This window comes from Streptomyces sp. NPDC005794, assembly GCF_042871445.1.
Classification (GTDB): domain Bacteria; phylum Actinomycetota; class Actinomycetes; order Streptomycetales; family Streptomycetaceae; genus Streptomyces.
Map to the genome: position 1 here is coordinate 112,878 of NZ_JBIAIN010000013.1, position 55,847 is coordinate 168,724.

Sequence of the window (55,847 nt, forward strand, 5' to 3'; positions counted from 1 at the left end):
TGCGGGACCGGCCGGCCCGCAGCTTGCCGCCGAGGTCCGGGCCGAGTCGCTCCAGGAGGCCGCGCTCCAGCGCGGTGTGGACGTCCTCGTCGGCGATGGTGCCGGTGAACGACCCGTCGGCGACGGCGGCTTCGAGCGAGTCCAGGCCCTCGGTCATGCGGGCCAGCTCGTCGGCGGTCAGCAGCCCCGCCTTGTTGAGCACGCGCGCGTGGGCACGGGAGCCCGCGATGTCGTACGGCGCGAGCCGCCAGTCGAAGTGGACGGAGGCGGACAGCTTGGCCAGCGCCTCGGCCGGGCCGTCGGCGAAACGGCCGCCCCAGAGGCGTACGTCGCTGTTGCCGGTGCCGTTGCTCACTGCGTGCTCCTCGGAAGTACAAGGGGTGTGCGTCCGTCGCACAGTACGATCACGGACGGCATAACTATGCAGTGGTCCGTATGCCTTGTCAAAGCTGCTGGTCAGGGCGTCGAGAATGGCAGGGTCCAGACCGAGACCGGCGCCGGCCGAGCTCGGCGGCCGTATGCCGGCGGGGCGGCGTGGGACCGTGAAATACCCGGCACCGGCCGGCGGACCGCACGAGAATACGGCCATGGGAAAAACATACGAACGTATCGACGGCCGGCTCCGGACATTCATCGAGGAGCAGCACGTCTTCTTCACCGCGACCGCGCCCCTGGACGGCGACGGCACGGTCAATCTCTCGCCCAAGGGCGTGAGCGGGTCGTTCGCCGTCGTCGACGAACAGACCGTGGCCTACCTCGACTTCGCCGGCAGCAATGCCGAGACCGTCGCCCATCTGCGGGAGAACGGGCGCATCACACTGATGTGGTGCGCCTTCCAGGGCCCGCCGAACATCGTCCGCGTGCACGGCCGCGGTGAGCCGGTCTTCCGTGACGACCCGCGCTTCGCCGGGCTGCTCGGCCACTTCCCGGGCATCGACCCCACCCCGCACGGGCTGCGCGCGATCATCGTGGTGACGGCCGAACTGATCCGGGACACCTGCGGTTACGGGGTGCCTCTCATGGCGTACGACGAGGACCGTTCCCTGCACTCCGACCGCTTCCGGCGCGAGGACGACGACAGCCTGAGCAGGTATTTCGAGAAGAAGCCCTACATCGCCACCAGCATCGACGGGCTGCCGGGGCTCCCCCTGCCGCTGCCCGTGCTGCCCACGCCGGCCTCGGGGTGAGGCACTGGGCCGTACGGAGCAGGCGCGGTGGGGGCGGGCCGCCGCGCCCCATACGGTCCGGAGCATGCGCAGATTCCTGGTGACCGCGTCGGTTCTGCTGGCGCTGGCCGGTTCGCTCGCGGCGCGGCCCGCCGAAGCACCACCCCTTCCGGAACGGCTGGCCGACACGGGCGGCGGCACACAGCTGATCACCGCCGAGGCCGCCGGAACGGACTCCACCACGGGCGCGCTCACCTGGTGGGACCGGCGCGGGGGCGGATGGGTGGCGGCGGGTTCGGCGCCGGCCCGCTTCGGGGCGAACGGCCTGGCCGAGGGTGCCACGCGTAGCCAGGGCACGAACACCACGCCCACCGGGCTGTACGACCTGCCGTACGCATTCGGGATCGACGCCGTGGCGCCCGGTACCCGCTATCCGTACCGCCGTGTCGGCCAGGCCTCGTGGTGGTGCCAGGACAACGCGTCCCGGTCCTACAACCGCTGGGTGGAGCCGCGCCCGGCCGACTGCCGGGCGGAGGAGGCCGAACACCTGGTCAGCTATTCCACCCAGTACGCCCGTGCGCTCGTCATCGGCTTCAACTACCACCGGCCGGTGCGGGGCAGGGGCGCCGGGATCTTCCTCCACGTCGACGGGAAGGGCGCGACCGCCGGCTGTGTGTCCGTACCGGCGGCCGCCATGGACCGGATCCTGGCCTGGGCCGACCCGGTCCGCCGTCCGCACATCGCGGTCGGGACGGTGTCCGGCCCGACCGCGATCACGCGCTACTGAGGACCGGGTCAGCGGTCGTTCTGGGCCAGCCGCAGCAGGTGGTCGGCCAGCGCCTGGCCGCCGTTGGGGTCGCGGCTGATCAGCATCAGCGTGTCGTCCCCGGCGATCGTGCCGAGGATCGCCCGGAGTTCGGCCTGATCGATGGCCGAGGCGAGGAACTGGGCGGCGCCCGGAGGCGTACGCAGCACCACGAGGTTGGCCGAGGCCTCCGCGGAGATGAGCAGCTCCGCCGAGAGCCTGCGCATCCGCTCCTCCTTGGCCGACCCTCCGAGCGGCGCCTGCGGGGTGCGGAAACCGCCCTCGCTCGGCACGGCGTAGATCAGCTCGCCACCGGTGTTGCGGATCTTCACCGCGCCCAGCTCGTCCAGGTCGCGGGAGAGCGTCGCCTGGGTGACGCTCAGCCCGTCGTCGGACAGGAGCCTGGCCAGCTGGCTCTGCGAGCGCACCGGCCGGCGGTTCAGGATGTCCACGATCCTGCGGTGGCGTGCCGTGCGGGTCTGCGGCACCGACGGCCCGCCGTGGTCGGTTTCCTGCGCCTCGGTCATCGTCGTCGCCTCATTCTCCGGATGGTCACTCGCCGGATCGTCCGTCCCCGTGAGCCGCGTCGAGGGCTCCCGGCAGAATTCGCAGGAACGCGTCGACCTCGGCGTCACCGATGATCAGTGGCGGCATGAGCCGTACGACGTCGGGGGCGGGCGCGTTCACCAGGAGTCCGGCTTCCTGAGCCGCCTGCTGCACCTTCGGTGCGAGGGGCCCGGTGAGCACGATACCCAGCAGCAGACCGGAGCCACGGACGTGGGAGACCAGCGGGTGGCCGAGGCCCTCGACGCCGTCCCTGATCCGCTCGCCGAGCCGCTTCACGCTGTCCAGGATGCCGTCGGCGGCCAAGGTGTCCAGCACGGCGAGTCCGGCGGCGCAGGCGACGGGGTTGCCGCCGAACGTCGTGCCGTGCTGACCGGGCTTCAGCAGGTCGGCCGTGGCTCCGAACGCGACGGTGGCGCCGATCGGCAGTCCGCCGCCGAGTCCCTTGGCCAGGGTGACCACGTCGGGCTCGACGCCCTGGTGGGCCTGGTATTCGAACCAGTGGCCGCAGCGGCCGATCCCGGTCTGCACCTCGTCCAGGACGAGCAGCGTGCCGGTGGCACGGGTGATCTCCCTGGCCGCTTCCAGGTAGCCCTTGGGCGGTACGACGACGCCGTTCTCGCCCTGCACGGGCTCGATGACGAGCAGCGCGGTGTCGGTCGTCACCGCGGCCCGGAGCGCCTCGACGTCGCCGTACGGCACGTGGGTGACGTCGCCGGGCAGCGGCAGGAACGGGTCGCGCTTGCCGGGCTGGCCGGTCAGGGCGAGGCTGCCCATGGTCCTGCCGTGGAAGCCGCCGTCGGTGGCCACCATGTGCGTACGCCCGGTCAGCCGGCCGATCTTGAAGGCCGCCTCGTTGGCCTCGGCGCCGGAGTTGCAGAAGAAGACCCTGCCGGTACGCCCGAAGAGCTGCAGCAGCCGCTCGGCGAGCGCGACGGGCGGCTCGGCGGCGTAGAGGTTGGAGACATGGCCGAGGGAGGCGATCTGGGTGGAGACGGCCTCGACCACCGCGGGGTGGGCGTGGCCGAGCGCGTTGACCGCGATGCCGCCGACGAAGTCGAGGTACTCGTTCCCGTCCGCGTCCCACACACGGGCGCCCGCGCCGCGCACCAAGGGCAGCTGCGGGGTGCCGTAGTTGTCCATCAGCGCGTCCTGCCAGCGCTGTGTGATCTCCTCGTTGCTCATGACTCCCCCTCTGCGTCGTGCCGTGTGGCGGGTGTTGCGTCGGGGACGACCATCGTGCCGATCCCCTCGTCGGTGAAGATCTCCAGCAGGATCGCGTGCTGGACCCGGCCGTCGATGACACGGGCGGTCTCGACGCCGTTGCGTACGGCGTGGAGGCAGCCCTGCATCTTGGGCACCATGCCGCTGGAGAGGTCGGGCAGCAGCTTCTCCAGCTCGGTGGCGGTGAGGCGGCTGATGACGTCGTCGCTGTTCGGCCAGTCCTCGTAGAGGCCCTCGACGTCGGTGAGGACCATCAGCGTCTCGGCGTCCAGCGCGGCGGCGAGTGCGGCGGCCGCGGTGTCGGCGTTGACGTTGTAGACGTGGTTGTCCTCGGCGGAGCGCGCGATGGAGGAGACGACCGGGATCCGGCCGTCGTCCAGCAGCGCCTGGATCGCTCCGGTGTCGATCGCGGTGATCTCGCCGACCCGGCCGATGTCGACGGCCTCTCCGTCGATCACAGGACGGTGCTGGACCGCCGTGATCGTGTGGGCGTCCTCGCCGGTCATGCCGACGGCGAGCGGGCCGTGCTGGTTGAGCAGCCCGACGAGCTCGCGCTGGACCTGTCCGGCCAGCACCATGCGTACGACGTCCATGGCCTCGGGCGTGGTGACGCGCAGTCCGGCCTTGAACTCGCTGACCAGGCCCTGTTTGTCGAGCTGGGCACTGATCTGCGGGCCGCCACCGTGCACGACGACGGGCTTGAGGCCGGCGTGCCGCAGGAAGACGACGTCCTGGGCGAAGGCGGCCTTCAGGTCCTCGTCGATCATGGCGTTGCCGCCGAACTTGATGACGACGGTCTTGCCGTTGTGCCGGGTGAGCCAGGGCAGCGCCTCGATGAGGATCTGCGCCTTGGGCAGCGCGGTGTGCTTCCTCGCGGCACTCATGAGCTGTACGCGCTGTTCTCGTGGACGTACTCGGCGGTCAGGTCGTTGGCCCAGATGACGGCCGACTCGTCCCCTGCCGCGAGGTCCGCGGTGATCCCGACCTCCCGGTAGCGCATGTCGACCAGGTCGCGGTCCTCGCCGACGCTGCCGTTCCTGCACACCCAGACGTCGTTGATGGCGACGTTCAGCCGGTCGGGCTCGAAGGCGGCCTTCGTGGTGCCGATCGCGGAGAGGACCCGGCCCCAGTTGGGGTCCTCGCCGTGGATCGCGCACTTGAGGAGGTTGTTACGGGCGATGCTCCGGCCGACCTCGACGGCGTCCTCCTCGGTGGCCGCGTTGATCACCTCGATCCGGATGTCCTTGGAGGCACCCTCGGCGTCGCCGATCAGCTGCCGGGCGAGGTCGGCGCAGACGCTCTGCACGGCCTGGTCGAACTCGGCCTGCGCGGGGGTGATCCCGCTCGCGCCGGAGGCGAGCAGCAGCACGGTGTCGTTGGTCGACATGCAGCCGTCGGAGTCGACCCGGTCGAAGGTGGTGCGGGTGGCTGCGCGCAGCGCGGTGTCGAGGGCGGGCGCTTCGACGTCGGCGTCGGTGGTGAGGACGACCAGCATGGTGGCGAGGCCGGGGGCGAGCATGCCCGCGCCCTTGGCCATGCCGCCGACGGTCCAGCCCTCGCCGCCCGCGACCGCGGTCTTGTGGACGGTGTCCGTGGTCTTGATCGCGATGGCGGCCTTCTCGCCGCCGTGCTCGCTGAGGGCCTTGGCGGCCTGCTCGACGCCGGGCAGGAGCTTGTCCATGGGCAGGAGCAGGCCGATCAGCCCGGTGGAGGCGATGGCGATCTCCCCGGCGCTGTGTCCGCCGAGGACCTCGGCGGCCTTCTCGGCGGTGGCATGGGTGTCCTGGAAGCCCTGGGGTCCCGTACAGGCGTTGGCGCCACCGGAGTTGAGGACGACGGCGGTCACTTCGCCGCCCTTGAGTACCTGTTCCGACCAGAGGACGGGTGCGGCCTTGACGCGATTGGAGGTGAAGACGCCCGCGGCGGCGCTGCGGGGCCCGTTGTTGACCACGAGGGCCAGGTCCGGATTACCGCTGTCCTTGATTCCGGCGGCGATGCCCGCCGCCGTGAATCCCTTGGCTGCCGTGACGCTCACGGTGCGACTCCGATCGTGGAAAGACCCGTGTCCTCGGGAAGTCCGAGGGCGATGTTCATGCTCTGCAGGGCGCCTCCGGCGGTGCCCTTGGCAAGGTTGTCGATGGCGCTGATCACGATGATCCGGCCGGCGGCCTCGTCGTGGGCGACCTGGATCTGTACGGCGTTGGATCCGTACACGGCCGCGGTGGCGGGCCATTGCCCCTCGGGAAGCAGGTCGACGAACGGCTCGTCGGCGAAGGCCTTCTCGTACGCCTCCCGGAGCGACTCGGCGCTCACCCCGGGCTTCGCCTTCGCGCTGCACGTGGCGAGGATGCCGCGGGGCATGGGCGCGAGGGTCGGCGTGAACGACACGGTGACGGGCTCACCGGCCGCGGCGCCGAGGTTCTGGATCATCTCGGGGGTGTGCCGGTGGACCCCTCCGACGCCGTACGGGGACATGTTGCCCATGACCTCGGATCCGAGCAGGTGCGGCTTGGCCGCCTTGCCCGCGCCGGAGGTGCCGGACGCGGCGACGACGACGGCCTCGGGTTCGGCGAGACCGGCCGCGTACGCCGGGAAGAGTGCGAGGGAGACGGCCGTCGGGTAACAGCCGGGCACGGCGATGCGCTTGGTTCCCTGCAGAGCCGCGCGGGCCCCGGGCAGCTCGGGCAGGCCGTAGGGCCAGGTGCCGGCGTGCGGCGAGCCGTAGAATTTCTCCCAGTCGGCAGGGTTCTCGAGCCGGAAGTCGGCGCCCATGTCGACGACGAGCACCTCGTCACCGAGCTGTTCGGCCACTGCGGCGGACTGTCCGTGCGGAAGGGCCAGGAAGACGACGTCGTGCCCGCTGAGCACCTCCGCGGTGGTCGGCTGGAGAACGCGGTCCGCGAGCGGCCTCAGGTGCGGCTGCAGCGCGCCGAGCCGCTCTCCGGCGTTGGAGTGGCCGGTGAGAGCCCCGATCTCGATCTGGGGATGGGTGAGGAGCAGGCGGAGCAGTTCCCCGCCGGCGTAACCACTCGCCCCTGCCACTGCCGCACGTACCACCATCGGAAATCCTCCTCATCGATGGCATGACTATACGCAGCAATGCAGGTTTATGCAAAGCTCTTTCTGCTCCCTGGACCGCTGGGGTGACCGAGGATTTCGGTTTGCGGGCGGTCACTCCCGGTTGCGCCCGGTCGCCACGAGCGTTCCCTCGATGAGGTCGCGCAGCTGCGAGCGGGCGGTGATGCCCAGTCTGGGGAAGCTGCGGTAAAGGTGCGAGCTGACCGTACGCGGCGAGAGGAAGAGCTTCTCGCCGATCTCCCTGTTGGTCAGGCCGCGGGCGGCGAGCCTGATGATCTGCTGTTGCTGCGGGGAGAGCTCGGCCAGCGCGTCGGGGGTGGAGGCTGCGACGTCGATGCCCGCGGCGCGCATTTCGGCCTGGGCGCGCTCCACCCACGGACGGGCCCCGAGGCGCTGGAAGGCTTCGAGGGCCGCGGTGAGCAGCGGCCGCGCCTCGGCGATACGCCGGCGGCGCCGCAGCCATTCAGCACAGTCGAGGAGGGTCTGGGCGCGCTCGAAGGGCCAGTGCTTGAGCGCCGGATCGGCGAGTGCCTCCCGGAAGTACGGTTCGGCGTCCTCCGGGTCCGCGAGCAGGGCGCGGGCCCGGCTGATCAGCGCGCGCAGCCGGGGTGACGCGCCGTCGCCCAGCCGGCGGGCGGAGCGCTCCACGATCGTGCGCGCCTCGTCACGGTGCCCGGTGCGGACCGCGGCGGCGGCCAGCTCCGCAAGGGCAGGACAGGACGCGTGATAGTGCACAGGGTCCCCCTCCGCCGTGAAGGCCAGGCGGAGTTGGCTGTACGCGGTCTCGTACGCGCCTTCCGCACCGGCCGCGGCGCCGAGTGCGCGGCGGACGTACACGGCGATCGAGCGGCTCTCCAGCGGATCGATCAGGGCGAGCGCGTCAGCGGCCCGGGAACGGGCTCCGGCCACGTCACCCTGGAGCGCCAGAACCGTGGCGTCCACCGCGGCCGCGCACGCCACGGCATGGTCGAGGCCGATCATCGAGGCGCTCGCGGTGGTCTGCGCGCAGGCCTCGCGCGCCTGCTCCCACCGCCCGTGCTCCACATACGCCCAGGCGGCGGCGCCGCCAAGGCCCTCCGGCAGCCGTCCGTGGACCTGCCAGCGGTCGAAGGCCGTGTCGAAGGCGCTGACGGCGCGCGGAGTCTCGTCCAGGAGCCAGGCCATGATCGCGAGGGTGGTGAGCCGCTCGGGCCTGTGCTCCGCGTCGGCGAGCAGCTGTGGGAGAAGGGTGATGAGTTCGGCTCTGCCGTCGGCCGGGGCGGACACCGTCCGCACCCAGGCGCGTCGCCAGTCGCTCTGCCCGTCCGGCGGAAGCTGCGCCAGTACACGGTCGATCTCCTGCCGCTGGGCGTCCTCTCCGGAGTAGAAGCGGACGACCGCCGCACTGGCGAGCATGTCGAGGGCCGCGTCCGGGTCCGCGGCCGCCCACTGCCGCGCGGCGTGCGTCAGACGGGAGAACACCAGGGTGTGGCGGGTGGTCAGCGTCGCGAGACGGCCGGCGTGCAGGGAGGCGGTGACCAGCAGCTTTGCGTCGTCGGTGCGTTCGCGTACCGCGGTGACCAGCTCGTCGACCCAGGTGAGTTCGCCGGTGAACACGGCCGCCCCGGCGGCCGCGACGAGCAGCCTGGCGCTTTCCGCGCGGTGCGGTGCGAGGTCGGCGGCTCGCTGTAGTGCCTGCGCCGCTGCCGCGTAGCCGCCGCGCCGGCGGGCCCGGTCCGCGGTCTGCTCCAGCGCGGCCGCGACGCCCGCGTCCGGGCCGGGAGCTGCGGCCGCGAGATGCCAGGCGCGCCGGTCCGGAGCGTCGCCGAGCAGGTCGGCCAGTGCGCGGTGGGCGGCGCGCCGGGCGTCGAGGGAGGCGGCGTGGTAGACGGCGGACCGCATGAGGGGGTGGCCGAAGCGGATGGCCCGGCTGGTGCGGCGAACCAGTCCGGACCGCTCGGCAGGCAGCCACGCGGTGTCCTCGGCGCCGGGCAGCCCGCCCGCTGCCAGCCCCGCCGTGTCGGCCGTGTCCATGGCCGCCAGGAGCAGCAGCAACCGCCGGGTGGATTCGGGAAGTTCGGTGAGGCGGGCGGCGAAGATCCGCTCCAGTCGCCCGGTGAGAGGCAGTGGCCCGGTGGGGTCACTGCCGGCTGAGGTGGCGGCCCGGGCCAGTTCGACGAGGGCCAGGGGGTTGCCGCCCGCCTGGTCGAGGACCTGGTCCCTGGCTCGTCCGGTGGGGCTCTGCGGCTGTTGATCGAGGAGCCGTCCTGCGGCGGCGGTGTCGAGCGGGGCCAGAGTGAGGGTCTGCCCGTGCCGGTCGAGGGCGGGGAGCGGATCGCCGGTGCGTACACCGATGAGCAGCGTGACCGGGTCGGCGTCCAGACGTTTGACGGCGAAGGCCAGGGCGTCCAGGGAAGCCCGGTCGATCCACTGGGCGTCGTCGAGCACCAGGAGCAGCGGCTGCCGGTCGGCCAGATCCGACAGGAGGCCCAGGAGGGCGACGCCGATGAGCATGAGGTCGGGCGCTCCCTCGGCGGGACGTGTACCGAGGGCAGCGGAGAGTGCCGCGCGCTGCCGCTCGGGCAACTGGTCCACGGCGCCGACGGCCGGCCGCAGCAGCTGATGCAGCCCGGAGAACGCGAGGCTCGCCTCCGACTCGCTCCCCTCCGTGCGCAGCACCCGGACGCCGCACACCCCTGCCCATCGCATCGCGGATTCAAGGAGCGCGCTTTTTCCCATGCCGGCGTCGCCGGAAAGCACCAGGACCCGTTCGGTCGCCGACGCGTGAGTCACCATACGAAACACACGCTCGAGATCCGCTTTGCGGCCGACGATCATCTCGCTGCTCTCCGTCGCCGGTCCGCCGGCCGCGCCGGGATCCGCCACGTGATCGTCCACGGGGCCTCCAGGAATCGCCGGTCGTTCCATGGGAGCCTTCGGCTCGCCTTGTCGCACCCAGAATACAAGTGCCGGAGACGGCTCCGGCCTGTGTGCGTTCCACTGCAGTCATGTGACTGATACCGCCGGGCCGGGGCTCCTCGTACGGTTCCGTCAAGCCTCCGGTCGACCAAGGAAGTCTCAGTCTCATGGACCAGATCGAGCTCGGCAATGTCACGGTCACCCGCGTATGGGAATACTACGGCCCTGTCGAAATGACCCCTGAATCCTTCTTCCCGGAAACCCCCGAACACGTCTGGGAAAATGGTCAGGAATTGCTCACGCCGCATTTTCTGGATTCCGATACCAATATCGTGAATTCTGCTATCCAGACCTGGCTGCTGCGCAGTGAGGGCAGGACGATCCTCGTCGACACCGGCGTCGGCAACCACAAGGAGCGTCCGTACGCGCCGGTCTGGAGCCACCTCAGGACGGACTTCCTCGCCAACCTCGCCCGCGCCGGTGTCGAGCCGGAGGACGTCGACGTCGTGATCAACACGCATCTGCACATCGACCACGTCGGCTGGAACACCTATCTGGACGACCGCAGCTGGGTGCCCACGTTCCCGAACGCCACGTACCTGATGCCGAAGGACGACTTCGACTTCTGGAATCCCGAGAACGGCCGGAAGCCGCTGCTCGGCCGCGGCAACCAGAACGTGTTCGAGGACAGCGTCGCCCCGGTGCACGCCGCCGGCCAGACGTTGCTGTGGGAGAACAGTCACCGGATCGACGCCAACCTGCGTCTGGACCTGGCCCCCGGCCACACCCCCGGCTCCTCCGTCCTGACGCTCGGCTCCGGCTCGGACCGCGCCGTCTTCGTCGGCGACATGCTCCACAGCCCGGTGCAGATCCTCCACCCGGACTCCAACAGCTGCTTCTGCGAGAACCCGGCCGAGGCCATCGCCACCCGCCGCAAGGTGCTGGGCTGGGCGGCCGACAACAACGCGCTGGTCATCCCCGCCCACCTGGGCGGCCACGGCGCGGCCGAGGTGACGCGCCGGGGAGACGCCTTCGGCATCAAGGGCTGGGCTCCCTTCGCCCCGTACTCCGAGCAGCGCTGACTCCTGCTGCGAGCAGAACGACACCCGCGGAAAGGCCAAGACTGTGAACCACCACCCCGCTCCCGTCGTCACCACCGCTCAGGGCGCGGTGCGCGGCCTGCGCCAGGACGGCACCACCGTGTTCCTGAACATCCCCTACAGCGCCGCGCCCACCGGCGCCGCCCGGTTCCAGCCGCCGCGGCCGCATGCCGCCTGGGCCGGCGTGCGCGACGCCACCGCGCCGGGACCGAACGCGCCGCAGTCCGAGCGCACGCTCGGCAGCGTCGACATGACTCCCTACTTCGGCACCGGCTGGAGCCGTGGCGAGGACTACCTCACCGTGAACGTCTGGGCGCCCGAGACCCGGCGCGGCGGCCTGCCCGTCATGGTGTTCGTGCACGGCGGCGGATTCGTCGCCGGGTCGACACGCTCGACGATGTACGACGGCAGTGCCTTCGCCCGCGACGGCGTGGTGCTGGTAACCCTCAACTACCGCCTGGGCATCACGGGTTTCCTCGACCTCCCGGGCGCGCCCGCCAACCGTGGTCTGCTCGACGTCGTCGCCGCGCTGCGCTGGGTGCGCGAGAACATCGCCGCGTTCGGCGGAGACGCGGGCAACGTCACCCTCTTCGGTCAGTCGGCCGGAGCTACCATCGTCGGCGGCGTCCTCGCCACGCCCGGCGCCTCGGGCCTGTTCCGCCGGGCGATCGTCCAGAGCGGCAGCGGTCTGGGCGCCTTCACCACCGAACAGGGCGCGCGCGTCACCCGCGCCGCAGCCGACGTGCTCGGCATCGAGCCCTGCCTCGACGCCTTCGCGGAGATCTCCGACGAGCGCCTCGTCGAGGCCGCCTCCAAGCTCGCGGGCATCCACCTCAAGACCGAGACGCACCGCGACCCGCTGATCGGGCTCAGCCCCTTCAGCCTGGTCCTGGACACCCAGCCCGCTCACGCGGTCGCCGCCGGACTGAGCGCCGACGTCGACCTGCTCATCGGAACCAACTCCGAAGAGGGCAACCTCTATCTGGCTCCGGTGGGCACGTACTCCACCTCGACCGACGCCGACGTCGAGGCCGCCGCGGCCGCCTCGCACCCCGACCCGGCGAAGCTCGTCGAGACGTACCGGGCGGCACGTCCGGAGGCGTCCCCCGGCGCGCTTCGCTCCGCGATCATGGGCGACGCACTGTTCGGCGCGGGCAGCTGGGCCATGGCCTCCGCGCACGCCACGCACCCCTCGTCGGGCACCTACGGCTACGAGTTCACGTGGCGCTCCGAGGCCCTGGACGGAGAGCTCGGCGCCACCCACGGGGTGGAGCTCCCCTTCGTCTTCGACCTCGCGGGCCTCCCCCGGCTGCACGGCCCGAAAGCACTGCTCGGCCCCGAGAAGCCGCCCGCCGACCTGGCCTCCCGGGCCCACGATGCCTGGATCCGCTTCGCCAGGACCGGCGACCCGGGCTGGGCACCGTACGACAACGACCGCAGAACCACGATGCGCATCGGCGCCAGGTGGGCCGAGATCGACGACCCGCACAGCCAGGAACGCCGGACCTGGAGCTGACGCGGTGGCCCGGCCACCAACCCTCGGTATCGGCCGGTCGCCGCCCTGACGCCGGACCACCTCACCACGACCCTCACACACAGTGAACGTCCACCACCGTGTGCAGCGTGGAGGGGCGAGCGCGGCGGATCTTCGGTTACATGGCCTGGGACCGGCCGGACGCGGCGCGAGCGGGGACACACGGATGGGAAGTGAGCGGCCATGAGCGAGATCGTCGATGAGGTCAGCCGTGTGCACCGGGAGGTCGGCACCCGCCGGGTGGGGTCGCGCGAAGCGGGCACGGTGCTGTTGCGGCGCACCTTCGACAGCGCCGCCCCCGACGTCTGGCAGGCGGTGACCTCGCCGGAGCGGATCGCCCGGTGGTTCCTTCCCGTGACCGGTGATTTCCGGGTCGGCGGGAACTACCAGCTGGAGGGGAACGCCGGCGGGGAGATCCTGGAGTGCGTACCACCGGAGCGGCTGCGGGTGTCCTGGCTGTTCGGCCCCGACCCCGGCTTCAGCGAGGTCGAGGTGCGGCTCGCGCCGGAGGGCGGCGACCGGACGGTGTTCGAGCTGGAGCACGTGTCCGTCATCCCGGAGGAGTTCCGGAGCCAGTACGGGCCGGGTGCCGTCGGTATCGGATGGGACCTGGCCCTGCTGGGGCTCGGATGGCATCTGGCGGGCGGCGGGCTCAGCCCGGAGGACGCGGTGGAGTGGCAGGCCTCACCCGAGGCGAAGGCCTTCGTGTCGCGCTCGGGCGAGGAATGGGGGCGGGCGTTCGCCGCTGCCGGTGCGGACCCGGAGACCGTGACCGCGACGACGGTGGCGACCGTCGCGTTCTATACGGGCGAATAGCCTGGCCGCGTCCCGCCGCCCACGGGCACGTCAGTCGCGGTCGGCCTGCTCGGCGGCCCGGGCCGCGTCGCGCTCCTTGATGCGCGCCGCTTCCTTGCGGACCTCCGCCTGGGTGGCGCGCTCCTTCTCCAGCCATTCCGGGCTGTCCTGCTTCAGGGCGTCGATCTGCTCGGTGGTGAGGGGCTCCGTGACACCGCCCCGCGCGAGACCGGCGATGGAGACGCCCAGCTTCGAGGCGACCACCGGCCGGGGGTGCGGGCCGTCACGGCGCAGCTCCTGCAGCCACTGGGGCGGGTCGGACTGCAGCGCGTTCAGCTCGGCGCGCGAGACGACGCCCTCCTGGAACTCGGCGGGGGTGGCTTCGAGGTACACACCCAGCTTCTTCGCCGCGGTGGCGGGCTTCATTGTCTGGGTGGTCTGGTGCGACGTCATGGTGTCCAGGGTATCGAGCATGTGCACCGCCTCCGACCACGGCCGGTAACCTGGCGGGGTGACAGGCTCGGAAGTACCCCCTGCGTTCCGGCTCGCCTACGTCCCGGGCGTGACCCCGACCAAGTGGGTGCGGATCTGGAACGAGCGGCTGCCCGGTACCCCGCTGACCCTCGTCGGCGTACCCGCCGCCGAAGCCGCCGGTCTGCTGCGCGGCGGTGGCGCGGACGCCGGTTTCGTGCGGCTGCCCGTCGACCGCACGGACCTCAGCGCGATCCCTCTCTACACCGAGACGACCGTGGTCGTCATCCCCAAGGACCACGCGGCGACCGCCGTCGAGGAGATGTCGGCCGAGGACCTCGCCGAGGAGATCGTCCTGCACCCCCTCGACGACCCCCTCGACTGGGAGCGTCCGCCCGGCCGGCCCGCGTTCGAGCGGCCCGCCACGACGGCGGACGCCGTGGAGCTGGTGGCGGCCGGTGTGGGGCTGCTGGTCGTGCCGCAGTCGCTGGCCCGTCTGCACCACCGCAAGGACCTCACCTACCGGCCGCTGACCGGCGTCCCCGAGTCGCGGATCGCCCTGTCCTGGCCGGAGGAGAAGACCACCGACCTGGTGGAGGAATTCATCGGGATCGTCCGTGGGCGGACCGTCAACAGCACCAGGGGCCGTCCCCCGACGCCGCCGCAGCCCAAGGCCAAGCGCGCCGACAAGAAGACCGGCGCCCCGCGCAAGCCCGCGGCGGGCAAGACGTCCCGGGGCGGTGCCGGCGGCTCCGGCGGAGCCAAGCAGTCCAAGGGCGGCGCCAAGCGCGGGAAGCCCCGCCGTCGGCCGTAGTGGGTGGACCGGCCCCCACCCGTAGTACCTGGGAGCTACGCGCCAGGTGCATTCCCTGGCGGGACGCCGACGACACGGGTCGCTCCATAACTTCGGTACCGGATTCAACGAGAACCATCCGGTACGGAAGGACTTCCCATGTCGTCCCGCCCATGGAGCAGGCGCGCGCGTCGTGCCCTGCTCGCCTCATTCGTCACCGCGTCGGTGGCTCTGCCGGTGTCGGGGGCGTCCCGCCCCGCCGCCGTTCCGGCCCCCGCCCCGGCCGCGCCGGCCCCGCTGAGCACGGCGGAGCCCTCGGTGCTGGAGGCCAGGTACGCGGCCGGCCGGGAGGAGATCCGGGCGGCACGGGACATGGCCGCCCGCCACGGCGACCGGCGACGGGCCGCCACGCTCACGGGCATGGCGGGCCCGGGGCGCACCTTCCTGTGGTTCGACGGGCGCGACGGCGGCCGCAGCGCGGAGGTCTTCGGGGACCTGTCCGGGGCGGAACGCATTGCCGTGCTGGTGCCGGGAGCGGGCGTCGACCTCGATCATTACGGGCGCTTACAGCGCGGCGCCAAGGCCCTCCTGGGCGAGCTGGGCAGCGGCTCCGCCGTCGTGGCGTGGCTCGGCTACCGGACGCCCACCATGCTGGGCCCCTCCTCCCTGACGTCGGGTCGGGCCGATGAAGCGGCACCGGGCCTGCGGTCCTTCGTACGGCAGTTGGGCGCGGCCACGCCCGCCGCCCGGATGTCTCTGCTCTGCCACTCCTACGGTTCCGTGGTCTGCGCCCGCGCCGCGTCCGGGCTCGAGGTCGCGGACATCGTGCTGTACGGAAGTCCCGGCACCGGTGCCGACAGCGCCGCCGCCCTGCACACCCGGGCCACGGTGCGGGCGGGACTGGGCGGTGACGACTGGATCGCCAGTGTCCCGCATCTCGAAGTCCCGCTGCCGTTCGTCACCGTCGGGTTCGGGACGGATCCGGTGGCGCCGGAATTCGGCGCCGAGGTCTTCGACGCCGGCGGCGCGGGCCACAGCGACTATCTGACGCCCGGCTCCGTCTCGCTGCACAGCCTCGCCGGAATCGTCGCGGGGAAGGCCGGGGGCCGTCATGCGTGACCTCGTACGGCGACTGGACATGCGCGGTCTCGTACGGCGGATCGATGCGGCGACGCCCCGGGAACGCGACCGGGCGGTCGACGCGCTGCGCGCCTTCGCCATCCTCGGCGTGGTGTGCGGTCACTGGCTGGTGACGGCGCTGGTCGCGGACAGCGGAACCGTGCACGGCGCGAGTCCGCTGCAGCACATGCCCCGACTCACCCCCGTCTCCTGGGTGTTCCAGACACTCGCCGTCTTCTTCCTGGTGGGCGGCCAGGTCGGCGCGAAGGGGTATGCCTCCGCCCGTGCCAGGGGCGAGTCCTACGGGCGATGGCTGCGGGTGCGGATGGGCCGCCTGTTCCGGCCGGTCGCCGTCGTGACCGCCGTGTGGGCCGTGGCAGCCGGCGTGATGCTGGCCTCGGGGGTGGACGAGGGGACGGTACGCGCGCTGAGCAAGCTGGTGTGGTCGCCCCTGTGGTTCCTGCTGGTGTTCGCGGCGCTGACGGCCGCGACCCCGCTGGTGGCGCGGCTGCACCCGCTGTGGCCGTTCACCGTCGTGCTGTACGTCGACCTGTTCCGGCTGGGCTTCGACGGCCCCGCCGCCCTGGGCTGGATCAACGTGGCCGCGGGCTGGCTGGTCCCCTACTGCCTGGGGGCGGCCTGGGCGCGGGGCGGGCTGAGCGACCGCCGGACCGGATGGGTGCTGCTGCTCGGAGGCGCGGTGGCAACGGCGGGACTGGTGCGGTTCGCCGGATATCCCGCCGCCATGGTCGGGGTGCCGGGCGGCACGCTCTCCAACCTCGACCCGCCGACGCTCGCCGCCGTCACCTTCGGCCTCGCCCAGTGCGGTGCGGCCCTGCTGCTGCTCGGACGCCTGCGGCGGGCCCTCTCACGCCCCGCGGTGTGGGCGGCGGTGGCTCTGCTCAACCTGTCCGCGATGACCGTCTTCCTGTGGCACCAGACCGCGATGATCGTGGTCACGTCGACCGCCCTGTTCCTGCACGGCCCCCTCCCCGGACTGCACGACCTGCCCGACGGACCCGGCTGGGTCCTCGCCCGGCTGGCCTGGCTGCCGGTGTTCGCCCTGGTGCTGCTGGTCTGCCGGGCCGCGTTCGGGGCGTACGAGCAGCGGGGCGGCGGCCGTTCGACCGTCGTACGGTCGGGTTCCCCTGCGCGGGCGCCGGAGTCGCGGCGTGTCTGAAGACGTCGCGCGGACAGGTGGGGCGGCGTCGCGTGCCGGTGAGCCGGATCCTGGTGAAGCTGGGCCTGCGTGACCGGACCCAGGCCGCGGTGTACGCGTACGAGTCGGGGCTGGTGCGCCCGGCGGGCTACTGACCACGGATCACAGGGCCCCGTACACCGCGTCGACCAGCGCCATCTTGCGCGGGTCGTCGGAGATGTGCGCGCCCATGCGGTTCATCACGTAGCCGAGCGCGATACCGGCCTCGGGGTCGGCGAGACCGCAGGAGCCACCCGCCCCGTCGTGGCCGACGGCACGCGGGTTGGGCCCGTACGAGCAGTTCGGGCCACTCAGCCAGAGGCCGAGGCCCAGCTCGGTCTCATGGGCGAAGCCCGCTCCCAGCACCAGGTCGCGGCAGCTGCCCTGGCCCTCGCGGACCCGCTCGGCCGCTTCCTCCGAGAGGATTTTCCGGCCGTCGAGGGTGCCCCGCCCGGCGAGGATGCCGTAGAGGGAGGCGACCGCGCGGGCGGTGCCGTGGCCGTTGGCCGCGGGGATCTCGGCGGCACGCCACTGAGGGGTGTTGGCGGCGGCGACGCCCGTGCCGGGGTTGAGGAGGGAGGCGATGGCCACCGGCTCCATCGTGGCGAACAGGGCGGCCTGTTCGCGGGAGACGGACTTCGGCTGGACGAGTTCGGCGACCCGGTCGGCGTCCTTCTCCGGGAAGCCCACGCTGAAGTCGATGCCGAGCGGCCCGGTGATCTCCTGCCGCAGGAACTCCCCGGGCAGCAGGCCGGTGATCCTGCGGACGACCTCGCCGACGAGGAAGCCGTACGAGATCGCGTGGTAGCCGGAGCGGGTGCCCGGCTCCCACCAGGGCTCGGTGGCCGCGAGACGGGCCGTGGTCAGCTCCCAGTCGTAGAGCTCGGCCAGGGTGTGCGGATCGCGCAGGCCCGCGACGCCGGAGCGGTGCGAGAGGAGGTGGCGTACACGGACGGATTCCTTGCCCGCGGCGGCGAATTCGGGCCAGTACTCCGCCACCGGGGCGTCCAGGTCCAGGAGGCCGCGGTCGACCAGGATGTGGGCGCAGACCGCGGTCGGGCCCTTCGTCGTGGACCAGACGTTGACCACGGTGTCGCGCTCCCACGGGCGGATCCGCTCCCCGTCGGCCCAGCCTCCCCAGAGATCCACCACGGGGTGGCCGTCGAGCAGGACGGTGACCGCCGCGCCCAGCTCGTCGCGCTCGGCGAAGTTCGCCGCGAACGCGTCGCGTACTGCGGCGAACCGGTCGTCACAGTGGCCTTGGATCTGCGGCACAGGTCTCTCCTCGTCTCGGTGCACGCACCATACCGACTGGTCGGACCGGCGGGAAGGCGCCGCACGCACCGCTCCTTCGACGGGGTGAACCGTTCAGCCGGGAAGCGCCCCGAGGCTGAGACTCCAGCGACCGGGCAGTCCGGTGACCGTCACCGTGGACAGCGGCCGGACGTCGACGTTCCAGTACGTCGACGGCGGGGCCTTGAGCGCGTACACCAGGACCGCGCGCACGACGGCGGGTTCGGCGACGGCGACGACCGCACCCTCGGAGACCGGGCGGGTGTCGAGCCAGCCCCCCACCCGCGATATGAAGCCGAGCAGGGATTCTCCCCCGTGCGGGGCGGAGCGTGGATCGGCCAGCCAGGCGTCGACGGCCGCCGGCTCGCGGGCGGCCACCTCCGACAGGGTCATCCCCCGCCAGCGGCCCATGTCGCAGTCACGCAGCGCGGGCTGGAGGAGTGGGGCGAAGCCGAGGGCGTCACCGGTGGCGCGGCTGCGCGGGGTGGGCGAGCAGTAGCGCAGCTCGGCGGCACCGAGCGGCACCAGGGTGTGGGCGGCGAGCTGGACCTCGCGCCAGCCGGCGTGGTCGAGCGGCCGGTCGTCGTCGAAACGCTCGGCGAGGAGGGCGGAGCTGCGTGCTGCGGCGACCAGAGACACCCGAACGCTCATGCGAGCGATCGTGGGGCCGGGCGCCGTGCCGGTCAAGAGGGCGGGCGGCCCCACGTGTTCGCCCGTCCTCAGCCCGTCTGGAGGACCATCCACATGTCCGGTTCGGCGAGCGGGGTGAACCCGAGCTTGGTGTACACGCCGTGGGCGTCCTTGGTGGCGAGGAGGAACCTGCGCACGCCCAGCGGAGCCAGTTCGTCGCGGACGGCGGTGACGAGCCGGGTGCCGAGGCCCTGGCCGCGGGCCGCGCGGTCGACGTAGACGTCGCATATCCATGCGAAGGAGGCGCGGTCGGTGACCACGCGAGCGAAGGCGACCTGTTCCCCCGAAGCGGGGTCGTAGGCACCGTAGTTGAGTGAACCCTCGATCATCCGGTCCTGTTGTTCACGGGTGCGCCCCAGGGCCCAGTAGGCGTCCGTGGACAGCCAGTGGTGGATGCGGGCGTCGCGTCGAGCCGCGCGGGGTCGTCGGAGATCTCGTAGCGCCGCACGGCGGTGTCGTGGTCGGTCATCCCGGGAGGCTATCGCCCGGCGTCCGCACCTCGTCCATGGCGGTGCGCAGTCTGCGCACCCCCTCGGCGATCTCGGAGGGGCCCGACACGGCCGCGAAGCTCAGCCTGATATGCCCGGCGGGTGGTTCGGCGCAGTGGTAGGGGCGGCCGGGTGCGACGGCGACGCCGGCCCGCAGGGCGGCGGCGACCAGGGCGGGCTCCTCGGCCCCCTCCCCGGGGAGCCGGAGCCAGAGGCTGCCGCCACCGGACGGCACATGCGCCAGGGTGGGTTCGGGCAGCAGGCCGCGCAGGGCGGCCGTCATCGCGGTGCGGCGGCCGCCGAGCTCGACGGCCGTGGTGCGCAGATGGCGCTCCCAGGCCGGGGAGCCGACGAGTTCGAGCGCGGCCTCCTGGAGCGGACGGGGCACGAAGAAGCTGTCGACGACCTGGATCGCGCGCAGCCGTTCCCGCACCGGCCCTCGGGCGGCCAGCGCCCCGACGCGGAGGCTGGGAGACGTGATCTTGGTGAGGGAGCGCACATGGATCACGACGCCGTCCGGGTCGTCGGCGGCCAGGGGCTCGGGCAGCGGGCCGGCGTCGTCGTGGACGAGGTGGCGGGCGAAGTCGTCCTCGACGACGAAGGCACCCGCCTGCCGGGCGGCCCGCACGACGCGCTCGCGCCTCTCGGGGGCGAGGACCACGCCCGTCGGGTTGTGGAAGAGCGGCTGGCAGACGAGAACCTTGGCCCCCGTGGCCCGGAACGCGGCTTCCAGCAGATCGGGCCGCACCCCGTCGGCGTCCATCGGCACGGGGACCGGCCGCAGGCCGGTGGCGCGGGCGGCGGCCAGCATGCCCGGGTAGGTGGGCGATTCGACGAGGACGGGGGCGCCTGGTGGGGCGAGGGCACGCAGTGCGGTGGCCAGGGCGCTCTGCCCACCCGCCGTGACCAGGACGTCGGGCCCGGTGAGGGTGCCGCCGATCTCCCGGGCGAACCAGGCGCACAGCTCGGCCAGCCCGGACGTGGGCGGCCTGCCCCAGGCCCCGGGCCGGCGGCCCGCCCGGGCCAGGGCGGCGGCGAGGGCGCGCTCGGGCTGGAGGCCTGGATGGAGGTAGCCGCCGTTGAATTCGATGACGCCGGACGGCGGCGCGGCGAGCGTGACGAGCACCCCTGAGGCGTCGACGGTGCGCGGCACGACCTCCGGCCCACCGGCCCCGCTGAGCGAGACCTCCTGCCAGGAGGTGTCCCCCTCGACGGGCGCGGCGGGGCGGGTCTCGGCGCGGAATGCTCCGGAGCCGGGACGGGTGACGACGAGACCCTCGGCGGCAAGCTGGGCGACAGCTCTGGAGACGGTGACCGGACTGACCTTGAACCGGTCGACGAGAGCCCTACTCGACGGCAGCTTTCCACCTGGCGAGTAGCGGTTCAGCTCGCTCCGCAGAGTAGTTGCCAGCTCGGACACGCTGCTACGCTCATACATGACAGCACAGAGTAGCGCTACCGCCCAGGACCCGATAGCAGTTGGGTCGGACCGGCTCACTTCCGTACGCCGCAGCCCGGGAGGCGGCCTCCTGCTCGCCGGCCTCGGGGTCCTCGCCTTCTCGCTGACCTTCCCCTCGACGGTATGGGGCCTGGAGAGCTTCGGTCCGTGGTCCCTCGTCGCCCTGCGCAGCGTGCTCGCGGCACTGATCGCGGGATGCGCGCTGCCGGCGGGCCGGGTGCCGCTGCCGGCGCGCCGCCACTGGGCCGGCCTCGCGGTCGTCGCCGGCGGCGTGGTGGTGGGTTTCCCGCTGCTGACCTCGCTGGCCCTGGAGACCTCCACGAGTTCGCACGCGGCTGTCGTGGTGGGGCTGCTCCCGTTGACCACCGCGCTCTTCGCGGCCGCGCGCACCGGGGCGCGTCCGCCGCGCGCCTTCTGGGTCGCGGCGCTGGCCGGGGCGGTCTTGGTGATCGTCTTCACCGTCCAGCAGAGCGGCGGAAAGCTGTCCGCCGGCGATCTTTACCTGTTCGGGGCGCTGCTGGTCTGCGCGGCGGGATACACCGAGGGCGGCAGGCTGGCCAAGGTGATGCCGGGCTGGCAGGTGATCGGCTGGGCGCTCATCCTCGCCCTGCCGGTCGCGGTGGCCGGCGCCGCCGTCGCCCTGCCCTTCGAACCGGTACACCTCACGGCGCGTGGGGTGATCGGTCTGGTCTGGGTGGCCGCCGGGTCCACCTTCCTGGGCCTGTACGTCTGGTACCGGGGCATGGCGGAGATCGGGGTCCCGCGGGCCAGCCAGCTCCAGCTGGCGCAGCCGCTCCTCACCCTCGTCTGGTCGTTCCTCGCCCTCGGCGAGGAGGTGTCCGCCGCCGCCCCGTCGGCGGCGGTGGCCGTCCTGGTGTGCATCGCCGTCACCCAGCGCGCGGGCAGCCGCGAGACCCGCCGCACAGGGGCCGAGGCGCCCGTCCGGTCATAGACTTGTCGACATGGACCACCACCCGTGAGGAGGTCACCCCCGATGGAGGCACACACGGGCGACCGGCTGCTGACGCACGGCAGGACCGTGGGACAGCACGACCGTGTCGCGGAGATCATCGAGGTGCTGGGTGACGGGGGCAGCCCCCCGTACCGCCTGCGCTTCGAGGACGGGCACGAATCGATCAGGTCCCCGGGCCCCGACAGCGTCGTCCAGCACAGCGCTGCGGAGGAACGGGACCGGTAGGGCGCGCGTACGCCGGGGGCACGAGCGGCCCCCGGCGCACGCGTCCGGGGCGTCAGCGCGGTGTGCGCGCCCTGACCTGGTAGTGGTCGGCCACCACCCGGGCCATCGCCCCCGAGGGGTCGGCCTTCACGTGCTTCGCCGAGAAGTAGACGTGGCCGCCCACCTCCGGATGGCCGGCGGCGAAGTCGAGGTGCCGGGAGAGTTCGGCCGGGTCCTGCCAAGCGGCGGGCTGGGCGGGATCGCCGGCCTTGTAGAGCGCCTCACCGACGTACAGGCCGACGCCGGTACCCCTGACCGTCTCGGCCCACCACGGCAGCAGCTTCGCGTAGTCGGCGGCGGCGAAGCCGATGTTCCAGTAGATCTGCGGGCAGATGTAGTCGATCCAGCCCTCCTTCACCCATTTCCGGGTGTCGGCGTGCAGGTCGTCGTAGGTCTGTACGCCGGCCGCCGTGTCGGAGCCCAGCGGATCGGTCTTCGCGTTGCGCCACACGGCGAAGGGGCTGACCCCGAACCGGACGCCACTCCTGACCTCCTTGATCCGTGCAGCCGTCTCGCGCACCAGCCGGTCGGTGTTGTCGCGGCGCCAGGCCGCCTTGTCCGCGAAGTCCTCGCCGTACCGCTCGTACGCCGCGTCGTCGTCGAAGACCTGGCCCGCCACCGGGTAGGGGTAGAAGTAGTCGTCCCAGTGCACCGCGTCGACGGCGTAGCGGCTCACCGCGTCGAGCATCGCGTCCTGGACGAACTCCCTGACCTCGGGCAGCCCCGGGTTGTAGTAGAGCTTCCCGCCGTACGGCAGGACCCAGTCCGGGTGCACCCGGGCGGGGTGGGAGGCGATGAGACGGGAGGGGTCCGTGTGGTTCGCGACCCGGTACGGGTTGAACCACGCGTGCAGCTCCAGACCACGCGCGTGTGCCTCCCGGACCGCCGTGCCCAGCGGGTCCCAGCCCGGGTCCTTGCCCTGGACACCGGTGAGGCACTGGGCCCACGGCTCGTACGACGAGGGCCAGAGCGCGTCGGCACTCGGCCGGACCTGGAGCACCACGGCGTTCAGCCGCAGGGCGACCGCGCGGTCCAGGTGCGCGATCAGCTCGGCCTGCTGAGCCGCGGCGCTCAGGCCCGGCTTCGAGGGCCAGTCCAGGTTGGCGACCGTGGCGATCCACACCCCGCGCAGCTCACCCTCGCCCGCCCTGCGGCCCCGGCCCCCGTGCCGGGGGGAGCCCGGCCCGCGTGCGGCGGCGGCATCACCCGCCGTCAGCAGAGCGGCCGCCGTGCTCGCCGCACCCACCACCAATGACCTCCGGCTCATTCGACGCATCTGTACACCTTTCACTTTCCTGTTCCCGTATGTCACGTCGGCAGTGCGTGACGCAGATCATGCCCGCCCCGGACCGCCCGACCCGCAGCTCACCGGAGCCTGATCGCGGAGTAACGTCGTGGGGCCGAGGCGGGCACCGGAATCAAACGGGAACTGCCGCACGAGATCAGCGAAAGGCACGAGGTGACGGACTCTATGGCCGACATTGCACGCGTCGGAGTGGTGGGCTGTGGCCAAATGGGCGCAGGCATCGCGGAGGTGTGCGCACGCAGCGGCCTCGAGGTCAAGGTGGCCGAGACCACCGGCGAGGCCCTGGAGATAGGGCGTACCCGGCTCCACAATTCCCTCTCCAAGGCCGCCGAACGCGGCAAGATCACCGTGGAGGAGCGCGACGAGACCCTCGCCCGTCTCAGCTTCACCACCGACCTCGGTGAGTTCGCCGACCGCGATCTCGTGATCGAGGCCGTCGTGGAGAACGAGCAGGTCAAGACCGAGATCTTCCAGGTGCTCGACCAGGTGGTGACGCGGCCGGACGCGATCCTCGCCTCGAACACCTCCTCCATCCCGCTGGTGAAGCTGGCCGTGGCGACCTCCCGGCCGGACCAGGTCATCGGCATCCACTTCTTCAACCCGGCCCCGGTGCAGCGGCTCGTCGAGCTGATCCCGGCGCTGACCACGTCCGACGAGACCATAAAGCGTGCCGAAGCCGTCGTGCGGGACGTGCTCGACAAGCACGCGATCCGCGCCCAGGACCGGTCGGGCTTCGTCGTCAACGCCCTGCTGATCCCGTACCTGCTCTCCGCGATCCGGATGTTCGAGTCGGGCATCGCCAGCCGCGAGGACATCGACAACGGCATGGAGATGGGCTGCGCCCACCCGATGGGTCCGCTCAAGCTCGCCGACCTGATCGGCCTGGACACCGTGGCCTCGGTCGCCGACTCGATGTACGCGGAGTACAAGGAGCCGCTGTACGCCGCTCCCCCGCTGCTGCAGCGGATGGTCGACGCGGGCCGGCTCGGCCGCAAGACGGGCTCGGGTTTCTACTCGTACTGACCGTCCTACCGACAGGCCCGGCGCTGACACCGCTGGGCCTGTCGGGGACGCGTTGCCCGAGGTCGGACCCATGTGCGGCCCGCAGCGCCTTGTCTCGTGCTGCCGACCCGGTGTCGTGTGGGAGCGCTGCGGAGCAGTGGCGTGGGTGGTCGTGACCGAGGTCTTAACCGTCCTACGGTCTGCTTCTGACGGCCGCGCAAGAAGCCGTCGAAGAGTTCGTACTCGGTGCCGTACGTGCCGTCGTTCTCGACCTTTTCCGTCTTGATGGCCGTGGGCTCGTCGGTGCGGACCAGGTAGGAGTACTTGATGCCGAGGTCTGGGACTTGGCCCGGTCGGGCAGCCAGACGGAGGCGATCCGGCCGATCGCGTCGTGGGCGAGCAGAAGGACACCCAGAACAACGAGACCAAGACCCAGTACACCGAGACCAACGGCCTGCTGACCAGGACGGCCGTCACCAACGCGGTCGGTCACGTCACCACCACCGACTGCAATTCCGCCCGCGGCGCGTCCACCGGCCAGAGTGACCCCAACGGCAAGCGCACCTACGACGATCCTCCACGGGGCCGCTCGTGATCAACACAGAGATCTCCGCCCGTGAGGTTGTTGACAGTCGTCAGTTAAACTGCCGGTATTTCGAAGGGAGACGCCGTGTCCGTCGAGCCGTTGCCCACCATGGATCGCAGCACGCTGCGGGAGCGCGTCCTGCAGGCCCTGCGGACGGCGATCACAGCGGGTGCCTACCGGCCGGGTGACCACCTCGGCGAGGTGGAGCTCGCGGAACGGCTTGGCGTAAGCCGTGGGACCGTGCGCGAGGCTCTGCGTCACCTGCAGCAGGAGGGTCTGGTGAGAGCGGGCACTCGAGGGATGCTTCGGGTGAACTCCCTGTCCTCAGAGGAGATTCGGGGCATCTTCCGGGTGCGGGCAGCCCTTGAGGGGCTCGCGGTCACCGAGATCATCGCCCGGCCGGACCGGTCGGACGCCGTGTCGGCCCTGCGTGCGGCGGCCGAGGAGCTGGCTGCCGCAGGGGAAGATTTCGCCGCGCGCGTGGAGGCGGATCTCGGTTTCCACATGCGTCTGTGCGAGCTGTCGGGCAACACGATGCTCGTCGAGTCATGGCGCCACCTGGAAGGCCGGATCCGGGTCACGATCATGAGTCGTGACCCGGAAGAGGCCCCAGTGATGATGACGCCCGGTCGCCACCTGGCATTCATCGAAGCCATCGAGGCCGGGGATGTCCCTGGCGCGATCGCTGTTGTAGACGAGCACATGGCCGCGGCAGCCGATCACTTCGCCGCCGCTACGTCGAACTGACTCCGGCTCCGCGGAGGCCTTCGCCCACGACCATTGACAGTGAGGCCGTCGGCGTGGATTGTTTCACTCATGTCTGCCGAGTGTTAACAGTCAACCCTCGACTCCCAACCACACATGGTGAGGCAGTCCGAGGAAGGATCAACGGAGATCACTCATGCCTGCACAGAACATTCCGTACGGGGCCGATGCACCGCAGGCTTCGGTCAAGGGAACGCCCGCGAAACGCCGGGTCGCTCTCGGCTCGTCGATCGGCGCGACGATCGAGACCTATGACTTCATCGGCTTCGGCACTGCTGCGGCCCTGTACTTCAACGACGCCTTCTTCCCTTCCACCGACCCCCTCTCCGGGACACTGCTGTCGTTCGCCACGCTGGGCGTCGGGTTCGCCGTCCGGCCGATCGGCGGGATCATCGGCGGCCATCTCGGTGACCGGATCGGCCGCAAGCCCGTGCTGGTGGGCTCGCTGCTCTTGATGGGAATCTCCACGGTCCTCATAGGGGCGTTGCCGACGTACCAGCAGGTCGGGGCATGGGCGGGAGTCCTGCTCGTGTTGGTCCGCGTGGTGCAGGGGCTGGCATTCGGCGCCGAGTGGGGCGGCGCGATCCTGATGACCTTCGAGCACGCTCCCTGGCGCAAACGCGGGCTCTACACCGGGATCACTCAGGCAGGTTTCCCGGTCGGGCTGCTGCTCGCCAACACGGCGTTCCTGCTCAGTGTGCCGCTCGGTGACCAGTGGGCGTGGCGTGTGCCATTCCTCTGCAGTGCTCTGCTGATCGTCGTCGGCATCGTCATACGGCTCAAGGTCGAGGAGTCCCCCGAGTTCGAGGCACTCAAGTCCCAGGGCGAAGTGTCGCGCAACCCTCTGATGGAGGTGCTGCGTACGGACTGGCGCAACGTTCTTCGGGCCTTCTGCCTCCGGACCACGGAGACGGCCGGCTACGCCCTCTCGGTCACTTTCGTCTTGTCCTACCTGGCCAGTGAGGAGCTCGCCGACCGCTCCGTGACGCTGCTGGCACTGATGCTTGCCGCCGGTCTCGGTATCGCGGCCACCACGTTGTGGGGTGCGCTGACCGACCGGGTGGGCCGCCGCCCGGTCTACATGTTCGGCACCGCGATCACTCTGGCGTGGGGTGTTCCGCTGTTCCTGCTGCTCAACACCGGCAGTGCGGGGGCCATCGTACTCGCCTTCATCCTGAGTTACGCGGTGTGCCAGAACAGCCTGGCCGGTGTACAGGGCGCCTGGTTCTCCGAGCTGTTCAACGCCCGGACCCGTACCAGTGGAGCGTCGCTGGCCTACCAGCTTTCGGCCGTCGTATCGGGCTTCACCCCGCTGATCGCGACAGCGCTCTTCTCCCGCACCGGCTGGGTCGGCCCGGCCCTGCTGTTCAGCGCCTACGGCCTCCTCGGGCTGATCGCCACAGCGCTGACCCGGGAGACCTGGGGCCCGGCCGAGCGCGAGCGGGTCGCCGCCCTCGAACAAGCCTTCCCGGACTCCCCTGACGACGTCCCTGCGCACCGATCACAGCTGATCAGCGGCGCCTGACACCCGCCATTCGACCTTCAACCACCAGTGCACCAGAAGGAGGAACCGATGACCTCGGTGACGACGGACCAGCCACTGACCTCAGCCGGTGAACGGGAAGCGCGGATCGCCCGATTGCGGGCGGCAGCAACCAGGATCCGACGCCACGCACTGACCATGGGGCAGGTGCAGGGCCAGGGCTACATCGGCCAGGCCCTGGGCGTGGCCGACGTGCTGGCCGTGTTCTACGCCCGCCAGGACGGCGAACTGCGGCTACGCCCCGAGGACCCGGAATGGGACGGACGGGACCGGTTCCTGCTCTCCATCGGCCACTACGCGATCGCGCTCTACGCCGCCCTGGCCGAGGCAGGGACGATCCCTGTCGAGGAGATCGCGACCTACGGCTCCGACGACTCACGGCTGCCGATGTCCGGCATGGCCTCCTACACACCCGGCATGGAGATCTCCGGCGGCTCACTCGGCCACGGACTCGGCGTGGCCTGCGGGATGGGGCTCGGGCTGCGGAAACTCGGCAGTCAGGCACGCGTGTTCAACCTCCTGTCCGACGGCGAACTCGATGAAGGCTCGACCTGGGAAGCCGCAATGGCCTGCGCCCACCACGGACTGGACAACGTCACCGCGATCGTCGACATCAACGGCTTGCAGGCCGACGGCCCCACAGCCGGCGTGCTGCGCACCGAGCCGGTCACCGAGAAATGGCAGGCATTCGGCTGGAACGCCGTACGCGTCGACGGCAACGACATCCCCGCCCTGCTCGCCGGGCTCGACAGCCTCCGAGACCACACCGGCAGCCCGTCGGTGCTCATCTGCGACACGCGTACCGGGCGCGGCGTGCCGTTCCTGGAGACCCGGGAGAAGGCTCACTTCATGCCCGTTGCCGAGCACGAGTGGCAGGCCGCCCTTGACCACCTCGAAGGAGACCAGCAGTGAGCCCCACCCAGGAAGCACCCCGCAGGCGCCTCACCACCTCGGCGATGATCGCCTCGTTCGCCGACCCGGGCCAGCGGACCGCCTCGGCGCCGTTCGGCCACGCACTCAACCGGCTCGCCGAGGAGTGTCCGGAGATCGTCGGACTCTCGGCCGACCTGGCGAAGTACACCGACATGCATGTCTTCCGCGACGCGCACCCGGACCGCTTCCATCAGATGGGCATGGCCGAGCAGGTCATGCTCGGAGCCGCAGCCGGGCTCGCCGAGGTCGGGTTCATCCCGTTCGCGTCGACGTACTCGGTGTTCGCCACCCGTCGCGCCTACGACTTCCTGTGCCTCGACATCGCCGAACCCGGTCTCAACGTCAACGTCGTCGGGGCGCTGCCCGGGCTGACCACCGGCTACGGGCCGAGCCACCAGGCCACGGAGGACCTGGCGATCCTGCGGGCCTGCCCGAACCTGACCATCGTCGACCCCTGCGACTCGGTCGACATCGAACAGGCCGTGCCCGCCCTCGCGGCCCATCCCGGCCCCACCTACATGCGGCTGCTCAGGGGCAAGGTGCCCACCGTGCTCGACGAGTACGACTACCGCTTCGAACTGGGTAAGGCCGCCGAACTCCGCGGGGGCCGCGATGTCCTCTTCATCTCCACCGGACTCATGACCATGCGCGCTCTGCAGGCCGCGGAGCGGCTGGCGGCCGACCACGTGGACGCCGCCGTCCTGCACGTCCCCACGATTAAGCCGCTGGACACCGAGACCATCCTGCGGCAGGTCCGCGGAGACCGGCTCGTGGTCACGTGCGAGAACCACACCGTCATCGGCGGCCTGTCCGAAGCCGTCGCTGCAACCGTCGCCTACGGCGGCGTCAGTACCCGCATCGTCCCCGCCGCGCTGCCCGACGAATTCCTCGCCGCCGGTGCCCTGCCCACACTGCACGACCGCTACGGGCTTTCGACGGATGCGCTCTGCGCACGCGTCAAAGCCGCTTTCTGAACCATATTCCCAGGAGATACACCATGAGCGTCACCGAACTGACGGCCGTTGTCACCGGAGCCGCCTCCCTACGCGGCATCGGCCGGGCCACCGCTTTCGCCCTCGCAGCCGCCGGCTGGAACATCGCCGTGCTCGACCTCGACGAGGCCGAAGCCAAGAGCACCGCGGATGAGATCGCCCATCGCCATGGCGTGCGTGCCGTGGGCCTGGCCTGCGACGTGACCGACGAGACCGCCGTCTCCACCGCCGTGGACACCCTTACCGCAGACGCACCCCCTATCGGCGCACTGATCAACAACGCCGGCATCACCTCCCCCACACGGTTCCTGGACGTCGAGGGCGCCGAATGGGACCGCATCTTCGACGTCAATGTTCGCGGCGCCTACAACATCACCCGCCGACTCGCCCCCGGCATGGCCGAACGCCGCTTCGGACGCATCGTGTTCCTGTCCTCGGTGTCAGCCGAACGTGGCGGCGGCGTCTTCGGGGGAGTCGCCTACTCCGCTGCCAAGGCCGCACAACTCGGGTTCGCCCGTGCGCTGGCCCGAGAGATCGGCCCCCAGGGCGTCACTGTGAACAGCGTCGCTCCCGGCCTCATCGACACCGACATCACCGGCGGCGCACTCGAAGGCGAACGCAAAACAGCGCTCATCGCAGGTGTCCCCGTCGGCCGCAACGGGCGGGTCACCGATGTCGCCGACCTGATCACCTACCTGTGCCGCGAGGAATCCGGCTACATCACCGGCGCAACCTACGACGTCAACGGTGGCTCCCACATCCACTGATCGTCACACCCGGTCGCCTGTGACCGCCCGGCAGGGTGCCAGCACCGCGACGACAGCGAACCACCGCTGGCGCCCTGTCCACCCTCCACTACCGCTCCGCCTCGCCACGGATTGTGTGGTGGAGCGAGTACTCGCCGCGATGTGACACGAACCCAGTCCTCGAAGCGGCACCCCGCATCGTGGAGCGCGAAGGCGTCACCCTCTACGCCGTCGGCGCCGAAGCCGGCCTGCCCAAGGGAGGACTCCTCTACCACTTCGCCTCCCGCGAGGACCTTGTCCAGGCCATCCACCAGCACCTCACCGACCAATACGTCCTGATGCCGCAATCCTTCGGGGCCTGGCATCCTCTCCTGGGCTTCGTCCGTGCTCGGCGCGGCACGGACGAACCCTGATGCGATGTGAAGGGATCAGCCCATCCCAGGCACCAGGAGAACCTTGCAGGCGTCGCCGGTGAGGAGGTCGATGGCCTCGTCGGCTTGGCTGAGCCTGAGCCGGTGGGTGATCAACCAGTCCAGGTCCAGGCGCCCGGAGTTCAACAGAAGCAGTGTCTGCTCCCAGGTGTCCCACAGCCGGCGGCCGAAGATCCCGCGCAGGGTGATACCCCGCTTGTTGATCTGGGCAGCGACGTCGATCGGTACGGGCCGGCCGGGGTGCCCCACCGTCACGACCGTTCCTTCGCGACGCAGAGCGTCGAAAAGAGGCGGCAGCGCGGCGGCTGCTCCCGAGCATTCGAAGGCCACGTACGCGCCGCCGCGGTGGCCGCTCAGTTCGCGGCTGCGCTCGACGACGCCGTCGCCGGGCTCCATCGTGATCACTCCGAGTCGCTCGGCTGCGGCGCGGCGGAAGGGGTTCGGCTCGATCACGATCACGTAGGCGGCGCCCATGAGGGACGCGAGTCGGGCGACGACCATGCCCACCGGGCCGGTGCCACTGAACAGAACGCCACGGCCGGCGACCGAGTACCCGGCTCGCTGGATGGCGTGGACGGCGACACCTGCGGATTCCAGCAGGGCGCCGGTCTCCAGCGGCACGCTGTCGGGCAGGGGGACGCAGATGTTGTGGGGCACGGCGACTCGTTCGGCGAAGACGCCGTCGAAGTGCATGCCGAGGATCCGCGTGTGCTCGCAGGTGTGGGCGTCCACGGTGCGGCATGCGAAGCACTGGCCGCACGGGAGATGGCTTTCCAGGGCGACGCGGTCACCGACGCGCAGGTTCTCCACGCCGGCTCCCACCTCGACGATGGTGCCTGCCGCTTCGTGGCCCAGGACGACGGGGAGTCCCAGGTCGAATGCCTGGGCTGCCGGTGACCACTCGTAGCATTCACGGTCGGTGCCGCACAATGAGGCTGCTGCGATGTCCACGACGACTGTGCCGTCGCTGGCCTTGGGCTCGGGCGCGTGGGTGACGTACTCGACTCCCTTGCCTGCGGTTGCTTTGACGACTGCCCTCATGAGCTCGTTCTCCTCGGGTTCGGGATGCGTGTGGCGGGGTTCTTGACGGTGAGTCAGGCCGTGGGGTTCGGCTGTGCGAAGCACTGGAGCACATCGATCGGACCGACTTGGCCGCCCTTGAGCAGGAGCCGGCAGTCGGCCACCGCCGCTGTGCTGTCGGTGCGACAGATGGGGACGGCCGTGACGAACTGGGCCGCGACGCGCAGTTGACTCACTCCCATGGCCAGTAGGGCGTGGCTGGAGGTGTCGCCGCCGAGCACGGCGATGTCCCGGGTGAGCCCCTTGACGGCCATGGTCTTGGCCAGGGTGCCCAGGAGCTCGCCCACATGGGACGCGTCGACGGGGCCGGCCGCGGCGTAGCGCGGGTCCTGGGTTCCGCGGGTGGTGTGCACGACGACGTTCCGGCCGGCCGCGAGCCAGGCGGCTGTGCGCTGTTCCAGGTCGTCCATCAGGGACGGGTCCTGGCCGTTGAGCAGCTGCGGGGGCACGGCCAGTTCGGCCCAGCCCTCAACCGGGCCGGCCTCCGCCGCATCCGCTTCCACGGCCTACGGCACTCCACCGCCACCCTGCTCCTGGAACAGGGCGTCGACCTCGTCGTCATCAAGGAACTCCTCGGCCACGCCCACATCGGCGTCTACGCGAACCCTCGGGAATTGCGTCAGATGGGCAAGAAGCTGCAGGTCGCGAGGTCAGGGCAGGATTTGCCCTCTGAAGGGGAGGGTGAGAGTGGGTCTACAGCGACGCGCCGACCTGGCTGGGGCAGCCCATCTGGAGCTGGTCTCCGGGGTGGTCCAGCTGCGTCCGCAGGACGCGATGGTCGAGGCAATGGTGCGGGGCTGGCGGGCCCAGCAGGCTGCCCGCGGGCTCCGCGAGGACACGGTCATCGCCCGAGAACGGCTCGTACGCCGGTTCCTGGAGTACACCAACGAATACCCATGGGCCTGGACGCCGGGGCATGTGGACGAGTGGTCGCTCTGGCTGACCAGCGAGAAACACCTCGCGCCATCCACGATCCGCAGCTACCAGGGCAGTCTGCGTCTGTTCAGCGAGTTCCTGATCGACGGCCGCTACGGCTGGGCTGTGGCCTGCGAGGACGCCTTCGGCACCCACCCGATAGCGATCTGCCACGAGTGGAACACCATCGCCCACCTCAACAACTACGAGGGCAGTCCGGAGGCAAGGCCGTTCACCCGCGAGGAGATTCAGCGCTTCCTCGACTACGCCGACGACCAGGTCGACCGAGCGGTACGGGCCAAGCGCAAGGGGGCCCTCGCCGCCTACCGGGACGCGACGCTCTTCAAGGTCAGCTACGGGTGGGGGTTGCGCCGCACCGAGGCGGCCACACTCGACCTGATGGACTTCGGCCGCAACGCCTCGGCCCCGCACTTCGGCCAGTACGGCACGCTCAACGTCCGCTACGGCAAGGCCAAGAAGGGCCAGCCGCCCCGGCGCCGGAACGTACTGTCGGTGATGGACTGGGCGGTGGAGGCGGTCGCCGACTACGTGGAGAACGTGCGGCCACGGTTCGGCTGCGAGGACCATCCCGCACTCTGGGTGACTGAACGGGGCGGCCGGATCAAACCGGCGGAGATCAACTCCCGGTTCGTCGCCTACCGTGACGCGCTGAAGCTCCCGAAGCAACTCGTCGTCCACTCCGCTCGCCACGCCTACGTCACCCACCTCACCGAGGACGGGGTCGACCGGCGGTTTCTGCAGCAGCAAGTCGGTCACGAGAATGACAGCTCCACCGCCATCTACACCCACGTCAGCGACGACTTCATGAACACCATGCTCCACAAGGCACTTGCTCCCGCACTCGCCCCGACCGCTTCCGCACACAAGGACCGCTGATGGCCGCGAAGCTGGACTACCAATGGCACCTGCGCAAGGTCATGGCCGACCGTGGATTCTTCTCCACCACGGATCTCATCCCGTTGCTGGACGAACGCGGCATCACCCTGTCCTCCAGCCAGGTCTACCGGCTTGTCGTCGAGCGCCCCGAACGGCTCAGCCTGAAGATCCTCATGGCCCTGCTCGACATCCTCGACTGCACCATGGACGACCTCATCGAGCCCGTGGCCGCAGCCGGCGCCGGATCACTAACCGAACGCAGAAGGCTGTTGGCGCCGAGAGAGGTGTCGGTGGCCTGCGGCCCAAGCGAGCCCGCATCCGTGGTGTCGAGCGGCCGTGACCGCACCCGGGCACCCCGAGCGGGCCGTCTCCGATCCGGTCGGGCTGATCGTGGACCTTGTCGCGGTCGTCGAGCATGGCCTGGAGCCCGACCGGATCCGCGCCGTGGTCACCAGCGTCGCGGGCGGCCGCTCGAAGTCACGCCGCCTCGCGTCGCATCTGACCGAGCATCCCAGCGTGCTGAGCGACGGACGCTCTCCGGCGCCCAGGGCCGTCGGCGACCTGCTCATCGCCCTACGTGAGGCCGGAGCCCAGGCGGTCTCGGCGCCGTGATGCGCCGAATGCGGCAGACAGATGCGAACCCTTCAGCGCCGCGGCCAGGACTGGTACTGCTGGAACTGCGGACCACAGCCCGAGCCGTGTGCTTCCTGCGGAAACACCCGCCGGGTCGCTTCACGCGACCGGGCCGGGCAGCCACGATGCGGCAAGTGCCCGGACACCGATGGCCGCGACCCCATCACGGTGATCGGCGCCCTGATCACCGAACTGGACTCGCAGGCCGAGCAGGAAGTGATCGCCGACGCGGTCCGCCGATCGGCACCCCGCCCCTCCTACCAGCAAAAACTCGCCTGGGCTCTGGAATCCAACCCTGCCTTGCTGACCGGGAACGGCCATCTTGCACCCCACCGCGCGATCCTCCGGTTGATCGACCTGCTGCACGAGGCAGGCGTCACCGGGATCGTCCGGCCGTCCTGCCCCGGCTGCCACAGAGTCGTACGCATCGACAAGCCCCTGAACGGACAGCGGGTCTGCCGCACCTGCATCTCCCACTCCCGCATCGAGGAGTGCTCGGGCTGCGGAGCCCGCCGGGAGCCGGCGACCCACGACGATCAAGGTCGGCCGCTATGTCCGAACTGCCTGGTCAACGACCCTGCGAACCTGGAGACCTGCATCAACTGCGGCAGACTAAAGGTCGTGAGCACTCGCACGCCGGACGGTCCGCTCTGCTCGAGCTGCCCCTCCTTGCCAACTGCGACCTGCAGCATCTGCAGCGAGGAGAAGCCCTGCGGCACCTCCCGCACCACGGGCCAACCGTGGTGCCCGCACTGCCAGCGCCGCTCAGCACCATGCTCAGCCTGCGGACGCGTCACGGCTGTCGTCTCCGGCACCCTCAACCAGCCCCTATGCGCGGACTGCACCACCCCTGAGGTCTGGCACACCTGCCCCACCTGCAACGACCCCGACTACCCGCACCCCGGTCAGTGCGCTCGCTGCCTCATCAACCGGCGCCTCAACGAGCTTCTGGGCCCTCCGTCCGATGCCCTCCACCCCGGCCTCGAAGCCCTCCTACACAACATCGCCACCACCGAGCACCCCACCACCGCCCGACGCTGGCTGAACAAACCGCCCGTCTCCCTGGTCCTGTCCGACCTCGCGGCCGGCCGACGGGCCCTGACCCACGAGGCCCTCGACGCATTGCCCGACAGCCCGCCCCTCGCCCACTTCCGCCAAGTCCTCGTCGGCGTCGGTGCCCTGCCCGAGCGGGACGAGTACATGGTCCGCCTCGAACGTTTCCTCACCGGCCTCCTCACATCCCAGCCGGACCCCGAACAACGCAAAATCCTGCACCGGTACGCGATCTGGCACCTGGTCCGGCGGCTTCGGCGCCGCAGCAACGGCCGCCTCCTCACCCCGCAGCAATTCATGTCCGCGCGTCAACGCACCCACGCGGCTGTCGCCTTACTGAACTGGCTGACCGCCCACCTCACCCGGGAAACCTGCCGCCAGGCCGACCTCGACCGGTGGCTCACCGACGACTCCGCCACCTACCGCCAGACAGCCGGGCACCTCACCCGCTGGGCCCACACCAGGAAGCTCACCACCGTCCACGTCCCCGCCATCCGCTGGAACGGCCCCACTCAACCGCTCGATGACGAGCATCGCTGGAACGTCGCACGTCGGCTCCTGCACGACGACACCCTGAAACCCGAAGACCGTCTCGCAGTGCTGCTTCTCCTCCTCTATGCCCAACGGCCATCGGCGATCGGTCGTTTGACCATCGAGGACGTCGAGGTCGGCGCTCAAGAGGTACGTCTTCACCTCGGCGATGCCCCCGTCCAGCTACCCGAGCCCGTCGCCGCACTGGTCCACGCGGTCGTCGCGAACCGCAAGGGCCACGCGACCATCGGGGCCTTGACCCCGTCTCCATGGCTCTTCCCCGGCGGCCAGCCTGGACGCCCGATCAGCACCAGCCAGCTGACACAGCGGCTGAACCAACTCGGCATCCGCCCCAACCAGGCCCGTAGCACCGCTCTCTTCCAGCTCGCCACCGAAATCCCCGCCGCGATCCTCGCCCGCACCCTCGGCATTCACACCGACGTCGTCGTCGCCTGGCAACGACTCTCCGCGGGAGACTGGGCCACCTATGCGGCCGAGGTCAGCCACCGCACTTCACCGCAACAACAGCCGGTCCACGAACAAGGAGCAAAATCATGAGATTCGACAACCATCGAGTCGTCATCAGTGCTGCCGGCCGCGACTTCGGGCGAACTCTGGCGATCCGGCTCGCAGACCTCGGCGCCGAGGTCTTCCTGTCCGCACGCAGCCTCGCTGCCGCTGAGCGTGTCCGTGATGAGATCCGAGACCGAGGCCATCAGCGGGTTCACGCCTATGCCTGCAATCTGACGGATCCCGCCTCAATCCGTGACTTCGCTTCCAGCGTCACCCAGCACACCGACCACGTCGACATCCTGATCAACAACGGCTCGCGCTACCTCGAAGGACCGGACCTCCAGTCAGCCTCCGACGCCGATGTCGTCGACACCATCGCATCCGGCGCCACGGGCACGGTCCTGACCGTGAAGAACTTCCTTCCACTCCTACTCAACTCGGACAAGCCGGATGTGGTGACGATGGTCTCCGCATGCGGAACGGCCGGACATCACCGCTCGGACGCACACGACGCCTTCTATGCAGCCAAGAGCGCACAGGCCGGGTTCACCGAGATCCTCTCCAAGCGCCTACGGCCCCAGGGAGTCCGAGTGATATCGCTCTACCCGCCCGACTTCGACAACACCGACCCACTCTCCGAGGAGTGGAAGTCCACTCCTCGGGAGGCCAAGGATGCCCTCACCGCCCAGTCGCTCGTGGAGTGCATCCTCTTCGCAGTCGCCCAGCCCCGCGACTGCTTCATCAAGGCATTCCACTTCGAACAGGTCTGAGAGGGCATTTGATCTAGGCGTATTGCACTGTATGCCCTAGTAGGTTCCTCGCCACGTTGGCGTGGTCTCGTCCGTTATGCGCTTGGAGAGGTTGTCGCTCGAGGCGATGTGGATCATCGCCTCGGAGCTGGCCGTGAGCGTCTCGTAGTCGCGGGTGAGACGGCGGTGCGTCATGATCCAACCAATACTCCGCTCCACTACCCAGCGTCTTTTCACGATGTGGAAGCCACGCTTTTCTGGGTTGCGGTTGACGACTTCGATGTCGATGCCGAGGCGGGCTCCGTGCTCGACGACGGCGTTCTTGAAGCCGGTGTCAACCCAGCTTTTCGCGATGGTTGGGTAAGTCTCTTTCGCCTGGTCGAGGAGGCGTATTCCTATGGCGTTCTCGGAGAGACCGGCGCCGGCAACGGTCACGGCGAGGATGAGGCCGATCGTGTCGGTCAGGATGCCGCGCTTGCGGCCCACGATCTTCTTCGCGGCGTCCGTTCCCCGGCTGGCCAGAGGCACGTTGGTGGAGGTCTTGACGCTCTGAGTGTCCATGATGGAGGCGGTCGGCTCGGGCTCGCGCCCTTCCTTCACGCGGGCCAGGCCGGTCAGCTCGTAGTTGAGCTGGGCGAGAATTCCCTCGTCACGCCAGACGGCGTAGTAGAAGTAGACGGTGCCGTGGCCCGGGAAATCGTGCGGGAGGTATTTCCAGGGGATTCCGGTGCGGTTGATGTAGAGGAGTGCATCGAACACGTCGCGCAGTTCGACTTTGGCCGGCTGTCCTGTTGGGCGGCGCTCGAGGCGGGCATTTCGCCAAGTCGTCAACGTCGGCTCGATCAGGGCCCATCGGGCGTCGGACAGGTCGCTGGGGTACGGCTTGCGCTCGCTCACAGCACAGCGTGATCATGGTTATGGCGGAGGGGTGTGTTCCGTTAGAACCCGGGCGCTTCCGTACCATTTTCAAATCAGACGGGTTTCCGAGTACAGAACTACGCGAGGCGGACAGCTGAATGCTCGACTTCGCGTGGAACGAATTACCCCTATCTGACAAAGACGCCCAAAGCGGGGCGTGGGCGAAACGGGTATATCGGATGAACGCTATGTGAACGCCCTCTAAGGGCTCGCATACTCAAGCAGGGCTGACATCGGCTCCCGGGCCGCACACAGGAGCTCCGGATCAGAGGCATTCGGACATTTCCAATACCCGACGTCACCATTACACGTCCGACTCCGCCTCCAGCGCCAGGCCATCGACACCCTCGGCAGCATCCTCAGCCCGACCGACGATCCAGACGACCCGCCCACCGCAGCCGTCGTCCGCTGACGTTGCCGTCAGCGTTGCCGTCAAACCCGTAACACCCCCTCTTCAGGTTGCGCAGGAAGGGGGGTCACGCGATCGCAATTCACGGACCATATTCGGCTCCGCGTTACCGACTCAGGACATTCCGAATCCTGCCGCCTGGCTGCGAACAACGACTGGAGACCAGTGAGAACGCCCCGCCGATTCCCCGGCGGGGCGTTCTCACTGGTTCTGTACTTACCTTGACGGAATCGTCACGACCGTCACTTGTCCATCCATTAGACATTCAATGAGCACCGAACCGCCAAGCGGGTGGATCCAGAAGTGCGGCCCGGCGTCCAGGATGTCCCGCGCATGTCGCACCGCAACATCCGCAGGCATGGTCACGGCCGGCATCAGATAGTTGCCCCAGATGACGGCGATCCGCTCATCCCGCTGTACGTACAAGGAGAGCAGCTCCGCCGCCATCCTCGTCCAATGCTCCTCATCGTCCCACCAGAGGCGGTCTTCGAACGGAGTGGACTCGAAGTCGATCACGTCGCCGGCAGCAGCCGGAAATCTGCTCAGCGTCGCTGCCGCCAGCGCGCGGTTCTCGGCGAGATCCAGCTTCATCACCTGCCGGCCGTCATCGTCACGGGGGTCATTCATGAAGTCCGGAAGGTATTCCGGATGACTCCCATAAGAACTACCGTCGGTCATACGTTCCGCCTCAACCACGTCGAAATACCCCCGCTCCCGCCAGGGAACCTTATCGCCCATTTTCGAACCGACGCACCCTTACCCGTCATCACATTGATGTGCGGGCCGATCCGGTCGTCGGTATCCAGGCGGAACGACCTGTATTCTCCCCCGCTGGTCGCGGTGAACCCGGTATCCCTACCGAAGGTGTCGACCGCAGAATCCATCGTCCCCTGCCGACGCTGCCACGAACCGGTGTCGATGGGCCCCACGGTGTCCAGGGCCTTGTTTCTGGCCTGTTCGAACGAGTCCGCGTCCAGGACAACCTCGCTGCGGGGCTTCTCCGGGTCGCACCTGCAAAGATCGGAGTGTCCGGGTTGCGAGCCACCACAGTTGTGAACCAGTACCGGCGTAGCCCCCGCCAGCACATAGTACGTGTGGATGTCACGGATTGTGAGGTCGTGGGTGCGCTGGCGCTGTTCGAAGGGGCGGGTGGCGGTGAGGGTGGCGGTGCCTCCGTCGGCGGTGCGGAGGGTCATGCCGGGTGTGAGGTCGCCGGCTTCGATCCACTGCTTGGCGGAGGGGGACCAGAAGGGATGGTTGATGGTGGAGGTGAGGCTGGCGGTTGAGGCGTGGCTGTTCGCCTCGCCTGCTCGCTTACCTCCGGCCTTCTTCTCCGCCTTGGTGTTTACTCTCTCGTGCTTGGCGGTGATGGTGAGGTCGACGAAGTGCTTGTCGTCCTCGGTGGTGATGGTGCGGACGACTTCGCGGACGGTGGTTCTGCCGGTCTTGGGGTCAGTGGCGATGATCTTGTCGCCGAGCTTGACGTCCTTGATCGGCTTGGTCTTTCCGTCGGCGTCCTTGTCGCCGTCCATGCCTTGGAGGTAGGTGTAGTCGATGCGGGTGGACTGCTTGTCCGCGGTGCCGCTGGTGACCGACACCTTGCCGTACCCTGCCAGTTGCCCCAGGTCAGGTACTTGTCCTCGGTGATGCCATCAGGCTTGGCCTTCCGCCAGGCCGCGTCGCCCTTGTAGTCGTAGCGGGTGACGATGCCTTCGCTGCCGCCGGTGCGGTCGGTCTCGATGATCTCTGCGACGACGTACTTGTGGAACCAGTCGGTGATCGGTTCCAGGTAGCCCGGGGGTGCCCATTTCACCGGGTAGCAGCGTTTGGTCGACTCTCCTGGCTTGGGCAGGGCGGACTTGGTGCAGTTGGTGGCCGCGTAGTTGACGTCCAGTTGGGAGCCGGTCTCGCTCAGCACGGTGGACAGGCGGTAGCGGTGGAAAGGTGCGATGTTGTCGCCGACCGCGTCCACCCGGTTGGCCAGCTGCTCACCGAACAGCTCGATGGCCGGCATCTTGACGGCCGTGCCGTCCCGCCCTCGTGCTGGATCTTATGGAGCCAGAGAGCCTTGGAGTCGTCGCCGTTGTCGTTAAACTGGTGGGTGAACGACCAGTGGTCCACGTCCCGGTATGTGGTGGCGCCCGTGCGGATCTGGGAGGTGATCCCGGTCAGCCGCTTGGTGGTGAAGAATGTCTGGCCCACCGTGCACTTGGCGCCCGCAGCAGACTCCTGGTCGACCGGGACGTCGGGCCAGTTCGCTGCGTTGGCCTTGGTCCGCTTGGACGTGACGCAGTCGAAGGTGTCGGTGGGCAGGCAGCGCTCGGCGACCGTGAAGTTGATGCGCGCCGGTGCCTTGCCTGCGTAGGACTGGCCGTCGCGCTGACCGTAGTCGATCCGCTTGAGGTAGCCACCGCGGTGGTAGGCGGTACCGTTGACGTCCGTCTTGCCGTTGAGAGCGTAGTAGTTGGTCTCCGGCTCGTAGAAGTAGGACATCACGTTGCCGTGGGTGTCCTTGACGTAGTCCAGGCTCCAGCGCCAAGCCTGCTTGCAGTGCGCGGAGGCAAACGTCGCGTTGTAGCAGGGCTCGTCGCTGTCGTCGCCGAAGACCGGTGCGGTCCAGACGGACTTGGTCTCCTCCTTGCCGCTCGTCCAACCGGGCAGCTGGTTGAGGCCGAAGTAGTACTCGGTGCCATCGCTGGTGGTGACGACCCAGTGCTCTCCGTCGTTGTCGCCGTTGGTCGCGCCGGTGCGCTTCTCGACCTTCGCGCCGTCGTCACTGGACAGGTGCCACTTCTTGGTGGTGTCGTCCTGGACCAGTTCGCTGGACTGCCCGTTCAGCAGGATGGTGGCGTTCTCGAACGCCCAGCACTGCTCACCGGATTCGGAGTGGCCGTCCTGCGAGCAGGGCTTGTAGCGGCGCTCGATGTAGCCGGGATCGTAGGAGAAGCCGTCGCCGACCCAGGAACCCTGGTTGTTGGTGACCGAAGTGCGGCCGTCAGCAGCCTGCGACGAGTAGCCCAGGCCGACCGTCGGCACCAGACCGGGTCGCCCGCCATGCCCGCGTCCTGCTCGGCGGCGGCGCGCAGCCGACCGCGGCCGCACCACTCGAGGAAGCCGCCCGCGCCGCCGGATTGGGCGGCGCCCCGCGCAAGGGCATCGACGAGGCCGTGAACTACCTGACCGGCAAGGCCGAGTACCTGCGTTACGACACCGCCCTGGAACGCGGGCTGACCGATCGCTACCGGGATCGTCGAGAGAGCCTTCCGGCACTTGCTCAAAGACCGCCTGGACATCACCGGCGCCCCCTGGGGCCTGTCCGGAGCCGAAGCCGTACTCACGCTGCGTGCCGTCCGTGCGAACGGCGACTTCGACGCCTACTGGGCCTGGCACCAGCAGCTGGAATACACCGGAAACCACCAGACGCGACCCGCTCATACCCACCTCCTGATCGACAGCACCCTCATGGGATCTGCACCCAACGCGGATACCTGATCGCAAGCCGGTGCGGCCTGCGCTGCTTGTGGTGGACGCCCCCGGGTCGAGCTGCTTCATTGGCTGCGGCATGTTCTGTCCCCGAAGTCGTTGATGCCGAACTCTTCACATGCCGGTGCGGCGGGCCGCCCGGAACTCCCAGGACGGCCCGCCGCACCGGCATGTGCCGTCAGCCCAGCCGCATGTGATGGAGCATCAGCAGACCGGCCGCCATGTTGGCCGCCGGTATCTCACCGCGTGCGATCAGGTCCGGGACGAGCTTCAGCGGGACCCATTCGCGGCGCGAGGACTCGAAGTCGTCCGCCGGATGGCCGGTGTACGTCGCCTCCCTGGACCAGAAGAGGTGGTGGCGGGCGTCGACGAGGCCGTTGGCCGGTTCCACCGTCATCAGCGGGCGCAGTTCGCCGGGGCGCCAGCCGGTCTCCTCCTCCATCTCCCGCGCCGCCGCGACGGCGATGTCCTCACCGTCCTCGACCACGCCCGCGGCGAGTTCCCAGCCCCAGCTGTCGGTGATGAACCGGTGCCGCCACAGGAGCAGGACCTCGTCGGCCTCGTTGACCACGGTCGCCGCGGCGACGGCCCGGAGCCGGATGAGGAAGTGGTCCAGATGCCGGCCGTCGGGGAGTACGACATCCGCCAGATTGACCCGGAACCAGCGATTCTCGTACACGGTCTGTTCGCTTAAGTTCGTCCACTGCACAGTTCTGCCACCTTCCGACTGGTCGATGGCAATATCGGAGCAGGGTCCGCCCCGCAGGGGCAACGTGTGAAGACACCTGGGGAGAGGCTCACAGGGGCACGCGCAGCGCTCCGTCGATGAGGCAGGCAGCCGCTTCGGCGTCGGCGCTGCCACTCGCGGCCAGATGCTCGCGTACGGCGCGCAGCCGGTCCCTGAGCCGCTGGGATTCCATGCCCCGGGCGCGTTCCGCCATTTCCGAGGCCGTGCCGGCCGCCTTGTCCGCCTCACCCTGGAGCAGTTCGAGATGGGTGAGCATGGCGAGCCGGTGCACCGTCCCACGATCGTGCGCCGGGGAGCGTACGGCCGCCGCCGCGTGCTCCCGGGCACCGGTGAGATCCCCGAGACACAGCAGTGCCTCCGCCACCTGTACGTTGACCAGGCCCGGCTGGACGTACCCCGTCTCGTCCGGTTCGCCTCCGCTCCGGATGCGGCCGGCCTGGGCCTCGGCGCGGCCGATGCACTTCAGGGCTCCGCGGTGGTCGCCGAGCTGGGCGTAGGCCTTGGCCTGCATCGCGTGCAGATCGGTGGCCAGTGCCGGGGTGATGTGCGGTCCCGCCGCCCGCAGCGCCGCCTCGGCGAAGGCGACGGCCCGACGGAATTCGGCCAGGTACAACGACTGGTTCACGAGCAGCGCGATCACATAGCCGCCGAGCCCCCGGTCCCCGCTGGCCTTGGCCAGACGCAGCGCCTGGTGGAAGTAGCGCTGGGCGAGTCCATGGGCGTCGGAGTCGTAGGCACAGATGCCCGCCACGGCCACCAGCCCGGCGGTCGCGCGGTGGAGCCGGCGGCCCGTGGCGTCGCCGTACCCGCCGCGCAGGAGTGGCGCGGCCTCGGCGTTGAGGAAGCCGACGATGCGGGACCTGGTCGCGATGCCGCCCGCCTTCCGGTACATCTGCTCGTAGTGCGCGCGGGCCGCGCGGAGCATCGCTATGTCCGCCGGGCTCACCCGGGACGGACCGGGGCGGGAGACATCGGCGTCCTCAGGAGGGTTCTCCCACTCCCAGACCGGCATCACGGCTGTCGTGCCCGTGACGGCGGGCACGGTGGCGAGGTGCGCACGCTGCTGTTCGTCGGAACGCCACAGGGCCGTCGCGTGCTCGACGAACCCCGAGAGGCCGACGCCCGGGGTGGCCGCGTACATCCCGGGAATTCCCATACCGATGTCGTCGAGCGTGACGGGCCGGTCCAGCCGGCCGGCGAGGACCTCACAGATCAGGTCGGGAACCTGGCCGCGCGGACGCTGGCCCTTGAGCCAGCGGGCGACCGCCGTGTGCTCGTAGCGCAGGCACAGCCCGCGGGCACGGCCGGCCTGGTTGACATGACCGGCGAGCCCCGCACGGGACACACCTGCCTCGTCGATCAGGGATTCGAGCAGGACATTGGGCTCCATCGCCCCCCCATGTGCGCGTCGCAATGACCCTAGTGGAGCACGATTCACACGGGGTGTGAACGGAATGCCCGAACCATCCTGCTGTGCGCTCTGCCGCGCCGGAGCACCGCTCGGTTGAATGAGTGCCTCGCAAGAGGCGGCCGGGTCGTCGGCTCCCCCTCATACAGTTCGACGACCCGCACCCGCGCCGTCCGTCCTGCCGGCCTGCCCGACACTCCGTGGCAGGACGGGCGGCGCCGGATCGCACAGCCCACTGCCCCGATGACAGGAGGGTCCGTGTGCGGCCCCCGGGCCGTCCGGCGAGAACAGAAGGGGCGTATCCGGTGGCCGGATACGCCCCTTCTCACTGCTGGGGTGCTACGCGCCGCGCAGTACCGCGCCCGTGCGTTCGGTGGCCAGGGCGACCGCGGTGTCGCGGGCCGCGGAGGCCTCCTCGACGGTCAGCGTGCGGTCCGGGGCACGGAACCGCAGCGCGTACGCGAGGGACTTCTTGCCCTCACCGATCTGCTCGCCGGTGAAGACGTCGAACAGCCGAAGCGATTCGAGCAGGTCACCGGCGCCTTCGCGGAGCGCCTTCTCCACCGCGTCGGCGGACACGTCCGAGGCGACGACGAGCGCGACGTCCTGGGTCGCCACCGGGAAGGTGGAGATCCGGGGCGCCTGCAGCGCGCCGTCCACGGCCTGCTCCAGGACGTCGAGCTCGACCTCCATGGCGCAGGTCCGCTCGGGCAGGTGGAGCTCCTTGACGACACGCGGGTGCAGTTCGCCCGCGTGTCCGAAGAGGGTCTCCTCGCCGCCGACCGTGACGTACAGCGCGGCGCAGCGGCCGGGGTGCCACGGGGCGTGCCGGTCGGCGCGGACCGTCAGTTCGACGCCCGCCTCACGGGCGAGGGAGCGCGCTGCCTCGACGGAGTCCGCCCAGTCGGCGGGGCGGCCCTTGCCCCACCAGCCGGCCTGCTCACGGGCCCCCGCGAGAACGACGGCGGCCCGGCGCGGCTGACGCGGCAGCGCGGCGTCCAGCCCGGCGATCTCCTCGTCGGTGGGACGGCGGTCGACGGGCAGGCGCACGGCCTTGGTCTCGTCGCCGGTGGGCCTGAAGACCAGGCCCGTCTCGAAGAGCGCCAGATCGTGGCTGCCGCGGCCGTCGTTGCGCCGCAGTGTGCCGAGCAGGCCCGGCAGCAGCGTGGTGCGCAGCGCGGGCTCCTCGTCGGAGAGCGGGTTGACGAGGGTGACCGTACGGCGGCGGTCGTCGTCCTTGTCCAGGCCGAGCTGGTCGAGGACGGCGTCACCGATGAACGGGTAGCTGAGCGCCTCGACGTACCCGGCACCGGCGAGGGCCCGGCCGATGCGGCGGTGCAGCCGCTGGCGGTCGGTGAGCCCGCGGCCGGACGGCGGCGTCGGCAGGGTGGAGGGGAGGTTCTCGTAGCCCTCCAGCCGGATGACCTCTTCGGCCAGGTCGTTCGGCGCGGCGAGGTCGGGGCGCCAGGACGGTGTCGTGACGATCAGCTCGTCCTGCCCGTAGACGTCGCAGCCGACCTGCTGGAGGCGGCGTACGACGGTCTCGCGGCCGTACGCGACACCGGCCACCCGGTCGGGGTGGTTCGCCGGCATCGCGATGGTGCGGGGTGCGGACGGTGCGGTGATCTCCGTGACGCCGGCCTCTGCCGTGCCGCCCGCGAGGAGGACCAGCAGGTCGACCGTGCGCTGCGCGGCAGCGGCGGCGGCCTGCGGGTCGACGCCGCGCTCGAAGCGCTTGGACGCCTCGGAGCTCAGCTTGTGGCGGCGCGCGGTCCGGGCGATGGCGATCGCGTCGAAGTGCGCGGCCTCGATGACGACCTCGGTGGTCCCGGTGTCCTCGGCGTGGTCGGCGATCTCGGTGTCGGCGCCGCCCATGACGCCCGCCAGGCCGATCGGCCCGCGGTCGTCGGTGATGACCAGGTCCTGGGCGTCCAGGACGCGCTTGGCGCCGTCGAGCGTGGTGAGCTTCTCGCCCTGCTGGGCGCGGCGCACCCCGATCGGGCCCTCGACACGGGTGCGGTCGTAGGCGTGCAGCGGCTGGCCGAGCTCCAGCATCACGTAGTTGGTGATGTCGACGGCCAGCGAGACGCTGCGCATCCCGGCCTTCTGCAGCCTGCGCTGCATCCAGATCGGGGAGCGTGCCTCCGGCCGCAGGCCGGTGACCGTACGTGCGGTGAAGTTGCTGCATCCGATCGGGTCGGACACCTTCACCGGGTAGCCGTGCGCGTTGGGCGGCGGCACGTCCAGGAGCGCCGGGTCGCGCAGCGGCAGCCCGTACGCGATGGCGGTCTCGCGGGCGACACCACGCATCGAGAGGCAGTAGCCGCGGTCGGGCGTGACGGCGATGTCGAGGACCTCGTCGACGAGCTCCAGGAGCTCGATCGCGTCGGTGCCGGGCTCGAACTCGGGCGGCAGCACGATGATGCCGTGCGTTCCGTCGTCGCCCATGCCGAGTTCGTCGGTGGAGCAGATCATGCCGTGCGAGGTCTTGCCGTACGTCTTGCGCGCGGCGATGGCGAAGTCACCGGGCAGTACGGCGCCCGGGAGGACCACGACGACCTTGTCGCCGACGGAGAAGTTACGGGCGCCGCAGACGATCTCCTGCGGTTCGCCGGTGCCGTTGGCGGTGCCGACGTCGACGGTGCAGAAGCGGATGGGCTTCTTGAAGCCCTCCAGCTCCTCGATGGTCAGCACCTGTCCGACGACCAGGGGGCCCTTGAGGCCGGCGCCGGTCTGCTCGACGGTCTCGACCTCGAGGCCGACGGAGACGAGCTTGGCCTGTACGTCACGGCCGGTCTCCGTCGCCGGCAGGTCGACGTATTCCCGCAGCCAGGAAAGCGGGACGCGCATCAGATCTCCATCCCGAACGGCCGGGTGAACCGGACGTCGCCCTCAACCATGTCTCGCATGTCCTCGACGTTGTGGCGGAACATCAGCATCCGCTCGATACCGAATCCGAAGGCGAATCCGCTGTACTTCTCGGGGTCCACGCCGCAGGCGACGAGCACCTTCGGGTTGACCATGCCGCAGCCGCCGAGCTCGATCCAGCCCTCGCTGCCGCAGGTGCGGCAGGGGCGGTCCGGGTTGCCGACGGACGCGCCGCGGCAGACGTAGCAGACCATGTCCATCTCGGCGGACGGCTCGGTGAACGGGAAGAAGTTCGGCCGCAGCCGGGTTTTCATGTCCGGGCCGAAGAGCGCCTGGACCATGTGGTCGAGGGTGCCCTTGAGGTCGGCCATGGTGAGGCCCTCGTCGACGGCGAGCAGCTCGATCTGGTGGAAGACCGGGGTGTGCGTGGCGTCGAGCTCGTCGGTGCGGTAGACCCGGCCGGGGCAGACCACGTAGACGGGGGGCTTGCGGCTGAGCAGCGAGCGGGCCTGGACCGGCGAGGTGTGCGTACGCAGCACGACGCCGGACTCGTCGCCCTTGGCACCGTCGGCGCCCTGGACGAAGAAGGTGTCCTGCATCTGCCGCGCCGGGTGGTCGGGCACGAAGTTCAGGGCGTCGAAGTTGAACCACTCCGCCTCGACCTCGGGGCCCTCGGCGATCTCGTACCCCATGGCGACGAAGACGTCGGCGACGCGCTCCATGATGGTCGTCAGAGGGTGGCGCGCACCGGCCGGGGTGCGGTCGTAGGGCAGGGTGACGTCCACCGCCTCCTCGACCAGAACCCGGGCGTCACGCTCGGCCTCGAGCTCGGCCTGGCGGGCGGCGAGCGCCTTGGAGACGGCGCCGCGGGCCTGGCCCACGCGCTTGCCCGCCTCGGCCTTGGCCTGCGGCGGCAGCGCGCCGATCTCCCGGTTGGCGAGCGACAGGGGCGAGGTACCACCGGTGTGCGCGGTCTTCGCCTGGGCGAGCGCGTCGAGGTCGCCGGCGGCGGCGAAGGCGGCGAACGCCTCGTCCCGCAGGCGCTCGATCTCTTCCGGTTTCAGTGCCTCGACCTCGACTGGGTCGTACGACTTGTTCGGTGCCGACATCTCTTCCCGTGCTTCCGATTGGCTGGTGGCGACCCTGGTTCGACGACTGAGGACGCAAAGGTGCCAAAAGTCGAGTCTACGGGCCGCCGGGGGGCGAAGAAGCCCGTGGGCCGCTCAGGCGAGATACGCCGGGGCTCCCACGGGCAGGATAAATCGGAATTCGGCGCCGCCGTCCGGTGCGCGGTCGACCGTGATGGTGCCACCGTGCGCCGCGACGATGCCCTTGACGATGTACAGGCCCAGGCCGGTCCCACCGCGCTTGCTGCCCCGCCAGAAGCGGGTGAAGACGCGGGCCATCGACTCCTCGGGGATGCCGGGACCTTCGTCGCTCACGGTGACTGCCGTTCCGATCTCGTCGTTCTTCCCCGGTGCGGGTGCGGGGGCGACCTCAATGGTGACGGTTCCCTCACCGTGGCGCACGGCGTTTTCCAGGAGGTTGCCGAGCACCTGGTCGACCTTGTCCGGATCGGCCCAGAGATCGGGCAGTGGCTGCCGGGTGCGTACGAGGAAACGGTCGGGCGCCTGGCCGTTCGCGGTGAGTGCCTGGATGTGGCGCTCGACGGCGGCGGAGACGTCCACGGGCTGGCGGCGCAGCTCCAGCCGGCCGGAGTCGATACGGGAGATGTCGAGCAGCTCGGCGATGAGTCGGTTGACGCGGTTGGCGTCGGCGTCGACGGTCTCCAGCATCAGCCGCTTCTGGTCGTCGGTGAACCTCTCCCACTTGGCCAGGAGCGTGGCGGTGAAGCCCTTGACCGAGGTGAGCGGGGAGCGCAGCTCATGAGCGACGGTGGCGATCAGCTCGGCGTGGCTGAGCTCGGTGCGGCGGCGCGCCTCGGTGCCGCGCAGCGAGACGACGAGCCGGCGGACCGGCCCGGTGGGGGTCTCGCGTACGTACCGGGCGGTGACCAGGACCTCACGGCCGCCGGGGAGCAGCAGATTCCGCTCGGGCTGGCCGACCCGGGTGGCGAGCCCGCCGTACGGGTCGGTCAGGTCCCACCAGCGTCGGCCTTTGAGGTCCTCGAGGGGCAGTGCCTGGTGCAGGGAGCGGCCGAGTGCGGCGTCCCCGGGCGTGGCGGTGATCCGGGCCGCGGCCGCGTTGAAGCAGATGACCGTGCCGGTCTCGTCGGCGACGACGAGACCGTCGGGAAGATCGTCCGGGTCGATGCCCGTCGCGAGGTCGCCGACGGTGCGGCGCGCGCCGGCTCCGTCGGAAAGGGCGCGCACGGCGGCCGTGTGTGTCGCTCGCGGCCTGCTCATGCCGACAGCCATCTTCCCGTACCCCACCTCTCGAACCGGTGCAGTGGGCCCCCGAGTTCGCCACACTACTAGGCACCGGCGGCCGTGCGACACCCTCCGGGCGGGCACCGGCGGCCTGATGGCCCGTATCGATCGGTGGGGCCGGCGGCGGGGATCAGGCGGTGCGGTGCGGGCGCTGCGCGCGCGCGGAGGCGTAGAGGCACACGGCGGCGGCGGTGGCGAGATTCAGGCTCTCGGCCTTGCCGTGGATCGGGACCCGGACCACGGCGTCGGCCAGGGCGCGGGTCTCCTCCGGGAGGCCCCACGCCTCGTTGCCGAACACCCATGCCGTGGGCCCGCCCATGGTGCCGGCGTCGAGTTCGTCGTCGAGGTCGTCGTCACCGGCGCCGTCGGCCGCCAGGATGCGCACACCGGCGTCCCGGAGCCCCCGCACGGCCTGCTCCACGGGGACGCCGACCGCCACCGGCAGATGGAAGAGCGAGCCGACGGAGGCCCGGACCGACTTGGGGTTGTAGAGGTCCACGGAGGCGTCGGTGAGCACGACCGCGTCCGCTCCCGCGGCGTCCGCGCAGCGCAGCACCGTGCCCGCGTTCCCGGGGTCGCGAACGTGGGCGAGGACGGCGACCAGGGTGGGCTTCGCCGCGAGGATGTCCTCGAAGGGCGAGTCCAGGAATCGGCAGACGCCGATCAGGCCCTGGGGGGTGACGGTCTGCGAGACGTCGGCGAGCACGTCGCCGTCCGCGAGGTGCACCCGGGCACCCGCGGCGCCGGCGGCCTCGATGATGTCGGCGTACCGGTCGGCCGCCTCGACGGTGGCGAAGACCTCGGTCAGCGTGGGTTCGCCGTCGCCGCCCCGATGCGCGGCGGCCTCCCGCACGGCCTGCGGCCCCTCGGCGATGAACCTGCGCTCCTTGCCGCGGAAATTACGCCTGGCCAGCCGGCGGGCGGCGGCGATTCGCGGCGACCGCGCGGAGATCAGTTCGGGGGTGCCCATGGTCGGCGGCGAGCCTCTCTGCGTGAGTCAGCTTCTCTGCGTACGTTTCTCTGCGTACGGCTGACTGCGTACGCGACACGTGGTGCAACGCACCGGACCCGCAGACGGCTCACGCCTGCGGGTCCGGCTCGAAACGCTGGGACGACGGAAGTACTGCCTGGATCAGGCGGCCTTCGGGGCGTTGACGTCGCTCGGGAGGGCCTTCTGGGCAACCTCGACGAGGGCGGCGAACGCGTTGGCGTCGTTGACCGCGAGCTCGGCCAGGATCTTGCGGTCCACCTCGATGTTGGCGGCCTTCAGACCCTGGATGAGGCGGTTGTACGTCATGCCGTTCTGGCGGGCGGCCGCGTTGATGCGCTGGATCCAGAGCTGACGGAAGTCGCCCTTGCGCTTCTTGCGGTCGTTGTAGTTGTAGACCAGGGAGTGGGTGACCTGCTCCTTGGCCTTGCGGTACAGGCGCGAACGCTGACCGCGGTAACCGCTGGCGGCCTCGAGGATCGCCCGGCGCTTCTTGTGGGCGTTTACTGCCCGCTTGACGCGTGCCACTTTTAACTCCTTGCAGCGGGGTCGGGTGGTCGCAGTGAAGACTCACCCGGCCCGGAAACGAATTGGTCCCGGTCGGATCGAGGTCGCGCCTCCGGGTTCACCGGAGGCGGCGCCTCACTTGCCGAGAAGCTTCTTGACCTTCTTGGCGTCGGCCGGAGCCACGACGACCGTGCCGGTCAGCGAGCGGGTCTTCTTGGACGACTTGTGCTCGAGCAGGTGGCGCTTGCCGGCCTTCTCGCGCAGCACCTTGCCGGAGCCGGTGATCTTGAAGCGCTTGCTGGCACCGCTGTGCGTCTTGTTCTTCGGCATCGCGCCGTTATCTCCTCGTCAGTGGCGCCCCTCACGGTGCGGGCACCGGACTGCAGGGGCGTCAGATCTTTGGGTGGTTTCCGGGGGACCCGGGGGCGCCTGGGTGGCGACCCCCGGAGGTCACGCCTCGGAAGGTGTCTCGGCCGGAGCCTCGGTCGCTGCGGCCGGGGCCTCAGCGGTCTCACCCTCGGACTCGGCGTCGGGGGTGTACCCCTGACGCTCCGCCTTGCGGGCGGCCTGGGCCTCGCGGGCTTCGGCCATGGCTTCGGTCTTCTTCTTGTGCGGGCCCAGAACCATGATCATGTTCCGGCCGTCCTGCTTCGGGTTCGACTCGATGAAGCCGAGGTCCTCGACATCCGAAGCGAGACGCTGGAGCAGTCGGAAACCCAGCTCGGGGCGGGACTGCTCACGACCACGGAACATGATCGTGATCTTGACCTTGTCCCCCTGCTTGAGGAACCGGACGACGTGACCCTTCTTGGTGTCGTAGTCGTGCGGGTCGATCTTCGGCCGGAGCTTCATTTCCTTGATGACCGTGTGCGCCTGGTTCTTGCGCGCCTCACGGGCCTTCATGGCCGACTCGTACTTGAACTTCCCGTAGTCCATGAGCTTGCACACGGGGGGACGGGCTGTCGCCGCCACCTCGACCAGGTCGAGGTCGTACTCCTGTGCGAGCTCCAGGGCCTTGGCAAGCGGAACAATCCCGACCTGCTCGCCGCTGGGACCGACAAGTCGCACCTCGGGAACGCGAATCCGGTCGTTGATGCGGGGCTCGGCGCTGATGGATCCTCCTCGGTAGCACCACGCGACCGCCTGGCGGACAGCCGCGTAACGTCTTCTCTTGAGACCAACCGAGCCGGGAAAGCAGAAATGCCCCGGACGGGACACAGGCGGGGCTCCTGGAACTACCGGAACACCGCCGCGTGTGACCGCGGGGCGCTATCGGGCGGCCCCATCGTCCGTACGGAACGATGGCTGCCACCTGACCGGTGACCCGCCGTCCCTGAGGACGGTCAGGTGGGAGATCGGAGCCTCCACTTGTGGGCCGAGCACATAGGTGTCCGGCCGGTCGTTACACAAGGTTAGCAGCTCCCCGGGACTACGGCTAACCCGCTGCCCGGGCGGCTCCCGCAGGCGGAGCCGCCCCGACGTGGCCTTATCGTGTGGGGCATGAGCGACGCGACCACTCCCAGCACCGAGAACCCCGGCTTCGACGACATGGCCCGCGACATCGCGGAGGTTCCCGCGGTCGAGGTGATCGTGACCGTCGCCGTCAACCTGATGAGCGCGGCAGCCGTGAAGCTCGGCCTGACCGAGGAGGGCGAGCAGCACAAGGACCTGGACGAGGCCCGCAAGCTGGTCCAGGCCCTGGCCGGGCTGCTCGACGCGAGCGCCACCGAGATCAGCACGTTCCACGCCTCGCCCCTGCGCGACGGCCTGAAGTCGCTGCAGCTGGCCTTCCGTGAGGCCTCGCTCGTGCCGGACGAGCCCGGCCAGGGCCCGGGCGAGAAGTACACCGGCCCCGTCTACGGCTAGGCACATCACGTACGTGAGCCCGCTGCCTGTGTCGTCAGGCGGCGGGCTCATGTGCCTCAGCGGCTGAACAGCGGCTCACCCGGGGCCTCGGCGCCGGCCGGGAGCAGCGCCAGATCGATGCCGCGCACGAGCCGGGCGCGCAGCACCTCGCTGGCCGAGAGCGCGTCGGCGACCCGGCGGGCGGCGTCCGCGACCACGGCGTCCGGGGCGAGAACCAGGGCGAGGGTGCCGTCGGCCCGGCCGGGGCCGAGATGGGCGCGCACCACCGCGGGCTCGGCGGCGACCGCCTCCCGCACCGCGGCGACGACGGCGGGATCGTCGAGCGGGTCCGCGCTGGCGCGGTTCTCGGCCAGGGCCAGCAGCGCCGGGCCGGTCAGCTCGAAGGCGACGGGTCCCGCCAGGTCGAGCACCACCGTGTCCGCCTTCTCGTGCGCGGCGGCCTGCAGCGCCTGGTGCAGGGGTACGGCGACGGGGCGCGCCTGCGGGTCCCAGCGGGCCAGCGAGGCGGTGGAGGTGAAGGCGGGCAGCGCGCGCCGGTCACCGGCCTGCAGGGTCGGCACCGCCATGTCGCTGGTCTTCTCACGGCGCAGCCCGTTCTCGTCCTCCTCGACCTCGCCGAGGACGGCGACGACCGGCACGAGCAGCCGGGCGTCGCGGAGCGCCGCGAGGACCGGGCCCACCGCTGTCCTGTCATCGGCCCATGCCGCGAGGGCTGCCGTCAGTTCGGGCGAGGCAGTGCCGTCGTCGTCGGAGAAACCGGGGTCCGGGATGTTCTTGAGCGCCACACCACGAGCGTAGTGGACCGGTTCTCCCACCTGGGCGACAGGTAGGGCACGCCCCTGAGCGTCCGGGCCCGCGGGAGGCGCGTATCCGGTGGGTCGTCCGCCGCATGCCGCGCCGGCGGCGGTGGCCGCCGTATCGTCCGCGTCGAGCCCGCCGACCGCGGCGGGCCTGAGCGAGGAGCCCGCGGTGGATCTCGACACGGAACTGGCCGACGCGCTGGCGCCCCTGGCGGACTGCGCCGATGTGTCGGTGGCCGTGCTGGACACGGAGAGCGGCGCGGGTGCGGCGTACGGGGACGGGACGTACGACGCCGCCAGCATCGTCAAGGTCGACATCCTGGCGGCGCTGCTGCTCCAGGTGCAGGACGAGGGCCGGGAGCTGAGCGGCGCCGAGCACGCGTACGCGGAGGCCATGATCCGGCGCAGCGACAACACCTCGGCCACCGAGCTGCTCAAGGTGATCGGTGGCGAGCAGGGCCTCGACACGGCCAACGAGCGGCTGGGGCTGACCGGGACGAAGGCCGCTCACGCCTGGGGGCTGACCCGGACCACGGCCGCCGACCAGGTGCGGCTGCTGGAGGCGGTGTCCGGGACGGATTCGGAGCTTTCGGCGGCCTCGCGCGCGTACCTGACGGAGCTGATGGGCCAGGTCGAGGCGGACCAGCGGTGGGGGGTGTCCGCGGCGGGCACCGGCGCGGTGCTGAAGAACGGCTGGATGCCCCGCACGACGACGGGGCTCTGGGACGTCAACAGCATCGGGCGGGTGGAGAGCGGTGGGCGCACCCTGCTGATGGCGGTGCTGTCGCGCGGGCACGCGACGAAGGAGGCGGGCATCTCCCTGGTGGAGTCCGTCGCGAAGGCGGCGGTCGGCGTGACCGGTGCGGTGGCCCGAGCGGGCTGATCCCGGTGCGTCAGCGGAGGGGGCCGGTGGGGAGCGGGTTGTATCCGGGTGCGGCGGTGTTCCTGCCACCGGGCCTGCCGCCCCCGTTCCTGCCCCGCCACAGCACCACGGCCAGGGCGAGGAGTACGGCCCCGAGGCCGCCCGCCGAGGGTGCCAGCCAGCCGGCCGGGCCGCCGTCGTCCTTCTGCGGGGTGGGGCCGGAGCCGAAGTACTCCTCGCGGTGACCGGCCGTGGCGGACCGCGCGCTCAGCGCGTCGGGACGCAGCTTCGCCCCGGCCTCCAACGCGGCGGCGGGGTCGACCATGCCGTAGCCCCTGGCGTCGTCGCGGCCGCCCGAGGGGGGGTCGCCGGCGGTGTCCGCGAGCAGGGTCTTGATCTGGGCGGGCGAGAGGTCCGGGTGCGCGGCGCGTACGAGGGCCACCGCCCCGGAGACGAACGCCGACGCGGCGGATGTGCCCCACTCGATGTAGTAATGCCGGTCGGGGTTGGCCACGACGATGTCGACGCCGGGCGCGCTGACGGTGGCGTACCAGCGGCGGGTGGAGAACGCGGCGTGCGTGCCGTACTTGTCGACGGCCGCGACGGCGATCACGCCGGGGTAGGCGGCGGGGTAGGAGATCCGGTCGCCCTTCTCCCCGCTGTTGCCCGCGGAGGCGACGACGGCGACGCCCTTGCCGAGCGCGTACTGAACGGCGGCGTCCTCACCGGGCTCCGGATGGGCCGACTCGCTGTCGTCACCGAGGGACAGGTTGATGACGTCGGCGCCCTGGTCGGCCGCCCAGCGGATGCCGTCGGCGAGCGCGTTTCCGCGTGACTCGCGGGCCTTGGTGCGCGACGGGTCGCCGGACTCGAGGATCACCCGCACGGGCAGGATCTTCGCTTCCGGGGCGACGCCGAGCACGCCGTCACCCCGGCCGGGGCCGTTCCCTCGGCCCGCGATGATGCCGGCCATCGCGGTGCCGTGCAGGGCCCAGGAACGGTCGCCGCTCTCCGCGCCGAAGCCTATGAGGTCCTTGCCCGGGAGCACCTGACCGGCGAGGTCGGGGTGATCGCCGTCGACCCCGGTGTCCAGGACCGCGACCGTGACGCCCTCGCCCTTGGTGGTCTGCCAGGCCGTGTCCGTGTGGAGGGCCTCCAGGCCCCACTGCTGGTCACGGATGGCGTCCGCGTGGGCGGGGACGGCGGGCAGCAGCGCGAAGGCGGTGGCCGTGACCACGGCGGCGAGCGCCCGGGGCCGACGGGGACGGGTCATTCCGGCTTCTCCGTGAGGTCGGTGACGGTCCTGCGCAGGGTGCGCTCCACCCGGTCGGCGACACCCTTCGCCTCGTGGCCGAGTCCCGCCTGGGCGGGGGCCGTCGTGGCACCGGCCGCCATGGCCTCGGCCGCGGGCTGCGGATCGGAGACCGTACGCCCGTCGGCGAAGCCTGAGACGGCGAACATGACGACGGGCAGCTCGGACAGGGCGTGGATGGTCCAGCTGGCGCGCTGCTGGTCGCCGAAGCCGGCGGCGACGGTGCCCTTGACCGGGTAGGTGCGGGGCATCAGGTCGGAGCGGTCGGCGAGGTGCTGGGTGGTGAACCGGGTACTGAGGGCGCTCATCGCCTCGGCGTCGGCCTCGGTGAAGACCATGCCGACGGTGGTGACGCTGCTGCGGGTGGCGTCGGTGTAGGTGGCGCGCACCAGACGTTCGCAGCCGACCGGGCGGAGCGTCTTGAGCAGCAGCGGGTCCAGGCCCGCCGCGCAGCCGCTGTCGCCCGCGACGGCGATCCTGGTCCAGACCCGGTCGGTGGCTCCCGGGCCCGCGCCGTCGCCCTTGAGAGTGCGCGGGAAGAGGGTGTCCACGGGCACGCTGTGCCAGGCGGAGCGGCCCACGGTGTACGCGCCGGCGTCGCCGGGCTCGGCCGCGGAGTCGCCGGTGAGCCAGCTGCCGGTGACCGCGCCGCCGATGAGCCCGAGGCCGAGCACGGCGCAGACCGCCGCCGCCGCGGTCCT

Annotated in this window: 52 protein-coding genes and 6 pseudogenes (2 of these 58 cut by a window edge); 28 read left to right on the top strand and 30 right to left on the bottom strand. The window is 70.4% G+C overall.

Going from position 1 to position 55,847, the window contains the following annotated elements; genetic code table 11:
* A protein-coding gene (gene argH, locus ACFYQ5_RS21815) for an argininosuccinate lyase (RefSeq protein ID WP_389199601.1) crosses the window boundary here: on the bottom strand, positions 1-355 show its 5' end (the start). It extends 1,079 nt beyond the left edge of the window; the window shows 355 of its 1,434 coding nt (coding positions 1-355); it begins with the start codon at positions 353-355; its stop codon lies beyond the left edge, outside the window.
* A gap of 232 nt (positions 356-587) precedes the next feature.
* Between argH and ACFYQ5_RS21820 the strand changes: the two genes are divergently transcribed.
* Both ACFYQ5_RS21820 and ACFYQ5_RS21825 read left to right on the top strand, forming a co-directional pair.
* Entirely contained in the window at positions 588-1,187 is a 600-nt protein-coding gene (locus tag ACFYQ5_RS21820) for a pyridoxamine 5'-phosphate oxidase family protein (RefSeq protein WP_389199603.1), read from the top strand.
* Positions 1,188-1,251: 64 nt separating this feature from the next.
* On the top strand, positions 1,252-1,953 hold the full coding sequence (locus ACFYQ5_RS21825) for a L,D-transpeptidase (RefSeq protein WP_389199604.1): 702 nt from the start codon (positions 1,252-1,254) through the stop codon (positions 1,951-1,953).
* Between the two features lie 8 nt (positions 1,954-1,961).
* Here ACFYQ5_RS21825 and ACFYQ5_RS21830 read toward each other — a convergent pair whose 3' ends face one another.
* The 6 genes from ACFYQ5_RS21830 to ACFYQ5_RS21855 all read right to left on the bottom strand — a co-directional run bounded on the left by ACFYQ5_RS21830 (position 1,962) and on the right by ACFYQ5_RS21855 (position 9,714).
* Positions 1,962-2,498, bottom strand: coding sequence for an arginine repressor (locus ACFYQ5_RS21830; protein ID WP_389199605.1), 537 nt, complete (start codon positions 2,496-2,498; stop codon positions 1,962-1,964).
* 25 nt (positions 2,499-2,523) lie between these two features.
* Complete coding sequence (locus ACFYQ5_RS21835) at positions 2,524-3,720, bottom strand: acetylornithine transaminase (protein WP_389199607.1); 1,197 nt, start codon at positions 3,718-3,720, stop codon at positions 2,524-2,526.
* Entirely contained in the window at positions 3,717-4,643 is a 927-nt protein-coding gene (gene argB, locus ACFYQ5_RS21840) for an acetylglutamate kinase (protein WP_389199608.1), read from the bottom strand. Before argB ends, ACFYQ5_RS21835 begins: the two co-directional genes overlap by 4 nt.
* Positions 4,640-5,794: a bifunctional glutamate N-acetyltransferase/amino-acid acetyltransferase ArgJ gene (gene argJ / locus ACFYQ5_RS21845; RefSeq protein ID WP_389199609.1), complete on the bottom strand. Its 1,155-nt coding sequence runs from the start codon at positions 5,792-5,794 to the stop codon at positions 4,640-4,642. The genes argB and argJ overlap by 4 nt, the downstream gene beginning before the upstream one ends.
* The gene (gene argC, locus ACFYQ5_RS21850; protein WP_389199610.1) at positions 5,791-6,819 is read right to left on the bottom strand and encodes an N-acetyl-gamma-glutamyl-phosphate reductase; all 1,029 of its coding nucleotides are present in this window, start codon (positions 6,817-6,819) and stop codon (positions 5,791-5,793) included. The genes argJ and argC overlap by 4 nt, the downstream gene beginning before the upstream one ends.
* Before the next feature lie 111 nt (positions 6,820-6,930).
* Positions 6,931-9,714, bottom strand: coding sequence for an AAA family ATPase (locus tag ACFYQ5_RS21855; protein ID WP_389199611.1), 2,784 nt, complete (start codon positions 9,712-9,714; stop codon positions 6,931-6,933).
* A gap of 188 nt (positions 9,715-9,902) precedes the next feature.
* On the opposite strand from ACFYQ5_RS21855, the gene ACFYQ5_RS21860 reads away from it, so the two are divergent.
* The 3 genes from ACFYQ5_RS21860 (at position 9,903) to ACFYQ5_RS21870 (ending at position 13,185) form a co-directional block, all read left to right on the top strand.
* The gene (locus ACFYQ5_RS21860) at positions 9,903-10,817 is read left to right on the top strand and encodes an MBL fold metallo-hydrolase (RefSeq protein WP_389199612.1); all 915 of its coding nucleotides are present in this window, start codon (positions 9,903-9,905) and stop codon (positions 10,815-10,817) included.
* 43 nt (positions 10,818-10,860) lie between these two features.
* Positions 10,861-12,351 carry a carboxylesterase/lipase family protein gene (locus tag ACFYQ5_RS21865; protein ID WP_389199613.1) on the top strand — a complete coding sequence of 497 codons (1,491 nt, stop codon included), beginning with the start codon at positions 10,861-10,863 and terminating at the stop codon, positions 12,349-12,351.
* A gap of 201 nt (positions 12,352-12,552) precedes the next feature.
* Positions 12,553-13,185, top strand: a complete 633-nt coding sequence (locus ACFYQ5_RS21870; protein WP_389199614.1) for an SRPBCC family protein — start codon at positions 12,553-12,555, stop codon at positions 13,183-13,185.
* 30 nt (positions 13,186-13,215) lie between these two features.
* Here ACFYQ5_RS21870 and ACFYQ5_RS21875 read toward each other — a convergent pair whose 3' ends face one another.
* Positions 13,216-13,638, bottom strand: a complete 423-nt coding sequence (locus ACFYQ5_RS21875; protein WP_389199616.1) for a DUF5997 family protein — start codon at positions 13,636-13,638, stop codon at positions 13,216-13,218.
* A gap of 37 nt (positions 13,639-13,675) precedes the next feature.
* Here ACFYQ5_RS21875 and ACFYQ5_RS21880 point away from each other — a divergent pair, with 37 nt between their 5' ends.
* The 4 genes and pseudogenes from ACFYQ5_RS21880 to ACFYQ5_RS21895 all read left to right on the top strand — a co-directional run.
* Positions 13,676-14,449 (top strand): LysR family substrate-binding domain-containing protein, encoded by a 774-nt coding sequence (locus tag ACFYQ5_RS21880; RefSeq protein ID WP_389199617.1) that lies wholly within the window; start codon positions 13,676-13,678, stop codon positions 14,447-14,449.
* A 138-nt stretch (positions 14,450-14,587) separates the two neighbouring features.
* Positions 14,588-15,547 (top strand): alpha/beta hydrolase, encoded by a 960-nt coding sequence (locus ACFYQ5_RS21885; protein ID WP_389199618.1) that lies wholly within the window; start codon positions 14,588-14,590, stop codon positions 15,545-15,547.
* Positions 15,548-15,566: 19 nt separating this feature from the next.
* Positions 15,567-16,727: an acyltransferase gene (locus ACFYQ5_RS21890; protein ID WP_389199782.1), complete on the top strand. Its 1,161-nt coding sequence runs from the start codon at positions 15,567-15,569 to the stop codon at positions 16,725-16,727.
* 38 nt (positions 16,728-16,765) lie between these two features.
* Positions 16,766-16,861: pseudogene (locus ACFYQ5_RS21895) on the top strand (DNA-binding response regulator); the annotation flags it as partial.
* A gap of 7 nt (positions 16,862-16,868) precedes the next feature.
* Here the strand turns inward: ACFYQ5_RS21895 and ACFYQ5_RS21900 are convergent.
* The 4 genes and pseudogenes from ACFYQ5_RS21900 to ACFYQ5_RS21915 form a co-directional block, all read right to left on the bottom strand.
* Positions 16,869-18,020, bottom strand: coding sequence for a serine hydrolase domain-containing protein (locus ACFYQ5_RS21900; RefSeq protein WP_389199619.1), 1,152 nt, complete (start codon positions 18,018-18,020; stop codon positions 16,869-16,871).
* Positions 18,021-18,113: 93 nt separating this feature from the next.
* Positions 18,114-18,689, bottom strand: a complete 576-nt coding sequence (locus ACFYQ5_RS21905) for a histidine phosphatase family protein (RefSeq protein ID WP_389199620.1) — start codon at positions 18,687-18,689, stop codon at positions 18,114-18,116.
* Between the two features lie 68 nt (positions 18,690-18,757).
* Positions 18,758-19,197: pseudogene (locus tag ACFYQ5_RS21910) on the bottom strand (GNAT family N-acetyltransferase).
* Positions 19,194-20,654 (bottom strand): PLP-dependent aminotransferase family protein, encoded by a 1,461-nt coding sequence (locus ACFYQ5_RS21915; RefSeq protein ID WP_389199622.1) that lies wholly within the window; start codon positions 20,652-20,654, stop codon positions 19,194-19,196. Before ACFYQ5_RS21915 ends, ACFYQ5_RS21910 begins: the two are co-directional and overlap by 4 nt.
* Here ACFYQ5_RS21915 and ACFYQ5_RS21920 point away from each other — a divergent pair.
* Entirely contained in the window at positions 20,653-21,627 is a 975-nt protein-coding gene (locus ACFYQ5_RS21920; protein ID WP_389199624.1) for a DMT family transporter, read from the top strand. The genes ACFYQ5_RS21915 and ACFYQ5_RS21920 overlap by 2 nt on opposite strands.
* A 42-nt stretch (positions 21,628-21,669) precedes the next feature.
* Positions 21,670-21,873 carry a DUF1918 domain-containing protein gene (locus ACFYQ5_RS21925; protein WP_389199626.1) on the top strand — a complete coding sequence of 68 codons (204 nt, stop codon included), beginning with the start codon at positions 21,670-21,672 and terminating at the stop codon, positions 21,871-21,873.
* A gap of 52 nt (positions 21,874-21,925) precedes the next feature.
* Here the strand turns inward: ACFYQ5_RS21925 and ACFYQ5_RS21930 are convergent, their stop codons facing one another.
* The gene (locus ACFYQ5_RS21930; RefSeq protein WP_389199628.1) at positions 21,926-23,188 is read right to left on the bottom strand and encodes a glycoside hydrolase family 10 protein; all 1,263 of its coding nucleotides are present in this window, start codon (positions 23,186-23,188) and stop codon (positions 21,926-21,928) included.
* A gap of 195 nt (positions 23,189-23,383) precedes the next feature.
* Here ACFYQ5_RS21930 and ACFYQ5_RS21935 point away from each other — a divergent pair, with 195 nt between their 5' ends.
* The 8 genes and pseudogenes from ACFYQ5_RS21935 to ACFYQ5_RS21970 form a co-directional block, all read left to right on the top strand.
* Positions 23,384-24,241, top strand: coding sequence for a 3-hydroxybutyryl-CoA dehydrogenase (locus ACFYQ5_RS21935; protein WP_389199630.1), 858 nt, complete (start codon positions 23,384-23,386; stop codon positions 24,239-24,241).
* 370 nt (positions 24,242-24,611) lie between these two features.
* On the top strand, positions 24,612-24,815 hold the full coding sequence (locus ACFYQ5_RS21940; protein ID WP_389199631.1) for a hypothetical protein: 204 nt from the start codon (positions 24,612-24,614) through the stop codon (positions 24,813-24,815).
* A 75-nt stretch (positions 24,816-24,890) separates the two neighbouring features.
* On the top strand, positions 24,891-25,553 hold the full coding sequence (locus ACFYQ5_RS21945) for a GntR family transcriptional regulator (protein ID WP_389199633.1): 663 nt from the start codon (positions 24,891-24,893) through the stop codon (positions 25,551-25,553).
* 154 nt (positions 25,554-25,707) lie between these two features.
* Complete coding sequence (locus ACFYQ5_RS21950) at positions 25,708-27,096, top strand: MFS transporter (RefSeq protein ID WP_389199635.1); 1,389 nt, start codon at positions 25,708-25,710, stop codon at positions 27,094-27,096.
* Positions 27,097-27,144: 48 nt separating this feature from the next.
* Positions 27,145-28,026 carry a transketolase gene (locus ACFYQ5_RS21955; RefSeq protein WP_389199637.1) on the top strand — a complete coding sequence of 294 codons (882 nt, stop codon included), beginning with the start codon at positions 27,145-27,147 and terminating at the stop codon, positions 28,024-28,026.
* A complete protein-coding gene (locus ACFYQ5_RS21960; protein WP_389199639.1) occupies positions 28,023-29,021 on the top strand; it encodes a transketolase family protein in 999 nt (332 codons plus the stop codon). Before ACFYQ5_RS21955 ends, ACFYQ5_RS21960 begins: the two co-directional genes overlap by 4 nt.
* 23 nt (positions 29,022-29,044) lie before the next feature.
* On the top strand, positions 29,045-29,806 hold the full coding sequence (locus ACFYQ5_RS21965) for an SDR family NAD(P)-dependent oxidoreductase (protein ID WP_389199641.1): 762 nt from the start codon (positions 29,045-29,047) through the stop codon (positions 29,804-29,806).
* Positions 29,807-29,919: 113 nt separating this feature from the next.
* Positions 29,920-30,117 (top strand): annotated as a pseudogene (locus ACFYQ5_RS21970) (TetR family transcriptional regulator); the annotation flags it as partial.
* 96 nt (positions 30,118-30,213) lie between these two features.
* Here the strand turns inward: ACFYQ5_RS21970 and ACFYQ5_RS21975 are convergent.
* Both ACFYQ5_RS21975 and ACFYQ5_RS21980 read right to left on the bottom strand, forming a co-directional pair.
* On the bottom strand, positions 30,214-31,257 hold the full coding sequence (locus ACFYQ5_RS21975; RefSeq protein WP_389199642.1) for an alcohol dehydrogenase catalytic domain-containing protein: 1,044 nt from the start codon (positions 31,255-31,257) through the stop codon (positions 30,214-30,216).
* A 53-nt stretch (positions 31,258-31,310) separates the two neighbouring features.
* A complete protein-coding gene (locus ACFYQ5_RS21980) occupies positions 31,311-31,706 on the bottom strand; it encodes a nucleotide-binding domain containing protein (protein WP_389199784.1) in 396 nt (131 codons plus the stop codon).
* A gap of 45 nt (positions 31,707-31,751) precedes the next feature.
* Here ACFYQ5_RS21980 and ACFYQ5_RS21985 point away from each other — a divergent pair.
* The 6 genes and pseudogenes from ACFYQ5_RS21985 to ACFYQ5_RS22010 all read left to right on the top strand — a co-directional run.
* Positions 31,752-31,898, top strand: a pseudogene (locus ACFYQ5_RS21985) (tyrosine-type recombinase/integrase); the annotation flags it as partial.
* An 85-nt stretch (positions 31,899-31,983) separates the two neighbouring features.
* Complete coding sequence (locus tag ACFYQ5_RS21990) at positions 31,984-33,108, top strand: tyrosine-type recombinase/integrase (protein WP_389199644.1); 1,125 nt, start codon at positions 31,984-31,986, stop codon at positions 33,106-33,108.
* Between the two features lie 41 nt (positions 33,109-33,149).
* Positions 33,150-33,275, top strand: a pseudogene (locus ACFYQ5_RS21995) (XRE family transcriptional regulator); the annotation flags it as partial.
* A gap of 169 nt (positions 33,276-33,444) precedes the next feature.
* Positions 33,445-33,720, top strand: coding sequence for a hypothetical protein (locus ACFYQ5_RS22000; protein WP_389199798.1), 276 nt, complete (start codon positions 33,445-33,447; stop codon positions 33,718-33,720).
* Positions 33,721-33,909: 189 nt separating this feature from the next.
* Entirely contained in the window at positions 33,910-35,883 is a 1,974-nt protein-coding gene (locus ACFYQ5_RS22005; protein WP_389199646.1) for a site-specific integrase, read from the top strand.
* Positions 35,880-36,608 (top strand): SDR family oxidoreductase, encoded by a 729-nt coding sequence (locus ACFYQ5_RS22010; protein WP_389199647.1) that lies wholly within the window; start codon positions 35,880-35,882, stop codon positions 36,606-36,608. The genes ACFYQ5_RS22005 and ACFYQ5_RS22010 overlap by 4 nt, the downstream gene beginning before the upstream one ends.
* Positions 36,609-36,644: 36 nt before the next feature.
* On the opposite strand, the gene ACFYQ5_RS22015 is transcribed toward ACFYQ5_RS22010, so the two are convergent.
* The 3 genes and pseudogenes from ACFYQ5_RS22015 to ACFYQ5_RS22025 form a co-directional block, all read right to left on the bottom strand.
* Positions 36,645-37,484 (bottom strand): IS5 family transposase, encoded by an 840-nt coding sequence (locus tag ACFYQ5_RS22015; protein WP_389199649.1) that lies wholly within the window; start codon positions 37,482-37,484, stop codon positions 36,645-36,647.
* Positions 37,485-38,130: 646 nt separating this feature from the next.
* The gene (locus ACFYQ5_RS22020) at positions 38,131-38,592 is read right to left on the bottom strand and encodes a hypothetical protein (RefSeq protein WP_389199651.1); all 462 of its coding nucleotides are present in this window, start codon (positions 38,590-38,592) and stop codon (positions 38,131-38,133) included.
* Between the two features lie 371 nt (positions 38,593-38,963).
* Positions 38,964-40,575 (bottom strand): annotated as a pseudogene (locus tag ACFYQ5_RS22025) (polymorphic toxin-type HINT domain-containing protein); the annotation flags it as partial.
* A 609-nt stretch (positions 40,576-41,184) separates the two neighbouring features.
* On the opposite strand from ACFYQ5_RS22025, the gene ACFYQ5_RS22030 reads away from it, so the two are divergent.
* Complete coding sequence (locus tag ACFYQ5_RS22030; protein ID WP_389199652.1) at positions 41,185-41,406, top strand: hypothetical protein; 222 nt, start codon at positions 41,185-41,187, stop codon at positions 41,404-41,406.
* 169 nt (positions 41,407-41,575) lie between these two features.
* Here ACFYQ5_RS22030 and ACFYQ5_RS22035 read toward each other — a convergent pair whose 3' ends face one another.
* The 9 genes from ACFYQ5_RS22035 to infC form a co-directional block, all read right to left on the bottom strand.
* Positions 41,576-42,106 carry an NUDIX hydrolase gene (locus tag ACFYQ5_RS22035; RefSeq protein ID WP_389199654.1) on the bottom strand — a complete coding sequence of 177 codons (531 nt, stop codon included), beginning with the start codon at positions 42,104-42,106 and terminating at the stop codon, positions 41,576-41,578.
* Positions 42,107-42,194: 88 nt separating this feature from the next.
* Positions 42,195-43,535: a transcriptional regulator gene (locus tag ACFYQ5_RS22040; protein ID WP_389199656.1), complete on the bottom strand. Its 1,341-nt coding sequence runs from the start codon at positions 43,533-43,535 to the stop codon at positions 42,195-42,197.
* Positions 43,536-43,892: 357 nt separating this feature from the next.
* Entirely contained in the window at positions 43,893-46,403 is a 2,511-nt protein-coding gene (gene pheT, locus ACFYQ5_RS22045; RefSeq protein WP_389199657.1) for a phenylalanine--tRNA ligase subunit beta, read from the bottom strand.
* Positions 46,403-47,530 (bottom strand): phenylalanine--tRNA ligase subunit alpha, encoded by a 1,128-nt coding sequence (gene pheS, locus ACFYQ5_RS22050; RefSeq protein WP_389199659.1) that lies wholly within the window; start codon positions 47,528-47,530, stop codon positions 46,403-46,405. Before pheS ends, pheT begins: the two co-directional genes overlap by 1 nt.
* A gap of 114 nt (positions 47,531-47,644) precedes the next feature.
* Positions 47,645-48,799, bottom strand: a complete 1,155-nt coding sequence (locus tag ACFYQ5_RS22055; protein ID WP_389199661.1) for an ATP-binding protein — start codon at positions 48,797-48,799, stop codon at positions 47,645-47,647.
* A 142-nt stretch (positions 48,800-48,941) separates the two neighbouring features.
* Positions 48,942-49,781: a TrmH family RNA methyltransferase gene (locus tag ACFYQ5_RS22060; RefSeq protein WP_389199662.1), complete on the bottom strand. Its 840-nt coding sequence runs from the start codon at positions 49,779-49,781 to the stop codon at positions 48,942-48,944.
* Positions 49,782-49,943: 162 nt separating this feature from the next.
* On the bottom strand, positions 49,944-50,327 hold the full coding sequence (rplT, locus tag ACFYQ5_RS22065) for a 50S ribosomal protein L20 (RefSeq protein ID WP_003970214.1): 384 nt from the start codon (positions 50,325-50,327) through the stop codon (positions 49,944-49,946).
* Between the two features lie 114 nt (positions 50,328-50,441).
* Positions 50,442-50,636, bottom strand: coding sequence for a 50S ribosomal protein L35 (gene rpmI / locus ACFYQ5_RS22070; protein ID WP_099176763.1), 195 nt, complete (start codon positions 50,634-50,636; stop codon positions 50,442-50,444).
* A 120-nt stretch (positions 50,637-50,756) separates the two neighbouring features.
* Positions 50,757-51,419, bottom strand: a complete 663-nt coding sequence (infC, locus tag ACFYQ5_RS22075) for a translation initiation factor IF-3 (RefSeq protein WP_389199786.1) — start codon at positions 51,417-51,419, stop codon at positions 50,757-50,759.
* Positions 51,420-51,806: 387 nt separating this feature from the next.
* On the opposite strand from infC, the gene ACFYQ5_RS22080 reads away from it, so the two are divergent.
* Complete coding sequence (locus ACFYQ5_RS22080) at positions 51,807-52,172, top strand: DUF1844 domain-containing protein (RefSeq protein ID WP_031097477.1); 366 nt, start codon at positions 51,807-51,809, stop codon at positions 52,170-52,172.
* A 56-nt stretch (positions 52,173-52,228) separates the two neighbouring features.
* Here the strand turns inward: ACFYQ5_RS22080 and ACFYQ5_RS22085 are convergent, their stop codons facing one another.
* Positions 52,229-52,957 carry an SseB family protein gene (locus ACFYQ5_RS22085; RefSeq protein WP_389199663.1) on the bottom strand — a complete coding sequence of 243 codons (729 nt, stop codon included), beginning with the start codon at positions 52,955-52,957 and terminating at the stop codon, positions 52,229-52,231.
* Positions 52,958-53,045: 88 nt separating this feature from the next.
* On the opposite strand from ACFYQ5_RS22085, the gene ACFYQ5_RS22090 reads away from it, so the two are divergent.
* Positions 53,046-53,855: a serine hydrolase gene (locus ACFYQ5_RS22090; protein WP_389199665.1), complete on the top strand. Its 810-nt coding sequence runs from the start codon at positions 53,046-53,048 to the stop codon at positions 53,853-53,855.
* A 10-nt stretch (positions 53,856-53,865) separates the two neighbouring features.
* Here ACFYQ5_RS22090 and mycP read toward each other — a convergent pair whose 3' ends face one another.
* Both mycP and ACFYQ5_RS22100 read right to left on the bottom strand, forming a co-directional pair.
* The gene (gene mycP / locus ACFYQ5_RS22095; RefSeq protein ID WP_389199666.1) at positions 53,866-55,107 is read right to left on the bottom strand and encodes a type VII secretion-associated serine protease mycosin; all 1,242 of its coding nucleotides are present in this window, start codon (positions 55,105-55,107) and stop codon (positions 53,866-53,868) included.
* Positions 55,104-55,847, bottom strand: the 3' portion of a protein-coding gene (locus ACFYQ5_RS22100; protein ID WP_389199787.1) for a hypothetical protein. Its footprint extends 120 nt past the window's final position; the window shows 744 of its 864 coding nt (coding positions 121-864); its start codon lies off the right edge, out of view — the gene reads right to left on this strand; the stop codon is at positions 55,104-55,106. The genes mycP and ACFYQ5_RS22100 overlap by 4 nt, the downstream gene beginning before the upstream one ends.

Bases quoted from the DNA above. Each gene is read 5' to 3' on its own strand.
- ACFYQ5_RS21980 (WP_389199784.1), bottom strand. From the start codon at position 31,706: ATGGACGACCTGGAACAGCGCACAGCCGCCTGGCTCGCGGCCGGCCGG.
- ACFYQ5_RS22020 (WP_389199651.1), bottom strand. From the start codon at position 38,592: ATGACCGACGGTAGTTCTTATGGGAGTCATCCGGAATACCTTCCGGAC.
- ACFYQ5_RS21975 (WP_389199642.1), bottom strand. From the start codon at position 31,257: ATGAGGGCAGTCGTCAAAGCAACCGCAGGCAAGGGAGTCGAGTACGTC.
- ACFYQ5_RS21905 (WP_389199620.1), bottom strand. From the start codon at position 18,689: ATGAGCGTTCGGGTGTCTCTGGTCGCCGCAGCACGCAGCTCCGCCCTC.
- ACFYQ5_RS22080 (WP_031097477.1), top strand. From the start codon at position 51,807: ATGAGCGACGCGACCACTCCCAGCACCGAGAACCCCGGCTTCGACGAC.
- argB (WP_389199608.1), bottom strand. From the start codon at position 4,643: ATGAGTGCCGCGAGGAAGCACACCGCGCTGCCCAAGGCGCAGATCCTC.
- rpmI (WP_099176763.1), bottom strand. From the start codon at position 50,636: ATGCCGAAGAACAAGACGCACAGCGGTGCCAGCAAGCGCTTCAAGATC.
- pheT (WP_389199657.1), bottom strand. From the start codon at position 46,403: ATGCGCGTCCCGCTTTCCTGGCTGCGGGAATACGTCGACCTGCCGGCG.
- ACFYQ5_RS21890 (WP_389199782.1), top strand. From the start codon at position 15,567: ATGCGCGGTCTCGTACGGCGGATCGATGCGGCGACGCCCCGGGAACGC.
- ACFYQ5_RS21885 (WP_389199618.1), top strand. From the start codon at position 14,588: ATGTCGTCCCGCCCATGGAGCAGGCGCGCGCGTCGTGCCCTGCTCGCC.
- ACFYQ5_RS22010 (WP_389199647.1), top strand. From the start codon at position 35,880: ATGAGATTCGACAACCATCGAGTCGTCATCAGTGCTGCCGGCCGCGAC.
- ACFYQ5_RS21820 (WP_389199603.1), top strand. From the start codon at position 588: ATGGGAAAAACATACGAACGTATCGACGGCCGGCTCCGGACATTCATC.
- pheS (WP_389199659.1), bottom strand. From the start codon at position 47,530: ATGTCGGCACCGAACAAGTCGTACGACCCAGTCGAGGTCGAGGCACTG.
- ACFYQ5_RS21875 (WP_389199616.1), bottom strand. From the start codon at position 13,638: ATGCTCGATACCCTGGACACCATGACGTCGCACCAGACCACCCAGACA.
- ACFYQ5_RS21915 (WP_389199622.1), bottom strand. From the start codon at position 20,654: ATGTATGAGCGTAGCAGCGTGTCCGAGCTGGCAACTACTCTGCGGAGC.
- ACFYQ5_RS21830 (WP_389199605.1), bottom strand. From the start codon at position 2,498: ATGACCGAGGCGCAGGAAACCGACCACGGCGGGCCGTCGGTGCCGCAG.
- ACFYQ5_RS21860 (WP_389199612.1), top strand. From the start codon at position 9,903: ATGGACCAGATCGAGCTCGGCAATGTCACGGTCACCCGCGTATGGGAA.
- ACFYQ5_RS22040 (WP_389199656.1), bottom strand. From the start codon at position 43,535: ATGGAGCCCAATGTCCTGCTCGAATCCCTGATCGACGAGGCAGGTGTG.
- ACFYQ5_RS21825 (WP_389199604.1), top strand. From the start codon at position 1,252: ATGCGCAGATTCCTGGTGACCGCGTCGGTTCTGCTGGCGCTGGCCGGT.
- ACFYQ5_RS21955 (WP_389199637.1), top strand. From the start codon at position 27,145: ATGACCTCGGTGACGACGGACCAGCCACTGACCTCAGCCGGTGAACGG.
- ACFYQ5_RS22060 (WP_389199662.1), bottom strand. From the start codon at position 49,781: ATGGGCACCCCCGAACTGATCTCCGCGCGGTCGCCGCGAATCGCCGCC.
- ACFYQ5_RS21835 (WP_389199607.1), bottom strand. From the start codon at position 3,720: ATGAGCAACGAGGAGATCACACAGCGCTGGCAGGACGCGCTGATGGAC.
- ACFYQ5_RS21920 (WP_389199624.1), top strand. From the start codon at position 20,653: ATGACAGCACAGAGTAGCGCTACCGCCCAGGACCCGATAGCAGTTGGG.
- ACFYQ5_RS21950 (WP_389199635.1), top strand. From the start codon at position 25,708: ATGCCTGCACAGAACATTCCGTACGGGGCCGATGCACCGCAGGCTTCG.
- ACFYQ5_RS21925 (WP_389199626.1), top strand. From the start codon at position 21,670: ATGGAGGCACACACGGGCGACCGGCTGCTGACGCACGGCAGGACCGTG.
- ACFYQ5_RS21935 (WP_389199630.1), top strand. From the start codon at position 23,384: ATGGCCGACATTGCACGCGTCGGAGTGGTGGGCTGTGGCCAAATGGGC.
- argC (WP_389199610.1), bottom strand. From the start codon at position 6,819: ATGGTGGTACGTGCGGCAGTGGCAGGGGCGAGTGGTTACGCCGGCGGG.
- mycP (WP_389199666.1), bottom strand. From the start codon at position 55,107: ATGACCCGTCCCCGTCGGCCCCGGGCGCTCGCCGCCGTGGTCACGGCC.
- ACFYQ5_RS21930 (WP_389199628.1), bottom strand. From the start codon at position 23,188: ATGCGTCGAATGAGCCGGAGGTCATTGGTGGTGGGTGCGGCGAGCACG.
- ACFYQ5_RS21870 (WP_389199614.1), top strand. From the start codon at position 12,553: ATGAGCGAGATCGTCGATGAGGTCAGCCGTGTGCACCGGGAGGTCGGC.
- ACFYQ5_RS22055 (WP_389199661.1), bottom strand. From the start codon at position 48,799: ATGGCTGTCGGCATGAGCAGGCCGCGAGCGACACACACGGCCGCCGTG.
- ACFYQ5_RS21965 (WP_389199641.1), top strand. From the start codon at position 29,045: ATGAGCGTCACCGAACTGACGGCCGTTGTCACCGGAGCCGCCTCCCTA.